Genomic DNA, 50,308 nt, shown 5'->3' with positions numbered 1-50,308 from the left:
TGCCCTCGTCGTTCGGGATCGCCGAGCTGGCGCCGTCGGACTCACCCGGCGGCTTCATCCAGACGTAGGCGTCGATGCCGGGCTCGGGGGCGGCCTTGGGCCGTTCGCCGAGACCCGCGCCGGCCTGGTTGCACCAGTTGCCGGTGTTGAGGCGGCGGTCGTAGCGGCCGCCGTCGACGTAGGTGTCGACGCTGGTCGTGGCACCCGGGCCGGTGGGCCGTGCGCTGCCGCCCCAGCCGTTGCGGGAGGTGTCGATCAGCATGCCGATCTTCGAGTCGAAGCCGACGGAGACCAGCTTCTCGCGCATGGCCTGCGCGTACGACAGCTCGTCGACGTAGCGGTTCCAGTCGACCCACTTGGACTGGCGCACGGACGTGCCGTTCACCGTGTCCGTGATCTTGAAGTTGTTCTCCTTCAGCGCGCTGTAGTTGGCGGTGTTGACGATGAACCCGGCCACGTCGGCGACGGTCGCGCCCTCGGTGGTCGCGGCGACCTTGAAGATGTCTGCGGAGGGGCCGAAGTTGTCGTCCCAGCCGAGCCAGCCGTGGTGGCCGGCGTCGAGGTAGTTGTAGACGTTGGGGATGTCGCCCAGCTTGTTGAGGGCGTAGCCGACGCCCTTCTGGTAGTTGCCGTTGGCCTTCATCACGTCGCAGTTGGGCGTGGCGGTGGCCCGCGGGGTCACGTTGGTGACCAGGTTGGGCAGCGAGTCGAGCTCGACCGTGGTGACGATCCGCAGGCCGCGGTACTTGGAGTCGGCGAGGATCGCGGCGATCGGGTCGATGTACTGCGTCTTGTACTTGTCGATCTCCGTCGGGCCCAGCTCGCCGTTGGAGGCGAGCGCGGCACAGTCGCGGCCGGGCAGGTTGTAGATGACGAGCTGGACGACGAGCTCGCCGGTGCCCTTCTGCCGCAGTGCCTCGTCGAGGTGGGCGCGCAGGCCCATCCCGCCGTTGACACCGTTGATCGCGGCGGTCCTGTCCAGCCACACACCGGTGGGCTGGTTGGAGATGCGGCTGCCGCCCGGCTCGGCGGCGGCGTGCGCGGACCACTCGGGGTTCACGTACACCTTGGCGCCGGCGTACGGGTTGTCGACCCGGCCGGTGGGAGTGCCGGGGTCGGTCGGGCCCGGGTCGGTGGGGCCGGGGTCGGTCGGGCCGCCGCTGTCGACGTTGCAGGTCACCCCGTTGAGGGTGAAGGTCGCCGGGACCGCGTTGCTGCCGCTGTAGGTGCCCTGGAAGCCGAAGCTCGTCGAACCGCCGGTCGCCAGCGTGCCGTTGTACGACTCGTTGGCGGCGGTGACGGCGGCGCCGCTCTGGGTGACCCTGGCGTTCCAGGCGTTGGTGACCCTCTGGTTGCCGGCGTAGGACCAGCCCACCGACCACGAGGACTTGGCGGCCCCGTTGTTGGTGACGGTCACGGCGGCGGTGAAGCCGCTGCCCCAGTCGTTCTGCACCTTGTAGTCGACCGTGCAGGGCACGGCGGCGACACCGGCGTCCCCGGGTACGACGGCGAGCGCCGTCCCGGAGGCTCCGGCGGTCAGCGCCAGGGCGGCGAGCAACGCAGTTCTGGTACGGCTCATGAGTGCGGGTTTCCTTCTTTGGATGGGGGGTTGCTGATGGGGGGTCACGGGCTGAGGCCGCGCAGGCGGTCGTGCAGCCCGATGCCGAAAGACGTCGGCGTGCCGTCGTATCCGGTGATCAGGGCGGGCCTGGAACCGCGCATACCCCAACAGCTCTGATCGGCAAAGGAGTTGGAACCGCAGGCGTGCCGAAGGGCGGTGAGGTCGCCCGCCGGGTCGGCGGGCACCGCTGCGGACGCCGTGACCACCGGAACCGCCGCGGTGCCCGAACGGGCGGTGACGGTGGAGCCGGCGTGTAAAAGAGCTGAACGCGGGGGGTGTCGCATGAGCGATTCCTTGCAGCTCGGACGCGTCGGGACGGCACGCGTCGACTGGTGGAGTCGCTCCCACTGGTGCGAAGGAAGGTAGCGCCAAGTGCCGGTAAAAGACAGGGGATCGGCTTGACTTTTCTCCGATCGCCCTCGTCGAATCTTTTCGACTCTTCAAACACCTTGACCGGAATGCGCCGCGTCTTCACTATGGGAGCGCTCCCACTGGTTCAAGCCTTGACTTCTTACTCCGAGCCGCAAGGAGGAACCAGCACGTGCATCCCCCTCGCAGGCGCAGAGTCGTACGACGGTTGTGGACGGCCGTCGTCGCTGCTCTGGCGCTTCCCCTGACCATGCTGGGCACGGGTTCGACTCCCGCCCAGGCAGCGGCACTTCAGTGCAGCGTCGACTACAAGACCAACGACTGGGGGTCCGGCTTCACCGCGGACCTCACCATCACCAACCGGGGCACCGACCCGATCAACGGCTGGACCCTGACCTACGGCTACTCGGGCAACCAGCGGCTGAGCAACGGCTGGAACGGCACCTGGAGCCAGTCCGGCCAGTCCGTGACGGTGCGCAACGCGAGCTACAACGGCACGATCGCCGCCGGAGCCGCGGTGTCGACCGGTGCCCAGTTCACGTACAGCGGCAGCAACGCGGCACCGACGTCCTTCGCGATCAACGGCACCACGTGCGCCGGCGCCCACCAGCCGCCGATCGCCGTGCTGACCAGCCCGACCGCGGGCGCGGTGTACACGCAGGGCAACGCCGTCCCGCTCGCGGCGACCGCCGCCGCGGCCGACGGCGCCAACATCACCAAGGTCGAGTTCTACGACGACACGACCCTGCTCGGCACCGACACCAGCTCGCCGTTCACCCTGTCCGCCTCGAACCTGGCCGTGGGCAACCACTCGCTGGTGGCGAAGGCGTACGACAGCCTGGGCGCGTCCGCCGACTCCACACCGGTCGGCATCACGGTGGCCGCCGGGCCGTCCGTGGTCGCGACGCCCACCCAACTGCCGGTCCAGCAGGGCAGGACGGGCACGTACGAGGTGAAGCTGTCCACGCAGCCCGCCTCGAACGTCACCGTCACCACGGCCCGCACGGGCGGCAACACCGGTCTGACGGTGACCGGCGGGGCGAGCCTGACCTTCACCCCGCAGAACTGGAACACCGCGCAGCGGGTGACCATCACCGCCGACTCCTCCGGGACCGGCGCGGCCACCTTCGACTCGACGGCCACCGGGCACGCCAAGGCCACGGTCACGGTCACGCAGATCGGCGCGACCAAGGAGTACGACGCCCGGTTCCTGGAGCTGTACGGGAAGATCACCAACCCGGCGAACGGCTACTTCTCCCCCGAGGGCATCCCCTACCACTCGGTGGAGACGCTGATCGTCGAGGCGCCCGACCACGGCCATGAGACCACCTCGGAGGCGTACAGCTACCTCCTGTGGCTGCAGGCCATGTACGGCAAGGTGACCGGCGACTGGACCAAGTTCAACGGCGCCTGGGAGATCATGGAGAAGTACATGATCCCCACCCACGCCGACCAGCCGACGAACTCCTTCTACAACGCCTCCAAGCCGGCGACGTACGCGCCCGAGTACGACAACGTGAACCAGTACCCGTCCCGGCTGGACACGGCTGTCTCGGTCGGCCCGGACCCGATCGCGGGCGAGCTGAAGTCCGCGTACGGCACGGACGACGTGTACGGCATGCACTGGATCCAGGACGTCGACAACGTCTACGGCTACGGCAACTCGCCCGGCAAGTGCGAGGCCGGCCCGACGGACACCGGCCCGTCCTACATCAACACCTTCCAGCGCGGCCCGCAGGAGTCGGTGTGGGAGACCGTCCCGCAGCCGACCTGCGACGCGTTCAAGTACGGCGGCAGGAACGGCTATCTGGACCTGTTCACCGGTGACTCCAGCTACGCCAGGCAGTGGAAGTTCACCAACGCGCCCGACGCCGACGCGCGCGCGGTGCAGGCCGCCTACTGGGCGGATGTGTGGGCCAAGCAGCAGGGCAAGGGCTCGGCCGTCTCCGCGACCGTCACCAAGGCCGCGAAGATGGGTGACTACCTGCGCTACGCCATGTACGACAAGTACTTCAAGAAGATCGGCAACTGCACCAGCCCGTCCTGCCCGGCCGGCACCGGCAAGGACGCCTCGCACTACCTGCTGTCCTGGTACTACGCCTGGGGCGGTGCCACCGACACCTCGGCGGGCTGGGCCTGGCGCATCGGCTCCAGCCACGCGCACGGCGGCTACCAGAACCCGCTCGCCGCGTACGCGCTCAGCTCCTACGACCCGCTGAAGCCGAAGTCCGCCACGGGCACGGCCGACTGGTCGCGGTCGCTGACGCGGCAGATCGAGTTCTACCGCTGGCTGCAGTCCAGCGAGGGCGCGATCGCCGGTGGCGCGACCAACAGCTGGGCGGGCCGGTACGCCGCTCCGCCGGCCGGCACCTCGACGTTCTACGGCATGTACTACGACGAGAAGCCCGTCTACCACGACCCGCCGTCCAACCAGTGGTTCGGCTTCCAGGCGTGGTCGATGGAGCGGGTCGCCGAGTACTACCAGCAGACGGGCAACGCCGCCGCGAAGGCGGTGCTCGACAAGTGGGTCGACTGGGCGCTGTCGGAGACGACGGTCAACCCCGACGGCACGTTCCGCATCCCCTCGACGCTCGCCTGGTCGGGTCAGCCGGACAACTGGAACGCCTCCAGCCCCGGCGCCAACAACGGGCTGCACGTGTCCGTGGTCGACTACACCAACGACGTCGGTGTGGCCGCGGCGTACGCCAAGACGCTGACGTACTACGCGGACCGCTCGGGTGACACCCAGGCGGCCTCGACGGCCAAGGCCCTGCTGGACGGCATGTGGAAGAACAACCAGGACGCCCTGGGCATCGCCGTCCCGGAGAACCGCACCGACTACAGCCGCTTCGACGACCCCGTGTACGTGCCGAGCGGCTGGACCGGCACGATGCCGAACGGTGACGCCATCAACTCGTCGTCGACGTTCGCGTCCATCCGTTCCTTCTACGAGGACGACCCGGCCTGGTCGAAGATCGAGTCGTACCTCGCGGGCGGTGCCGTGCCGTCCTTCACGTACCACCGGTTCTGGGCGCAGGCGGACATCGCCCTCGCCATGGGCTCGTACGCGGAGCTCCTTGAATAGCCCCCGCCGGGCCCTTCGGGAGGTACGCCTCCTCCTCGAAGACGCCTGAGAGTTCCGTGTACGTGGTCTCGTCACCTGACGGCGAGGCCGACCGGCCGGGTGGCCCCCTCCCGCACGGGGGCCGCCCGGTCTCCCCATGCCTTTCCACCCCCATGAGGAGAGGATCCCCACCGTGCGAAGAACCCGCATCCTCACGGCTGTGTTCGCGCTCGCGGCCGGCCTGCTGGCGGGCGCGCCGGCCGCGGTCGGCGCGCCCGGCCCGGCCGCGAGTGCCCCGAGCGAACCGGTGGCCGTCGCCGCCGACACCTACACCTGGAAGAACGCCCGGATCGACGGGGGCGGTTTCGTCCCCGGCATCGTCTTCAACCGCAAGGAGAAGAACCTCGCCTACGCCCGCACCGACATCGGCGGCGCCTACCGCTGGGTGGAGTCCTCCCGGACCTGGACGCCGCTGCTGGACTCGGTCGGCTGGGACGACTGGGGGCACACGGGCGTGGTGAGCCTCGCCTCCGACCCGGTGGACCCGAACCGGGTGTACGCGGCCGTGGGTACGTACACCAACGGCTGGGACCCGGGCAACGGCGCGGTCATGCGCTCCGCCGACCGGGGCGCGACCTGGCAGAAGACGAACCTGCCGTTCAAGCTGGGCGGCAACATGCCCGGCCGCGGCATGGGCGAGCGACTCGCGGTCGACCCGAACCGCAACAGCGTCCTCTACCTGGGCGCGCCGAGCGGCAAGGGGCTGTGGCGGTCGACGGACTCGGGCGTGACCTGGTCGCAGGTGGCGAACTTCCCCAACGCCGGCAACTACGTGGCCGATCCGAGCGACACCTCCGGCTACAACAGCGACAACCAGGGCATCGTCTGGGTCACCTTCGACGAGTCCACCGGCACCGCGGGAAGCGCCACGAAGACGATCTACGTCGGTGTGGCCGACAAGGACAACGCCGTCTACCGCTCGACGGACGCGGGCGCGACCTGGCAGCGCGTGGCCGGGCAGCCCACCGGCCACCTGGCCCACAAGGGCGTCCTGGACGCGGCGAACGGCCATCTTTATCTCGCCTACAGCGACACGGGCGGCCCGTACGACGGCGGCAAGGGCCGGCTGTACCGGTACGCGACCGCGACGGGCACCTGGACCGACATCAGCCCGGTCGCCGAGGCCGACACCTACTTCGGGTTCAGCGGGCTGACCGTCGACCGGCAGAAGCCGGGCACGGTGATGGCGACGGCGTACAGCTCCTGGTGGCCGGACACCCAGATCTTCCGCTCGACGAACAGCGGCGCCACCTGGACGAAGGCCTGGGACTACACGTCGTACCCGAACCGCTCGAACCGCTTCACCATGGACGTGTCGTCGTCGCCGTGGCTGACCTGGGGCGCGAACCCGTCGCCTCCCGAACAGACGCCGAAACTGGGGTGGATGACCGAGTCGCTGGAGATCGACCCGTTCGACTCGAACCGGATGATGTACGGCACCGGCGCCACGATCTACGGCACCGAGAACCTCACCGACTGGGACAGCGGAAGCCAGTTCACCATCAAGCCGATGGTGCAGGGCCTGGAGGAGACGGCCGTCAACGACCTGGCCTCTCCCCCGTCGGGCGCCCCGCTGCTCAGCGCGCTCGGTGACGTGGGCGGCTTCCGGCACACGGACCTGACGAAGGTGCCGGCGATGATGTACACCTCGCCGAACTTCACCTCCACCACCAGCCTGGACTTCGCCGAGACGAACCCGGCCACGGTGGTGCGGGTCGGCAACCTGGACTCGGGCCCGCACATCGCGTTCTCCACCGACAACGGCGCCAACTGGTTCGCGGGGCAGGACCCCTCGGGCGTCAGCGGGGGCGGCACGGTCGCCGCGGCGGCCGACGGCAGCCGGTTCGTGTGGAGCCCGCAGGGCGCCGGGGTCCACTACGCGACCGGCTTCGGCACCTCCTGGTCGGCGTCGGCCGGCATCCCGGCGGGCGCGGTCGTCGAGGCCGACCGGGTCGACCCGAAGGTGTTCTACGGTTTCAAGTCCGGCAAGTTCTACGTCAGTTCGGACGGCGGCGCGACCTTCACCGCCTCCGCCGCGACCGGCCTGCCCAGCGGCGACAGCGTCCGCTTCAAGGCGCTGCCCGGCACCAAGGGCGACGTGTGGCTGGCGGGCGGGGCGAGTGACGGCGCGTACGGCCTGTGGCACTCCGTGAACGGCGGGGCGAGCTTCACCAGGCTGGCGAACGTCGAGCAGGCCGACACCATCGGCTTCGGCAAGGCTGCGCCGGGAGCCTCGTACCAGACGCTCTACACCAGCGCGAGGATCGGCGGTGTGCGCGGCATCTTCCGCTCCACCGACAAGGGCGCGACCTGGACCCGGATCAACGACGACGCCCACCAGTGGGGCTGGACGGGCGCCACGATCACCGGCGACCCGCGCGTCTACGGCCGGGTGTACATCGGGACCAACGGCCGGGGGATCATCTACGGCGACACCTCCGACACCGGTGACGGGGGCGGCGGGGGCACCGACCCCGACCCCGAGCCGCAGCCGACCGGCGCCTGCGCGGTGACGTACAGGATCACCAACCAGTGGTCGGGCGGCTTCCAGGCCGACGTACAGCTGTCCAACACCGGGCGGAGCGCCTGGAACGGCTGGGCCCTGAGCTGGAGCTTCCCCAACGGGCAGACGGTGTCCCAGATGTGGAACGCCGAGGCCTCCACCGCCGCCGGAACGGTGACGGCGAGGAACGTCGGCTGGAACGCCACGGTGGCCGCGGGCTCGTCGGTGGGCTTCGGCTTCACCGGGAGCTGGACCGGCACGAACGGGAAACCGACCGCGTTCAAGATCGGTGACCAGTCCTGCACGGTGGGCTGAGCCTCGGCGGTCGAGGGGCGGGCCCTGTCGGGACGCGCCCCTCAATCGCCGTAGCGGCGGACCAGTTCGGCTGCGGTCGCCGCGATCCGGTCCCGCAGCTCGGCGGGTTCGAGCACCTCGATGCCGGTGCCCAGGCGCAGGAAGTCGCCGTGGGCCCGGTCGAGGGACTCGATGGGTACGGTGGCGACGGTCCAGCCGTCCTCGTCCGTGCGGCCGTTCGCGCGTACGGCGTCCCCGGCCGGTCCCGCCAGTGCCACCCCCGGGGCGAGCCGGACCACCGCCTGCGCACGGTGCAGCCGGGACAGGAAGTCACGCTGGTGGGCCGCCCAGTAGGCGGCCAGGTCGAAGTCGCCTGGGCGCTCGAACCCCTCACCCGTGGCGGCGAGTTCGAGGATCTGGTCGACTCGGAAGGTGCGCGGCCCCGGACCGGCGACGACGTACCAGCGGCCCGCTTTGAGGACCAGTCCGTACGGTTCGAGGCGGCGTTCGACGTCGGTCGGCTCGCGCCAGCGGCGGTACGTCACGTGCAGCACCCGGCCGTTCCAGACGGCGTCGGCGACCGCGGGCAGGAAGGGCGTGTCGTCGGCGTCGGTGTACCAGCCGGGCGCGTCCAGGTGGAAGCGGCCGCTGATGCGGTCGGCGTGGTCCCGCAGCTCGGCCGGGAGGGCGGCGCGCACCTTGAGCTGGGCCGCGGCGAGCACCGGGCCGAGCCCCAGCTGGGCGGCGGGTCCGGGGACGCCGGACAGGAAGAGGGCCTCGGCCTCGCCCGGGGTCAGGCCGGTGAGGCGGGTGCGGTAGCCGTCGAGGAGGCGGTAGCCGCCGGCGTGGCCCGCGTCCGCGTACAGCGGCACCCCGGCGGCGGCGAGCGCCTCGGTGTCCCGGTAGACCGTGCGCACCGACACCTCCAGCTCCTCGGCGAGCTGGGCGGCGGTCATCCGGCCCCGGGTCTGGAGCAGCAGCAGGATCGAGACGAGTCGGCTGGACTTCACTGACACATGGTGTCATTCAAGACCAAGCCGAGGAAGCCCGCTGAACAGCGGCTTTGCCCCCTCGAAAAGATCATCTGGGAGACGTGTGGGAAACGGCGGCACCCACAGCCCCCGCGCCACAACCCGCTTCTCCCACACCTCCTGAAGGTACTCCACGACCCGCAGCTCCATCGACCGCGTCACCTCGGTGTAGACGCCGACCATGCCCGGCAGCTCATGCCCCATCCGGGCCTCCTTCGCCACCTCAGCAATGTCCGCACCCGGCTCATCCAGCAGCGCCCTGTGCCAGTGCCGCAACCGGTAGATGTCCTGCCCCGCCATCTCCACCACGGCCGGCAGCGTCGTGCGCGCGACGCGAGGCCCGCCGCGCTCGGGCTTCACCTCGTTGCGGCCATCGCGAATCTGGTACCAGTAGTTCTTGGTGAAGCCGACGCTCAACATCGGCTTGCCCGTGGGCGACACGAACAAGAACGGCTTGTCGTGAGAAGCCAGCAGCACCTCGTGTTGTTCATGAAGGAATGGCGGAATCACGAGAGATCGGTAGCTGTCGTACTTCGGGCCGGCCAGTGTTGGCTTGCCGTCGGCGTAGTACATCTGGTGCTGCACGCGCAGCGCATGCATTCCCTTGTACCGATGCTCGGCCTCTTGGCGTCGTTCCCTATCCGGGTCGGCGGCGGGCCAGTGCACGGACGTGAAGCCTCTTTGCATTCCCCACGTCTCGCCGGGCGGCCTCATGCCGGTGAAGGCGAGCGTCCAGATGTGGGCCCAGCCGGCGTATCCCCACACGTGGTAGGCGTTGACCGCGAGTTGGTGGACGGCCTCGATGGGTAGCTCGCGCTTGACGCGGCGGGTCTGCTTCTTCTCGAACCGGCCGCGGCGTCGTTGGTTGATGATGGGCGACTCGTCGCGCAGCTTGTACTTGAGGACGGCGTCATCCATCAGCATGCGGAACACGCTGAGGATGGACTGTTTGTAGCTCTCGGAGTACCGCTTGGTCACGTACCTGTTGAACTGGTCGTAGTCCACGGGCGTGATCTGGGCGACTGTCCACGCGTGCCAGTACGGTTTGATCACCGCGTTGAGGATCGACTCGTATTTGTTCTGCGACCGCACGCGCAGTTCGATCGAGTTGAACCACAGGTCGCAGTAATCGCCGACGTCCATGTGCTTGGACTTGGGGCGGTGGCGGTTGTTGCGGACGTCGGATTCGCGGTCGAGGCCGAAGTTGTAGGCCTCGTCCTCGTCCTGGAACGGGACTCCCGGTTCTGGCCCGCTGGCGCTCTCGTACTTCTTGCGCTTTGTCGGCTTCCCGGCATCGTCGAGGTGGTATTCGCCGCCCCACCACTTCACGCGGATCGAGTTGCCTCGCGTCTCGACAGACGGCATCTGCCCCCCAGGGTGTGCGGGTTGTGCGGGAAGTCGGTGGCGGGTACCCCTTCCGCCGACCGCTTCCTCTGTGACTGCTCCTACGATGCCTGTCCGATGGGGCAGGCGGCGCAGGTTCTGCAGTCTTCTCCCTGGCCCTTCATGAACTGCCTCACGCGTCCCTGAATGACGCGGTCTCGGGCGGCCCTGGAGGACAGGACACACACCTTCTTACCGGCGATCTTGGTCTGGTATCCGTCGATGCCCGGACCGAGATCCAGAAAGATGGCACTACTCACCGGTCCCCCTTTTTCCTCTGGGACCTCCCCGGGGTGGCTGCAAGCGTGACATGGCGAACACGGGATCGGGAGGGGGTTGTTGAGGATTCATCAGCCCGGAAGGTCACGTTTCGGTAACGACAAAAAGGTTGCACGTCCGATCGTCCCTGATCAGACGCCCTTCGATACACGAAAAGACCTTCGCAAGACCTCCACGAACTCCTCAACAAAGTCGTCAATCGCCCCAATTGGCGTAGTTGACGGCATCTTCGCCCGAGCCGCCTCGAATGCGGCCTTGCGCGCCAGCTCCTCATCGAACGCCATCCCGCCGGCTGCACCCGTATCGACCGCAGCGCCGGACGCCTGGGCCACGAGCGCCGGCTCTTTGCCTTCAGCGATGTCGACGCAGCTCCCGGGTGCCCAGCGCAGCGCCTTGTCGATCTTGGCGTAGGACGAGTCGCGCGCCGGCCGCCCCTCCTCGACGCGCTGCCAGGTGTCCTTCGTGACTCCGGAGGCAGCGGCTGCCGCGTCACGAGAGGAGTACAGCTCAAGCCGGTGGGCCTTGACGTACTTCGCAAGGCGGTCGAGATCGCGGGTTGCCATGTCGACATAGTGCCAGTGCCGCTCAGTTCCAACCAGTTCCACCAGGGTAAACGGCCGGTTTTCACTGAATCAAGAAGATCCAAGACGATCCCCGCCGCCACGGATCGACGAACTTAGACGAACTTAGTGGCGTTCAGACGTGGACAGCGAGACGAACTCACGCTAACTTCGAAGCATGCACCAACCGACGACCTTCGAGGTCGACGGGGACGCGATCCGCAAGGAGCGCATGCAAGCGGGGCTCACCCAAACCGAGCTGGCCAGACAGGCGGGAATCAGCCCCCGCTACGTCAGCCACCTCGAAAACGGCACCCGCAGACACATGGGCCCCAAGCCGTACAAGCGCCTCCGCGACGCCCTCAAAGCGACCGACGAACGCCTGCGGCTCACGCGCCCTCGCCCCACCGAGGACCCACCCCCAGAAGAAAGGACCTAACCCCGTGCTCACCAAGTCCCAGCGGTACGGCACGCCCGTCCCCCCCGCCGACCTGGAGCAGGAGTACATGACCGCCCAGGAAACCGCCTACGTGCTGCGATGCAGCCTCACCTGGCTCCGCCGCATCCTCAGCGACAACCCCGAGCTCTGCGGCCGCAACGGCAAGCGCGGGCGCATCGTCACGAACCGCGAGCAGCGGCAGGCGATCCACGCCATCCGCTCCGCCGGCGACCCGCGTACCGGCCGTTCGATCCCGCGTCAGCGCCGCCGTCCGGCAGCCCGCAAGGCGCCGGCCCTCGCCGGTTCCTGACCCCGCATACGCCGAAGGGCCGCCCGCTTTGACCGGCCTGGCGACCCCTGATCGGCGAACCCCTACACCTAGAAGGAGAGGCCCTCGATGGCCACATCATTGCAGATCCCCCCGGTCCGGCAGGTGCCGCTGTCGCTGCATAAGGCGCCGCTGCCGACGACGGTGTTCGTCGATGCGCAGGGCGACGTTTGGGAGGCGACGGGGCACACCCCGTCGGGTGAGCTGCTGCTGTCGTGCCCGCAGCCGTCGAACCCTGAGGACGCGGGCGAGGGCGAGTCGTTCGCGTGGACGTTGCGGTTGGTGCAGGCGGCGTTCGGTCCGCTGATCGCCCGGTCGGCGGTGGCCCGGTGAGCGCGGGCCTGTCGCCGCTGGCGATGCAGGCGAAGCGGCTGATCGACGCGACGTGGTTGAACCGTCCGCCGTATGACCTGTCGTCGCTGGCTGCTGAGGCGTTGGAGTCGGCGCAGATGTTGCAGTCGCCGGAGACGGCGGCGGAGCGTGCTGCGGCTGAGGTCGCGGTGCGTGTCGCTGAGGAGACGCTCGCGGAGTTGAAGCGGGAGCACGCGGAGAACGCCCGCCTGCGGGAGCGGATCGCCGAACTGGAGGCGCTGACGCCCGCTGCGGTGCAGACGTGCCGCGAGTGCGGTGCGGGCTACTCCTACGGCGAGCCGTGCAGCCAATGCGTATTCGAGGCGCACATGGCTGCGGCTGCCGCCGCGGGCATCGAAGACCCGCACGACAGCCCGCTGCACCACGCGTACCGGCTGGGCCGGGACCTGCCCGAGGCGGGCGCCCAATGACCGCCACCACGCCCGAGGACTGGGCGCTGGCCCTGTCGATTGCGCTGATCCTGTGCGGCACGACCGGGGCTGTGGCCCTGCTGCTGATCGACCTCGACCCGCGTCCGGCCTGCCGCCGCGTGCATCAGGTCGTGGTGGATGCCGGTCACACCGTGAATCGGGCGACCGCCACCGCCGAGCGCCTGTCGCGCCTCATCGCTTGCGAGGCCGCCGTGACGGCGACCGCTCTCCTCTTCCTCCTCTCCTCCCCGGAGGCCACCCGATGATCCATTCCTCGAAGCCTGGCCTGTCGTTCGAGGTCGGCGCCAACCACCTCCACGGCGTCCTGAGGGTCGACGCCATCCGCAACGACACCCTCGTCCAGCTGGTCCAGCACTGGGGCGACCCGGACGCCCGTGACGAGATCCTCGACGCGCTCGACGACCTCGCCGCCGTGGTGCAGGGGGTGTCCCGCGAGGGCGAACTCGACGCCGCGATCGAGCAGGTCGAGGACGTCGCCGGGATGGAGACCGCGCAGGTCGAGGTCCGCGGGCACGACGTGACCCGCCTGCTCGCCGAGCTGACGAGGGTCGCGCAGCGGGTGTCCCGGTTCGCCCGCCGCGCCCTGCCGGGCCAGAGGAGGGCGGCATGAGCGCTCTCACCGACCAGGTCCGTGCCCTCGTCGCACGACAGCGCGCCGAACTCACCGCCGATGGCCGGCTCGCCCTGGCCGCCGCCTACGTCCACCAGCCCGAACCGTTCGAAGCCGAGTTCGCCCAGCTCGCCTGCGACTGCGACGACCCCTGCGCCTGCGGCGACGGGAGCCAACTGTGAGCCGTCTCGCCCGACGTCCCCGCGCCGACCACAAGACGGTGGCCGCCGAGGCCCGCCGCCAGCCCGGCAAGTGGGTCGTGGTCAACGACTACCGCAGCAGCCTCGTCGCTGACGGCACGGCCTGCTACATCCGCCGCGGTCACGAGTACAGCAGCCGTGGCCCGTCGCCTTACCAGCCTGCTGGCGCGTTCGACGCCCGCACGGAACTGGTCGAGGACGGCGTCCGCGTCTACGCCCGCTACGTGGGAGGCGACGCATGACCGTCACCACCGACGCCGGGGCTCAGGCTCCGGCCGCCGGCCCGGTCGTCCTCGGCTCGTTCGAGCCCGGGTCCGAGGCCTGGCACGCGGCTCGGGCGCAGGGCATCGGCGGCAGCGAGATCGCCGCCGTCCTCGGTCTCTCCCCTTACGAGTCCCGGTTCTCCCTCTGGCACCGCAAGAAGGGCGCCATCGGCCCCGTCGAGGAGTCCGAGGAAATGTACTGGGGCAAGGAGCACGAGCCCGCGATCTGCCGCCGGTTCGCCCGCGAGCACCCCGAGTGGTTCGTCCGCGGCGCCTTCACCTACGCCCATCCCGACCGGCCGTGGCAGATCGCCAACCCCGACCGGAACCTGTGGCCCACCGACAGCCACATCGACGACCGTGTCCCCGCCGCCGTGCTGGAGGCCAAGACCGCCCGCGACGACACCGGCTGGGGCAAGGAGGGAACGGGCGAGATCCCGGTCCACTACCGCGCCCAGGCCCTCTGGTACATGGACGTGACCGGCGCCCGCCGCTGCTACGTCGCGGTGCTGATCGCCGGGTCGGAGTACCGCGAGTACGTCGTCGACTACGACGAGGCCGAAGCCCAGATCCTGCGGGATGCGGGCGCCCGGTTCATGGACGACCTCGCCCGCGACATCCGCCCCGACATCGACGGCCACTCCGCCACGTACCAAGCGATCCGCGAGATCCCCGAGGGCCTGGACCCGATCGACGTTGAGATCCCGACCGCGCTCCGGGACCGCTTCTACGCGGCGCAGGACGCGGCGTGGGCTGCCGAGGACGAGCTGACCGCCTGCAAGGGCGAGCTCCTCGACGCGATCGGCACCGGCCAGCGCGCCGTCTGCGAGCGCGAGCGCATCGCCACCCGCACCGTCCGCGACGGATCCACCTACTCCCTGATGCCCGCCCGCACCCGAAGGAACGCCCGATGACCGAGAACACCGTGACCACCGCCGTCGCCGTCCGCGACACCGGCCCGGCCGCCATGGTCGAGCAGTACCGCGAGGAATACGCCGCCCTCGTCCCCTCCCACATCAACGCCGACCAGTGGATCCGTCTCGCCGTCGGCGCCATCCGCGGCAACAGGATGCTGGAGCAGGCCGCGAAGACCGACGTCGGCGTATTCCTGCGGGAGCTGAAGACCGCCGCCCGCCTCGGACTGGAGCCCGGCACCGAGCAGTTCTACCTCACCCCGCGGAAGTCCAAGGACCACAACTGGAACTTCATCATCAAGGGGATCGTCGGCTACCAAGGCATCGTCGAGCTGATCTACCGGGCTGGCGCCGTGTCCTCCGTCGTCGTCGAGACGGTCCGCGCCAACGACACCTTCCGCTACGTCATCGGCCGTGACGAGCGCCCGGTCCACGACGTCGACTGGTTCGGCGGGGACCGCGGCGAGCTGGTCGGCGTGTACGCCTACGCGGTCATGAAGGACGGCGCCACCTCGAAGGTGGTCATCCTCAACCGGCAGCAGGTCATGGACGCCAAGGCCAAGTCGGACAGCGCGTCCGGCAAGGGCGCCGACTACTCGCCGTGGAACACCAACGAGGAAGCGATGTGGTTGAAGACGGCCGCCCGCCGTCTCGCCAAGTGGGTGCCCACCAGCGCGGAGTACATGCGCGAGCAGCTCCGGGCGCAGGCCGAGGTCGCGAAGGAACTGCCGTCCGGGTTCGCGCCCCCGCTGCCCCAGCCGCAGGCAGACATCCCCGACGACGGCACCACGGACGACGGCCCCATCGAGGCGGAGTTCGTCGACGACGAGCCCGGCCAGACCGGATGGCCCACGGTCGCCCAGCCCCCCGCCTGACCCGCACAGCACGGCCGGCCCGCAGGCGAATTGCGGGCCGGCCACCCCAAGCAGACCACACCAACATCGAACGGAGTATCCGACATGGCGAACATCGCCTTCGTCGACACCGAGACCACGCACTTGGACGCCGAGATCGGCGAGGTGTGGGAGGTCGCGATCATCCTGCGCGAACTCGACGACAACGCGCCCACTGACACCGAGTACGTATGGCAGATCCGGCCCAACCTCGCGACCGCTGACCCGGAGTCGCTGAAGATCGGCCGCTACCTGGAGCGGTTCGTCGTCCCCACTCTCGCTGAGGCGGCCTGGACGGGCTACGACCAGGGACCCATCCTGCCGATGAGGCGCAAGGAAGTCGTGGCCGCGGTGATGGACGTGCTGCGCGGCGCGGTTCTCGTCGGCTCAAATCCCGGCTTCGACGACCGCTTCCTCCGCAGGTTCCTCGGTCCCGGCTCCGCCCAGTGGCACTACCGGCCGGTCGACGTGGCCACCCTGGTGGCCGGCTCGCGGTTCGGTCTGGCCAACGCGATCCGCGCCTTCGGGGGAAAGACGGGCGAGGCCGACGTACCGACGTTCCCCTTCTCGTCGCGAGCCATGTCGCGTTTCGTGGGCGTGGAACCGCCGGGGGACGGGGTGGCGCACACCGCGCTCGGTGACGCCCGCTGGGTCCGCGACGTCTTCGACGCAGTGACGGGCGGTGCCCGATGAGACTCGTCAGCGCCGCCAAATACGCCGCCCTGCAAACCCTGCAGCAGCGCACCGCCCGCGACCTGGAAGCCGCGGAGAAGCTCGCCGCGAACCGACTGGGCACCATCACTCGCCTCCGGGCCGACCTCGACAAGGCCGAGGACAGCAACCCGAACAGCCCGCTCCCGCAGCCCGCCCCGACCGCAGGGGAGTCGGAGCTGCGCCGCCAACTCCAGCTCGCACAGCGCGCCATCCGCAGGCTGACCGACGAGCTGGACCGGTTGCAGACCTCGCACGAGGCGGACACACGAGAGCTCCACGACCTCCGGCAGGGGGCGACGTCATGAGGCTGCTGCCCGCCCGCTACTTCGGCCGCGCGCACGGCCGCCACCGCAGGGCCGCCGGCTTCCCGCACCCGGAGTTCGGCGCGGTCGTCACCCAGGGCTTCGCCGCCTGTGACCCGTGCGGCGGGGACGTGCCGGTTGTCCTCCACCCGTCCGGCGGCCACACCTGCCAGGCCGGCCACACCACCGCCGGGGGTGCGCGATGAGCGACCTGCCCGCCCTGTTCCTCGCCGCGGTGTTCACCGTCGCTGTGGTCGGCGCCGCCGTCCACAAGCTGCGCCACGCCTGCCGTCGCGCTGAAGTCGCGCTCGCGCCGCCGCTGATCGGGTTCCACCGCCGCGGCACCAACACGCTCCTGCACGACACCTGCGCCCTCATCTGGGACCTGCCGGCCTACGGCGAGACCCCGGACGCCGGAGAACAGCGACTGCTGCAGGCCATCCGCGACGAACAGCAGAAGGAGGACCGGCCGTGATTGTCGATCTGTTCGCTGGCCCCCGCGGCTGGTCCGAGGGCCTGCGCATGCTCGGCCTCGCCGACGTCGGCCTGGAGCTGGACACGGCCGCCTGCCGCACCGCACACGCGGCTGGCCACATGACGATCCAGTGCGACGTCACCCAGTACCCCACCGCCCCCTTCCGGGGCCGCATCAAAGGCAAGATCTCCTCGCCCGTGTGCACGCCGTTCTCGACTGCAGGCAAGCAGGGCGGTATCACCGACCTGCCGCTCGTCCACCAGGCGATCCACGACCTCGCGCACGGCCGCGACACCCGCATCCAGATCAAGGGCGCCTGCCTGGACGACAAGTCCATCCTGGCCGCTGAGCCGATGCGCTGGCTGCACGACCTGCGGCCCGAGTGGGTGTGCATGGAGCAGGTCCCCGGTGTGCTGCCGCTGTGGCAGCAGTACGCAGGCGTACTCCGGGAGTGGGGCTACAGCGTGTGGACCGGCGTCGTCAACACCGCCGACTACGGGCTTCCGCAGACCCGCCGCCGCGCCATCCTTATCGCCTCACGGACGCGCAGGGTGGTCGCGCCGGATCCCACGCACGGCGAGAACAGCGAGATGGACCTGTTCGGCGTGGCCCGCCGCCCGTGGGTGACGATGGCCGACGTCCTCGGCCTGGAGCCGGGCCAGTGGGTCCGCACCCGCGGGGAGCGGAAGACGCCTGGCGGGAACGAGTGGCCGTGCGACGAGCCCGCGCGGACGCTGACGGAGAAGGCCCACTCCTGGTGGGTCCTGCGGCAGGGCAAGCGGACAAACGCCACCGTCCGCCGCCTGGACCAGCCCGCAGGCACTCTCGTCGCCGGCCACGCCCGCCACGACTATCAGTGGATCCGGGTCAACGGCACCACCGACTTGGAGAAGCGCCCGCTGCTGCTGGGCGAGGCCGCGGTCCTCCAGGGCTTCCGCCCCGACCACCCGTTCCACGGCAGCGAGTCGAAGCGCTTCCTGCAGATAGCCAACGCCGTGCCGCCGCTGCTTGCCGCGCACATCGTGTCCGCCGCCACCGGCATCCCGGTCCAGCAGACGGCGGAGGCGGCCGCATGAGCGCCCCTGCCGCGGTCCGTGAGGCGCCTCACCACCGCAACCTCACCTGCGTCAAGGTGTACCGCTGCCGCCGACCTGAGTGCCGACGCCGGTCCGCCGACTACGACCGCAACCGGAACCGGCTCGTCGCCTACGGCCGCTGGCAGCCGTTCGTCGACGCCGACCCCGTCCGCCAACACATCGCCATGCTGAGGAGCTACGGCATCGGCTGGCAGCGCGTCTACCGCCTCGCCGGCGTCGCGGCTGGCTGCGTCTCCCGCATCCTCTACGGCGCCCCCCACGAAGGCCGCGGCCCCACCAAGCGGGTCCGCACCACCACCGCAGACAAGATCCTCGCCGTCAAGCCTTCGTTCGACCACCTCGCACCCATGGCCCGCGTCGACGGCACTGGCACTCGCCGCCGACTCCAAGCACTCATCGCGAACGGCTGGCCGCAGCTGCGGCTCGGCGAGGAGATGGGCATCAAGCACCACCGGCTGATCTGGGACCACGTCCGCCAGGACGTCGTCGCCGCCGACACCGCACGCCGCGTCAAGGACATGTACGAGCGGCTCTGGAACGCCGACCCGATCGCCCACGGCGTGAGCCCCCGGTACGCCGCCGAATCGAAGCGGCGCGCCGCCGCCAACGGCTGGGTGCCTCCGGCCGCGTGGGACGACGACTACATCGACAGCCCGGCCGCCGTGCCGGATGTGGGCGAGAGCGTCGACCGGTACACGGCGATCGCCGAGGACGCCCGCTGGCTGATCGCCGAGCACAACTACACCCGCGCCCAGGCCGCGCACCGGCTTGGCATCACCAAGAAACACCTTGAGCGGGCACTGTCCCAACGGCCTGAAGGAGCAGAGGCGTGACCCACTACGACGACATCGTTGCGCCGCAGCGGAAGCCGAACTGGCGTGACGACGCCGCCTGCCGCAGCGTCGACCCGGATCTGTTCTTCCCGCGCGTCGGCGAGGCAACGCATGCAGTGGCCGAGGCTCAGGCCATCTGCCGACGCTGCCCGGTCCGCGCCGAGTGCGCCGACACGGCGATCAAGTTGGGCGAGTACTGGGGCGTCTGGGGCGGCATGACGCAAACCCAACTGCGGACGCGGTCCAGGCAGTACAGGGCCGCTGCGTGACCTCGGGCGATCCGCTCGCCTGCGACATTCCCGCCCCGCTGCCCCCGAACGCGGGCTTCTGCCGGACCTGCTCCGGCCCCATCGGCCAGTAACAGACGCCCCGCCGCAGGCCAATTACGGCGGGGCACCAACCCCAAGGAGAACACGAGCATGACCGACAACGTCACCATCGCCGCCGTCGACGGCACCGACGCCCTCGCCTTCGTCGTCATCCGCCCCGGCGAGACCGAAGGCGGTGTCTCCATCGAGGCCGCCGCGAAGGGCCTGGACAAGCCGTCCGCCGCCTACGTCCTGCGACACGTCGCCAACCAGTGGGACGGCGGCCAGGGCGACCAGAGCGCCACGCTGTCCGCGCTCAACACGCTCGCCGAACGCTGGGAGCGCATGGCCAAGGCCGCCCCGGACCTCGGTAGCGGGCTGCTCATCGACGAGCCCACACCCCTCCAGCTGCAACAGCGCGAGCGCGCCGACGTCTACCGCAGGGCCGCCGCCGATCTCCGTGAGGTACTCGTCTCGGGCCGCATCCCGCACGACCTGATGACCGACGCCGAACTCGGCGACTGACCCATCCCTCCCGGCGGTCGTCCTCCCCGCGGCCGCCACCGGGCGCGGCCCCTCTTCCCCCACCGGGCGCGGCCCCTCTTCCCCCACCGGGCGCGGCCCCTCTTCCCCCACCGGGGCCGCGCCCACCCCACCCGCACGACAGGAGGACCCCATGCCTGCGATACAGCCCGCCCTCGACGGCACCCTCCCCGCCCCGGCCACCGACTTCGAGAGCTGGGTCGACGCCGTCTGGCCCACGTTCGTCGAGGCCGCGAAGACCGGCCGGCCGTTCGTGTGCTGGCAGGTCGCCGACGCCAACGATCTCCCGCACCCGCCGTGCCAGGAACGCGACTGGGCCCGCCTGATGGGTCGCCTCCACCGTGCCCATGTCGTCCGCTACGACGGCTTCGGCTTCGCCCGCGACAAGTCCGCCTGCCGCCGCTGGCGCGGCACCCGAGCCGCACAGGCCGGGAGGGTCGCATGACCGACAGCCGTGACGCGATCACCCCGGAGGTCGCGGAAGAACTCCGCGCCATGTACGCCATCGCCCGCACCGTCAACGGCGCCACACCCCTCGGCGACCCCAGACGGCAGACCAGCCGCGAGTTCACCGAGGCGCTGTTCGTCCTCGTCGAGCAGGGCGTGACCGTCTACCGGCTCGCGAAAGTCCTCGGCGTCCGGCACAGCACGGTCTACGCCCGGCTTGCCCGGCACGGCTACCGCAGGCCGTCCCCGTCCACCGCGCACAAGGCGTACCAGGACACGACCATCTGGGACTCCCGCCGCGCCAACCAGGACCACTGACCACACGACAAAGGCCCCGCCATGCGGGGCCAGGGGAGAAGGGAGGGGACGTGTCAGGACTCGGAGACGTTGAGCGCCGCGCGCTGGTCCTCGACCTCGCGCACCAGCCGGCGGACGTGCTCGCGGGTGTACCCGGTCACCTCGACGACCTCGGATTGCTTCATGCCCGCCTGTATGGCGTCGGCCATCGTGACGGCCAGCGCTGCACGGGCGGCGTCGGCTCGGTCTTCGGCGGCCTTCTTGGCGCGCACTGCCTTCCGCAGCGCGGCGACGGTCTCTTCGGTGGCGGGCATGTCGACATGTTCGCACACCGAGGTGGCCACACGGAAGTCCGCCCACTCACCGCGATTCCGGTACTCGCGTGTGGCCACATCAATGTGGCATCATGGATGTGCGCCAGAGATCCCTAACGGGCGGCAACTTCCCCATGCCCTGACCAGCGCAAACGAAAGAAGACCGCGTGAGCACCGAGGCCATGAAGTGGGCGATCGAACTCGCCCCACCGATGCCCTCCCAACTTGTCGGCACACTCGTTGGGCTGGCGTACCACGCCGACAAGCAGGGGCGCGGCGCCTACCCGTCGCTCGCGCGGCTCGCCGCATACGCATGCAAGTCCGAACGCTCCGTGCGCCGCGACCTCCGCGACCTGGAGAACCTCAAGCTCATCCGCCAGGGCGACCAGGGCAAGGCCGCCCACATCGCAGCCGACAAGCGCCCCACGGTCTACGACCTGGCCGTCGAGAACCGCGTCCCAAAGGGCCGCGCAGGCGACGACGAGGGGACGTGGGCGTCCGCCCGGACGCTGGCGTCCTCCCGAGCCCGAGGCGTAGAGACACGTCGAGCCAACAAGGCCAGGTCAGAGCAGCAACCCCACCCGGAGCGGGAGGACGTGGACGTCCGGGGGGACGCCGACGTCCGCCCGGACGTGGACGTCACAGCGGGGGGACGTCCACGTCACAGCGGGGGGACGTGGACGTCCGCCAAACCAAAAGACGAACCCACAGACGAACAACTACCTAAAGACTCTTCTTCGGCTGCGCCTCAGACAGACGAGCCCGCCGAGGATCTCCACCTCGAAGCCTTCGGCGCCTTCTGGACGGTCTACCCGAAGAAGCGCGCCCGCGAAGAAGCCAAGAAGGCCTGGATCGCCGCCATCAAGCGCGGCGCCGACCCGGCCCACATGACCGACCGCGCCCAGGCCTACGCCCGCGAGCGCTTCGGTCAGGACCCCAAGTACACGAAGTACCCGGCCACCTGGCTCAACAAGGGCTGCTACGACGACGAGCCCGACCCGCAGCCCGGCCCCCACCTCCGCGCCGTGTCCGGCGGCTACCAGCCCTGGCGCAACCCGGACAACCAAGACGACTACGACCAGCCCTTCTTCTAGGACACCCCATGAACGAAAAGCCCATCGACCTCACCCACTGGCAGCCCATCCTCGAAGCCCACAACCTCGACCCCGACCTCATCAACAGCGACCCCGCCACCTGGGTCGGCGAACCCGGCTACCACGCCCGCCGCGGCATCCTCACCGCCGACGCCGGCATCCCCTTCATCTACCGCACCGCCCTCCCCACCCTCCCCGAAGTCAAGGCCTGGGCCGACAGCTACCTCGACGCCAACCAGAACCTCAACAGCAAGAGCACCCCACGCCACCGCTCCCTGCTGCTCCTCGGCTCCACCGGCGTCGGCAAAACCCACCAGGCCTACGGCGTCCTCCGCTACCTCGCAGCCGCCGACGTCTTCACCTCATGGGCCACAACCAGCGCCGCCGACATGTACGCCGCGCTCCGCCCCCGCCACGGCGTCGACAGCGAGACCGAGTTCCGCAAGTACGCCCACGCCCAACTCCTGATGATCGACGACCTCGGCGCGGCCAAGCCGTCCGAATGGACCGAAGAGATCAACTTCCGGCTCGTCAACCACCGCTACGAGAACCGACTCCCCACGATCATCACGTCCAACGTCCTCCCGAAAGAGCTCACCGAACGCGTCGGCGAACGCGTCGCCTCCCGACTCGTCGGCATGTCCGACCGCGTCGTCCTCCGCGGAGAAGACCGGCGCCGACAGGCCGCCGCATGAACCTCAACGAAGACGACGTCCGTGCTCTGCGCCGCCAAGGCGAACTCACCGCGCTCCTCAAACACGCACGCGCCCAAGGCGCCACCGAGAACGCCCGCCGCCGCGCCCTCGTCCTCCGCCACCCCGACCTCGCCGCCAAACTCACCGAACCCCCGCTCCGCCACACCCTCCCCGAGCACTGGACCGGCTACATCCCACCCGAGTACGACCCGCCCACAGTCGGCGGCCACCAGCCTCTCAACAACAGCGCCGCCCGCGCCGCGCTCCTCGCCCTCGTCGCCGAAGCCGAACGCCGCACGACCGGCCACGCGCCCGCCATCGCCGCCTAGCCCCGCGGCCGGCGCCTCCCCATCCCCAGCCACGACGCACGCATCACACAACACCAGAACAGGAACCCGACATGGCCATCACCGACCACCGCAAGCTCACGCAAGCCGAACTGATCACCGAGGCCACCGAACGCTTCGGCAAGAACCCCCTCAAGTGGGCGTTCGTCTGCCCGTCCTGCGGCGACGTCGCCAACGGTGAGGACTTCAGCCAGGCCCTCGCGGAACACCCGCGCACGAACCTGCGCACCGACAAGCCCGTCATCGCCTCCGACATCGTCGGCCGCGAATGCATCGGCCGCACCCTCGGTGCCCTGGACAAGCCGAACGGCAAGTACGAAGGCCGCGGCTGCGACTGGGCCGCCTACGGCCTTTTCGCCGGGCCGTGGGAGATCACCCTGCCCAACGGCCACAGCATGCACGCCTTCGCGCTCGCCCCCGCCGCCTGATCCCCGCCGCCAACACGCACACCGGAGCCAACCCATGAGCAGCACCCCGCACACACGAGCAGACGCCCGACCCACCCGCATCCAACGCCGCCGCACCAAAGGCTGGCGCGCGCCCGAAGGCGCCGTCTACGTCGGCCGCGGCACCCGCTGGGGCAACCCCTGCCGACAGGTACGCATGCCCGCCCTCGACGGCACCGAGTGGGAGCACGAAGGCCGCCTCGGCAAGACCTCCGGCCAGCGCCACGCCTTCGTCCACCCCGACAAGACGATCACCTGGCACCTCGTCCAAGACGCCACCCGCGAGCAGGCCGTGGCCATGTACCGCCACTGGCTCGACCAGCGGCCCTCCCTCGCCCAGGCAGCGCGCGCCGAACTCCGAGGCCGGGACCTCATGTGCTGGTGCCCCCTCGACCAGCCCTGCCACGCCGACGTGCTCCTCGAACTCGCCAACCAGGAGCAGCCGTGACCGCCATCCCCGACGCGGCCATCGCCGTCATCGCCGCCGCCCTCGACGACTACCGGCTCACCACACCCGCCGAACGACAGTCCCCCCGAGGCGCAGCCGAACGCGCAGCCGAATACCTCGCAGGCAGCGGCTGGGGCCTCCACGTCCCCCGCAACCCCACCTACAAACACCGCGCCCCCTGCCCCGCCTGCCCCGCCCACCCCCTCGTCACCCAAGCCGGACGCATCCGCCGCCACGGACCCCACGCCCACCCCTGCCCCGGCAGCGGCACACCCGCCCACCGCCCCACCCAGACGGGAGACACCCGATGACCAACCCCACTGACCAGCCCGACCTCGACCAGATCGAAGCCCGCGCCAACGCCGCCACACCCGGACCCTGGACGTTGGAGCTGGAGCAGTGCGACTGCTCCGACGGCTACTGCCACCACGGCACCTACGTCAGCGCGATCTACGCCGAGGGCGAGCGCCGGGATGAACTCGGCGACTTCTCCGACGACGACTGGCGGTTCGTGATCCACGCCCGGACCGACGTGCCCGCGCTGGTCGCCGAGATCCGCCGCCTCCGCGCCGCGCTCACCGAGATCCGGCACCTCCACAAGGACTCGCCGATGGGCCCCTGCCCCGTCTGCATCGACGCTGACGCCCTCACCGCGGGCGGCGACGGCCTCGTCCCGTACCCGTGCCCCACGGCCCGTCTCGCGGGCGCACAGGACTGCGACCCGCCCCACCGCCGCGCCGCTGGTGTTGTGGTGCCGGCCGCCAGCGAGGAGACCGGACGATGAACGCGGACGGCATGCCCGTGGAAGCAGCCGATTGGGTTCTCTCGAACGTCTTGCCCGCCTTGTACCGCAGCCCCGAGGGAGCCGAGGAACTGCGGACCTGCATCTGTCAGGCAACACCCTCGGACTGGCTCGGCGGAATCGAGGAGCCCGCAGCACGCTTCTGGGACCGCGACGGGCGCTCCCTGGCGTGGGGAGCGGCTGGTGCCACGACGAAGTTCCTCGGCGCGCGGCACCTGGTCGTGGTCTGGGAAGCGGACCGGGTCTGCCGACGGCTCCGCCCTGCCGCTGCCTCGTCCTGACCGGAGCCCCGCCCGCAAGCAGGCCGGCCGCGGGCAGTGCGGCCGGCCCGCGCCCAGCCTACGCATCGACAGGAGCACCATGACCGACCACACCCCGCCCCCGTGCCGGACGACACAGCACTGCGCGTACCACGGCTGGTGCCACCGCTGCGATCCCGCGTTCGCCGCCGTCATGTCCGCCGTGAACCGGGCGGTCCAGCGCACCGACACCGACGAAGCCCACTGGGGTCCGCTGTACGCGGCTGTCGGAAAGGCGCTGCGCCCCGTTGTCGCTGTCCCGGTGCTGCCGCCCGCCGACCACACCCCGGACCGGGACGCGCTGCGGGACCGGTTCGCCGACGCCATCTGGGACCGCTGCAACATCGAGGGAGTCTCGCCGCGCCTCGTTGTCGACGACCCGCGGAACATCGCCGACGCGGTGCTGGCCGTGCTCCCGCTCACCGACCGGGCCTCCCTGCTGCGCGCCGCCGACATCGTGGAGGCAATGAACGAGGGCTGCGGGCAAGCCAAGCCATGCACATCCTGCGACGCCCGCTCGGACGCTGCCGACGCCCTCCGCGACAGCGCGCGCCGTATGGCCGACGAGGAGCAGCCCGCCACCGAGACGCACCGGTGCGGCAACTGCGAGGGCGTCGACCCCAGCACCTGCCTGATGAACCCGGACCGGCCGAAGCTCCCGCCGATGGACCCGGTGCACATCCTCGGCATCGACGCGCCCGCTGTCGTAGCGGAGCAGCCCGCCACCGAGACGCGGCAGCCCGACGAGTACGAGCAGACGACTGGCCACCTGATCACATGCTTCGCCGTGGCGGGCGGCAACCCCGACCCGGACTGCCCGTGCACCGCTGTCGTGGCGGAGCAGCCCGCGGCAGCCGACACCGACGAGGAGCAGCACCGTGGCTGAGTTCACCTCCGAGACGATCACCCGCACCGTCCACCGCTGGATCGTCCCCGCCGCCGAGCCTTGGGGCGCAGCAGCCGGCGAGATCGGCAAGGCGTGGGCGGTCGCCGAACGCGCGTACCGGGACCACTTCGAGATCCCCGACGACCGGCCGCTGCACGACGACGCGCTCCGCTTCCACGTCCGGGACGAGGAGATCGTCATCGAGTTCGCGACTGAGGCCATCGCCACCTGACGAGTGCCGGGAGGCGGTCCGCCCGCAACAGGCCCACGCGCGGCACTGGATGGCCGCCTCCCCGCCTCAACCCCGCTCGCGGCTCCCGAGCCGCATCGAACCCCGCGCCAGCCCCGCACACGGGCGCTGAGCGCCCCGCCGACAGGAGAACCCCATGACCCCCGCCGACGAACTCCGCGCCGCAGCCGACAAGCTGCGCACCCTCACCACCGCCGACGGCATCGAGCCCGGCCCATGGCGCACCGAGTGGCACGAGCAGCAGTACGAACTCCTCAGTGCCGACCCCACCTCGGTCGCCATCACCGAGTGGACCTACGCCATTGCCACGTGGGAGCCGCAGGCCAGCGAGCAGCGCGCCGAATGCGACACGGCGAACGCCGACTACATCGCGACCATGCACCCCAGCGTCGGCAGCGCCCTCGCCGCCTGGCTGGAGAGCACGGCCACAGCCCTGGCCGCCAACACCCACCCGGGCTGGCAGGAGTGCGTGGCGCCCCACGCCATCGCCGTGGCCCGAGCGATCAACGGAGGCGAGCAGCAGTGACATACCACTACACCGACCCCGACGGCCACCGCATCGAGACCGAACCCGGCTGGGTCGCAGAAACCGCCGCCGTCAGCCTCACCACCTGGAACGCCCACGGCGACACCATCCGCGTCCACATCCCCCTCGACCACATCGAGGAGCTGGTCGCCGGCCTCCGCGACACCGCACGCCAAGCAGCAGGAGCACACCAGTGACCCACCGCAAGACCGCCTCCACGATCACCGACGCCGAGCTCGACCAGCTGTACAACGACCTCGCCGCCCTACGGGAGGTCGCCCGCGGCTACTGCCCCGAATGCGGACGCGGCGACGCCTCACCCACCGCACAGCAGTGGCTCGACCAACGACTCCGCGCCGACCAAGCCGAGGAACTCCTCGCCATCGCGCACGACACGTCCAACAAGTCCGAAGCCGCACGCGCCTGCGCCGTACAGCGGGCAGAGCGCGCCGAGGCCGCCATCGCCCGCGTCCGCGCCCTCGCCGACGTCATCGCAGCCGGCGCACCCTGGACCGCCAACCTGGACGAAACCGCCCACCGCATCCGGGAAGCCCTCGACGGCCCGACCCCGCTCACCGGCGCCGACGGCCGCATCATCTGCACCTGCACCTACGGCACGCCCTGCGGATGCGGCACCAGCGTCCACTACCAGCACCAGGAGCCCACCCGATGAGCGTCTGCGCCACCTGCTACGAGCCCACCATCCGCGACTACGACAGCCACAACTGCCCCGGCATCGGCGAGATCACCATCACCCGCAAGCGCGGCCACGGCCTCATCGTCCTGGAAGCCCCACGCCGCGCCCGCATCGCGGTAGGACTCCTCGCCGACGCCAAGTGGGGTGCAACCATGGCAGGCAAGGATCTGATCAACATCGCCGAGCAGGTGCTGTACCAGATCACCGGCTACGACCCCGACCATGCAGCGCTCGTCGTCCAACTGGTGGAGGACTGGCGGCAGCCCGGCATCCTCACCTTCGACCACCGCCTCACTGACGCCGAGGTCGAGGAAATCAAGGTGCGGTGGCAGGAGCGGTACGGGAACCCTGGCGCTTGCAACCACGAGCCGCTGACGGAGGAGGCCCCCGGTGCCTGACCTGCACGGCTGGATCACCCAGCAGATCGACAAGACGCAGCGCGTCGCGGAAGCTGCACGCGGTACAGGCGAAGGCCGCTGGCACCACGACACCTCGTACCCCAACGGTTACGTGTACGACGAGGGCGTGCAGCCAGTCGTGTACGACGAGAGCACCCCGTCACCGGAGGAGGCCGCGCACATCGCGCTCAACGATCCGGCGTCGGTGCTGCGGCGCTGCGCCGCCGACCGGAAGATCCTCGCCCGGCACTGCCTCGACCCCGACGTCCACTTCGAACCCGCATGCAAGGGCTGCCGCACCTACGGCGACTGCGACTTGTCGTGGACCGACAACCTCAACGAATGCCCGGAACTCCTCGACCTCGGCTACGCGCACGGCCTCACGGAGGAGATCCTCGCTACCCTCGACCAGCCGGTACCGCCGCCGATGCCCGAACGCCCGGAGCCGCGCGCCTACCGCATCGGGCCGTCCGCCCGGCCAGCGTCCACCGTCCCGCCCGCCCTGCGCGGCCCCAACTGGAAGGCGACGCCGTGACCACGTGCAGCACCTGCCGCCAGGTGTACATCGTCGGAGAGCACGACTGCCCCGGCCGCCGCCCCCTCGCCATCGGCGACATCGTCCACGGCCACGCTTCCGGCGCCTTCGGCCGCGACCACTACGACTGCGTCCGCATCGAAGCCGTCGGCCCCGACTGGATTGTCGCCCGCAACCCACACGAACGCTGGCACGGGCCCGTCTTCGCCTCCGGTCGGAAGCGTCTGGAGACGTGCCAAGAGGCGCGAGATGAGGGACGCCACGACGAGGAGCCCTGCCCATTCTGGAACGACGAGCCGACGTTGACGACGTGGAAGCCCGGTCCGGCTTGACGGCCGTGGCATCCTGAGCGTGGCTCCCGCTACGGCTCCAACCGCAGGGACGGCCGCGGGGTTGCAGCCCCCGGCCACACCATCCGCCTCGCCCCGACCTCGACACGGGACGAGGCGGTCGTGTGTCCGGGCGTGGGGCGGCCCGCCAGCCTCGGGGTAAAGGACCGGCGGGCCAACGCCCCGAAGGGCGCCCTCTGTCTGGGACGGTACGCCCGGAACCCGCACACCGATAGATGTCAGCCGTATTGACCTGAAACCATCCCAGGCGCAGCCTGAACCCCCTACACACCACCCAAGGGGGTCACATGCCCGACGCCTACCACACCATCAGCCGCGAATACCCAGACGGCCGGCGCATCATCGCCGTGGTCACGGACACCGACGACCCCGTGCAGAAGTCCGACGAGGAGATCCTCGACGACCTCGAAGCCCTAATGGAGAAGGACCGGCCCGAGTAGCTCAGTGGTCCCACACGCCGGGCCCGCCACCCCGCCACTCAATCCCCGCCAGCCCAGGCACGTCCGACGCCTCCACGCCCTCCAGGCCGGCGCGCCGCAGGAACTCCGCCACATCCCGCAACCCGAACGCCCGGCCGAGGATCTCCCCGTCGATGCGGACACGTCGGCCACCGTCCTCATCAGGCGGGTACACGATCACCACAGGCATGAGGCCAGCCTGCACCAGCCCACGCCCGGTCGCATGCGGGGTACGGCTTGACGGGCGTGGGACCGTAGGACTGCTGGCGGTCGCAAGCTGCTGCCGACACGCCAGCCGGTACACAGCAGAGCGCCCCCGTCGTCCAGGTCGACAGGGGCGCTCCGCACGTCCGGGGTCAACCGAGGGAGGCGAGCGCCTCCGCGTAGCCCTCACGGTCCGAGTACGCCGACGCGAGCTGCTTAACCACCTTCAGCAGTACGAGCAGCCGGATGTTCTCCTCGTGGCGCTGCTGCTTCTGGACCTCGGTCTCCTCGCCAGACTTGGCGCGCCGGCTGAACTCCTTCGACCGCTTGAGGGATTCCTCGAAGTCGGCGAGCACCTGCCGCTTGGCGTCGATCTCGCGCATCACCCGAGACGGATCAGCGAACCGCCGCACGTGGCGCTCGGCCGCCTCAGTCGCAGTCGATGAGAAGTCCTGACCCGCGAGAATGAACTCGACCGGGTCTGTCGGCGCCAGACCCGGATCAGGCTTCACCGCCCGCGCGGTCTGCTCGTCGGCGTCGAGCTGCTCACCCAACCACCGCACCAGATCAACCATCCTGCGCCTCGCTGACCTCGGTGATGTCGAAGCCGAACGGCAGCTCGGATCCCGCGTCGTAGATCTCCTGCCGGATCTGCTCCGGCGTCACCTCGCTGTCGGCTTCGACCCGCAGGGTCACGGTGTACACGCTCATCGCGGTCTCTCCTTGCTGCTCGGGCTGGGGCCTGCGCTTCTTGCGCGGCTGCTTGGGGTTCGCCTCAAAGAACGCGGCCACCTCGTCCTCACGGAACCGAGGCCGCGTACTGCCCTCGCCCGCAACAGGCGAAGGGAAGATGCCGGTCCGCCGATACGTGTGGATCGTCTGACGGCTGACCCCGTGCTCCGCCGCGATCTCGGTGACGGTCATCAAGCGCGGGCTCCCCTCGTGTTCGGGGTTTTTGGGCACGACAACATCCTCCCTGATCTGCTTGACGTTGTAAAGCAGATCGTGCACTGTGGAACAGCACCAACAAGAACGGCCCGGACGAGAGTTCGCACCTCTCGTCCGGGCCAGCCCATCCCCTGCCGTGAACAGGAGAAAAGCCGTGCCGCAGTCTACGAGCACCACCCCCCAACAGCCCAGCCCCTTCGCCGCACCCTGGCCCAACGGTGTCATCGCCCGCTACCTCACCCTCGCCGGCGCCACCGTCGACCTGCGCGGCGGCCTCTCCGACACCACCTCCAGCTGCACCGGCTGCGGCGAGTACGAATACCCGAACTCCGAGTCGTATGTCCGGCGTCGCGCCCAAGCCCACGCCGAGGTCTGCCGCGCCCTGCCCCGCCCGAAGGCCCACGCATGAGCGAGCAGACGGACCAGGACCGCGCACCCCGCACCAACCAGATCCTCGCCGAGCCGGCCACCGTCGCCGCCTGCCAACGCGACTACGCGCAAGCCGCAGACGTCCGCGAGGTCATGGACGCCCAAGACCGAGGGGACCGCCACTGATGGGCCGCCTCTTCAACCGCGCCCCCGAGCCCCGCGGCTACCAGCCCACCCAAGCCGAGATCACCGACGCCGCAAACCGGCTCAACACGGGCAGCCACCACGCCGCCTACGAACTGGTCGCGCACTCCGGCGACTACCAGCAGCAGACCGCCATGCGGATCCTCGCCGCATCCATCCAAGACCCCGACGACTGAAAGGACCCGCCATGAGCCTGTTCAAGAAGAACGAGACCGGCAAGCCCTGCCAGGCCTGCGGCCACGAGACCACACCGCAGGACCCCGCTGTCCGCACCAAGGACGGCAACGCCCGTATCCACAAGAGCCACACAACCACCCCCGGCAACGGCTTCTACGGCGAGAAGACCAAGCGCTTCCGCTGACCGGCTGCCCGATCCGCCCGTCTCGCACGGGCGGTGAGGAGAACCGGCCAGCCCCACCCCACCCGCCCAGGGAGCCCGCCATGCGACGCCGCCCCGACCACCTGCTCCGCAACCTCTTCATCACCAGCCTGATCATCATCGCCGCCATGCACCCCGACGCCGCCAACCATCTCGCACAGCTCGGCACCGGACTCCTCCTCGCCATCGCCCAAGGCGCAGCAGACGCCGCCGCCGCCAACCCCGGGGCCGCAGCGCTCGTCGCCGGCGCCACATACATCGCCCACCAGATCCGCACCCACCGACCCGCCCCAGCCCGCACGACCGCCGCCCGCACCTGAGAGGACCCGTCATGGAACGCCTGCTCTACGCCTTTGCGATGTTCGCCAGCCTCGCGACCGGCATCCTCGCCGTCGCCTGGATCATCACCCACTGACCCGCCGCCCCTCGGAGGCCGCCGCCATGCCCCGCCCGTTCCGCCGCCCCACCAAGACCGTGAACGAGACCGTGCACGGCATCGACGTCTCCTACGAGATCCCCGACACGACGCCCCTGCCCCGCCTCCCGTTCAACCTCGACGCCACCCTCCGCCGCGCCCTGTTCATCGCCGCCACCCTCATGACCGCCGGCGCCATCATCTGGGGCACCGTCGCCATCGGCAGCATGCTCGACCTGCTCGCCCCCGCCTGGGCCGCCTACCTCGTCGCCGGAGTGTTCGACGCCGGATGGGCCGCCTGCCTCATCGCCGAGTGGCTGCTGCGCTACGACAGCCGCCGCGCCGCCCTGCCCCGCAACGTCGGCGTCGGCATGCTCGCCGTGTCCATGGCCGCGATCATCACCCACGGCGCGCTCTCCGGATCCTGGGGCTGGATCGTCGGCATCGTCGGCGCCCTCGTCTCCGCCGCCGCCAAAGGCGTCTGGGCGATCGGCATGCACACCATCCGCATCCAGCTCGACCCCAAGTACGAGGCATACCTCCGCGCGCTGCAGCAGCAGACCGGCACCGAACAGGCCCTCGCCCTCACCGAGTGGGACCGCCGCATCACCGAAGACCGCACCGTGAAGCTGCGCCTCGCCCTCGAAGCCCGCCGGCCGGTCGCTGAGCCGGCCGTCGAGCAGGTGAGCGCACCGGCCGCCCCCGCGCGGAAGGAATCGCCCGCCGAGCCCGCCGGCCCGGTCGGACAGGAGATCGACGACCTCGACGGCCTCCTCGCTCAGGCCCACACGCCCGTCGTGTACTTCCTCCGCAACGGCACCCGCGTCAAGATCGGCACCACCCGCAACCTCCGCCGCCGCATCGCCGGGCTCGCGCTGCGTCCCGACGACGTCGTCCGGGTCGAGCACGGCGGCCAGGACTACGAGCAGTCCCTCCACGCCCGCTTCGACGACTACCGCGTCGGCAACACCGAGTGGTTCGAACTCCGCGGTGAGCTCGCCGCCTACCTCGGTGAGCCCGAGGCTCAGCCCCTTGAGCTCACGGCTCAGTTTGTCGAGCCCACCGCTCACGCGCCCGAGCCCAGCGCGGCCGGAGGAGGGCTCAGCGTCGCATCTGCGCAGGCCACGACGGATGAGCCCGGGACTCTGCCGTCTGCGCCCGAGGCCCACGCGTTCGGCTTCTCGGCGCACCTGACCGGGCAGGCGGCTCAGCGCGCCAAGGCTGTGGCTCAGGTCGCTGAGCTCCTGGCTCAGGACCCCGGTCTCACCTCCGGCCAGGTCGCCGAGGAACTCGCCGTCAGCCCCGCCACGGCCAAGCGCTACCTCCGCGAAGCCCGCCAGGCCAAGTAAGCCACCCGCCACCGGCCCCCGCCCACCGCGGGGGCCGCCTTGTCTTCGGAGCGCCCGCCCGTGAAGGTCACCGCCGCCGACATCGCCACCAGCACCATTACGCCCAGCATCGTCACCGGGGCCGCCCTGATCGCTGAGATGCAGTACGGGGCGAACGCTGCCGCCATCGAGTTCGTCACCGCCCTCGGCACCGGCAAGCTCGCCCTCGTCTCCTTCTCCAAGAAGTGGTCGCCCGCTCTGTCCTGGAGCAGCCTTACCGCCGCAGGCCTGTTCACCCAGGCTGGCGTGACCACGGTCGGCGGGATAGGTCCAACCCTGTACGCGTGGCTGGTTGCCTCGGCTGCGGCGGTGGCTGCCCGGCTGGTGTACAAGCACCACACGCGACACGACGAGATCAAGCTGGACATGGAGGCAGTGAAGCTCCAGACGGCGCTGGTCGGCCAGCAGATCAAGCAGCAGCAGCTCAAGAGGCTCACCGCGCCTGAGCCCGTCACCGCGGGCCCTGACCTGACTGGGCGGACTGTCGAGGAGCAGCAGCTGCGCACCGCCGTGTGGGAGGCGTTGAAAGCTGAGCTCGCTGGATGCTTCGTCGAGACCACCGACGTCGGCTGGAAGGCCGTCCTGGACTGCCCGCCCACGCTCGATCGAGCCACGCTGCGCACCCGCTGGCCCCGGGTTGCCGGCGCCATGCGCGTGGACGGGGCGTTCCACCTCGACGACGGGCCGCTGACCAGCCAGTTGGTTGTCAGCTACGTCGATGGCGACCCGCTTGAGGCGGCGGTCCCGTATGTCCCGGAGTACGGGGCGACGTTCAGGGACCCGGTGGAGATCGCCCGTGACGAGTTCGGGCGGCCTGTCCTGATCGAGATGGCTTACGCCCACACGCTCATCGCAGGCTCCTCGAAGTTCGGGAAGTCCACGCTGGTCAGGCTGATTGCGATCCGTCTCGCCGGGCGCCCCGACACCGTCCTATACGGCGTGGACATGAAACCCGGCAGCCCCGAACTCGCGCCGATGCTGCCGATCCTGCAAGACCTTGCGTCCAGCCCGGAGGAGGCGCACGCCCTGATGGACTGGATGCGGCAGGAACTGGACGAGCGCGGCGCGATCCTCGCCGATCACGGCGACCAGGAATGGATCCCCGAGAAGCACGGCCGGCCTGCGGTGTACGTCATCGTCGACGAGCACGCTGAGTTGGTCCGGCAGGGCGACAAGGGTAGGAAGAAGGGGGATCGGATCTCGGACAAGGTGGAGTCGTTCCTGGCCCTGAACAGGGCGTATGGCATTCACATGATCTCGGCGACGCAGCAGCCGTCGTCTGGGGTGTTCGGGGGGAAGACCGACGCGCGCGGCAACTACGCGAACAGGATCAGCACCCGCATGAACGACCGTGATCACGCAATGTTCGTGTTCGGCCGATCCTCCGGCTACAACCCCGGTGACCTCAGCCGGCCGGGCGAGATCCTCGTCAACACCCCGGACCACGCGCGGCCGTTCCGGTCGCGGGTTCAGTGGCTGCGCGGCGAGGACTTCAAGGCAGAGATCGTGCGGATCGGCCGGGAGACGGCGAAGGCGCCGGTGGGGAAACGGCTGATCCTGCCCGTGCCCGGCGACTCCAACCAGGAGCGGGTGAGGAACGCGCTGGCCAAGTACGGGAACGCCACGCGGCGGGAGGTCGAGCAGGCGACCGGGCTGGAGGAGCGGCAGGTACTCAAGGCGATCGAAGGGCTGAAGCCGGAGGTGGAGAGGACGGACGCGGGGACGTGGCGTCTGGTGCCGGGGGAGGTGTGGGAGGCGCAAGCCGTATCCGTCCCCTGAACCAGCATTACCGCAGGTCACACGCCCTGTCGGCTGGTCTCCTGACAGGTCCCCTCACACCTGGCGCGGCGTCCCCTCCAGCGCGCGCAGAGGGCCCGCGGGGGACCGGGGAGGGGACCCGTACCGGCGCCCTCGCGACCCGAGTTGACAGCGCTGCCACACTGAAATGGCGACCCCGCAACAGCCCCGCCGAACCCCCCGTCCGGCGGGGCTTCGCACGCCTACCGGTCCGCCGGCTCCCGCACGGGCGGGCGGCCTTGGGGTACGGCGCGGGCCATCCACCGGCCGTCTGACAGGTACTTGGGCAGCATGATGGGGATCATGCCCGCGTCGACGAGACGCGCCAGCCCCTCGGCGCACTCTTCTTCGCTGTCGGCTTGGACGCCATACCTGATCGCCATGGTGGTCAGTGTGCCGTTACCGGAAGGGCCGCGCTTCCGGTTCGGGTGGATTCCGGTCACGGAACGGCCACAACCCGCCCACACCACCCGCACCCGCGCGCATCATGCCCCCAGCACTCAAGCCCTGGGGGGACCATGCGCCGCCGCACCGTCTGGATCATCCTGTCCGCTGTCGTGCTCGCGATCGCCATCGCGGGCACCGTCGTCTGGCTGAACGCCGACTCGTATGACGACAAGGTCGCCGACTGCCGGAAGGCCATCGCCGTCCACGATTTCGACGCCGACCCGGTCGAAGAGGGCGGCACACTTCCCGGCTGTGAGGGCGTGAAACGGGATGACTACATGGCGTTGATCCTGTCGAACGCGATCGACGACATGCCGGAGAAGGACAAGGACAGGTTGGACTACTTCGACAACGGCACGATCGACGGCAGCATCGGCTGACCGCAGACGCGTTGAGGCCCCGCCCGGGTTGGGCGGGGCCTCCGTCATGCCGTGGGTGGCTCGACGGCTGTGCGCACGGCGTTCCGGATGGAGTCAGCCGCCCACCCGACACCGTCCGCCTCAATCACCTCGGCCACGTACAGGACTTGGATCAGGGCGCGGTTGGCGCGGTCGAGTCGTTCCCGGAGGGCATCGCGCGCAGCGTCGGCGTCTTGGAGGTCGCGGGCGAGGATCTCGGCGAGGTCGTGGCTCATGTGGGCTCCTCGTCCGGGCGCACCGGGACCGCGCCGGCGGGCGGGTATGCGTCGAAGGTGCAGTTCGGTTCCCGGCCCTCGATCTCCTCGAAGCCCACGCCCAGCGGCTCCAGTGCATCCATCAGCTTGTTCGCGAGCGCCTGCGCCTCGCCCCACTGCTCGTACCCGTCCTGCCCGGTGAACCGCGCCGTCACGGTCACGCGGGCCGCGCCCGGTGCGCTGCTGGCTTCGACAGCAAAGCCGGTTGTCTCGAAGTACTCGCCGGGGCGCAGGCTCGGTAGAGCGGTGAACCCAGCAGCCGCCAGCTGCTGAGTAACCCAAGTGGCTGCCTCGCTCATCCGGTCTTCTCCTCGCTGCTCGCCGGGCGCGGGCCGTACTTCGCGACCACGTCCTCGACGTCCTGGAACGCGAGCTTCTCGGTCAGGCTCATCGCCTCGTCCTCGGCGAACGCGTCGATGTAGAGCCGGGCGACGGCGAGGAGAGTGTCCAGCTCGTGCCGTTCGACGGCGACCTGTTCGCTCATGTGGTCGTCTCCTCGCTGCTCGCCGGGCGCTCTCGGTGCTTCTTCCGGACCAGGTCGTGTAGGGCTTCGATGATCAGCTCGGAGTTCTTCCGGCCCTCGGCGGCGGCGATCTCCTCGACGTCCTTCCAGAGCGCGGGCGGCGGACGGAAGGTCTTGACGGGTGTCTGGCCGGTGGCGGGCCGGGCCATGGCTCCTCCTCGGGTGTCGTATTACAGAAACTAGGATCCATCTGCGCAAGCCTGTTGACAAGCCTCCTGCTCCGGGTGCATTCTCGTATTACAGAAACCGCACCGCAGCAGGAGGCCACCATGCAGAACACCACCCACACCCACTGCCTCCGCTGCGGCCGCACCCTCACCAACACCAAGAGCCAGGCCGCCGGCTACGGCCCCACCTGCGCCCGCCACATCCGCAACGCCCAGGTCGAGCTCACCGACTACAAGCCCCACCAGATCCAGTCGGCCCGCGAGCTCATCGAAGACGGCGCGATCATCCCCCTCCGCAGCATCGTCTTCATCGCCGTCTCCACCGACGGCACCGAGACCTATAAGACCGCCCCCACCGCCTGCTCCTGCCCCGCCGGGCTGAAGGGCTCGCGCTGCTACCACCAGCTCGCCGCCCGCATGCTGCTCGCCGCCTAGGAGGACCACATGCCCGACCCCACACCCGAAGAGGTCCGCCGTCTCCTCGCCGAGGCTCGCCTCCGCCGCCACGGCTGGGCCCGCTTCGAGGACGGCGCCCGTCGTACCGCGCAGCGCCTCGCCCGGAAGCCGATTGACGAGCCGGACACTGACCGGCCTGCTTGACCCTCGTCCTACGCTCAACCCACCGCCACCGAAAGGAACCCGCCGTGCGCCTCGCTGACCTCCGTGCCGCACTCGCCAATCTCGGCCACCTGCCCGACGACACGATCGTCGTGCTCGCCAAGGATGCCGAAGGGAACGGCTTCTCGCCGCTCGCAGAGGCGGAGGACGCCATGTACTGGGCGGAGACCACCTGGAGTGGCGAGCGCTACCTCACCGAGGAGCAGCGGCGCGCCGAGGCCAACCCCGACGACTGGAGTGAGGCCCCGGACGACGCGGTCCGTGCCGTCTTCCTCTGGCCGGTCAACTGACCCCGCATGCAACTGAAGGCCCGCCCCTGCCCGGGGGCGGGCCTTCGTCCTGCCCGCACCCGCAGGGCCGCCACCCGAGTTGCGTGCATCGTTACCATCAAACCACGCCAACCAGTAACCAGGAGGGGAGCCCACCGCCATGGCCAACCCCAACCAAGACGCACGCGACGGCAACGGCCGCTACACACGCAACCCCCAAACCGCCGAACGCGACGGCCAAGCAGCCGAACTCCGGGCCCAGGGCTGGACCTACCAGCAGATCGCCGACGAACTCGGCTACGCCGACAAACGCACCGCACTCGAAGCCTGCCGCCGCGCCATCCGCGACGCATGCGTCGGCCCCGGCAAAGCCCTCGTCGACCTCGAAGTGCAACGCCTCGAAGCGATGTACGACAGGGTCCTCGACATCCTTGAACAAGATCAGCCGCTCGTCTCTCACGGGCGGATCGTGAAGGACGACACCGGCGCCGCGCTCGTCGACGAGGAACTGAAGCTCAAGGCGATCGACCGCGCCCTCCGCACCCGCGAGTCCTTCCGGAAGCTCCTCGGCCTCGACGCCCCCTCCCGCGTCTCCGTCGAAGCCGAGAAGCTCGGCCGCGACATCGCCCGCCTCCTCGACGCCGCCACCGAGGATCCCGGTGACGACACCGACGCGTGACGAGGTAGAGCGGCAGATCCAAGAGCTCGTCCGCGCCGGCGACACGAAGGCCCTCAAGCAGATCAAGGATCAGCTGCAGCGGAAGGTGGACCGCCGGAACCTGCGACAGCGGACGCGCCTCTACCAGGACAACCCGGTCGGCTGGGTGCGGGAACGCCTGAAGCAGACGGTGTGGTCTAAGCAGCGCGAGATCATGGTCAGCATCCGCGACAACCGGCGCACCGCGGTCCGCTCCTGCCACGGCGTCGGCAAGTCCCACACCGCCAGCCTGGTCGCCGCCTGGTGGCTCGACACCCACCCGCCCGGCGAAGCCTTCGTCGTCACCAGCGCCCCGACCTTCGCGCAGGTCCGCGCCATCCTCTGGCGGTACATCCGCCGCGTCCACCGCCGCGGAGAACTCGCCGGCCGCGTCAACCAGACCGAATGGCACATGGAGGACGAGCTCGTCGCGTTCGGCCGCAAGCCCGCCGACCACGACGAGTCCGCGTTCCAGGGCATCCACGCCCGCTACGTCCTCGTCATCCTCGACGAGGCGTGCGGCATCCCCGAGCAGCTGTGGGTGGCCGCGGACGCGCTGACCACGAACTCGGACTGCCGGATCCTGGCGATCGGCAACCCCGACAACCCGGCCTCCCACTTCCGGAAGGTGTGCCAGCCCGGCTCCAACTGGCACGTCATCGGGATCAGCGCCTTCGAGTCCCCCAACCTCACCGGGGAGGAAGTCCCGGACGACGTCGCCCAGGCCCTCGTCTCCCGCGAATGGGTCGAAGAGAAGGCCGCCGAGTGGGGCGAGGACAACCCCCTCTACAAGTCCAAGGTGCTCGGCGAGTTCAGTGAGGACGCCCCGAACAAAGTCGTCCGCGCGTCCGACATCGCGAAGTGCCGCATCGACCCCGAGAAGCGGCCGGCCGCCGACGACCCGGAACCGGTCGAGCTCGGCGTCGACGTCGGCGGTGGCGGTGACGAGACCGTCATCCGTGAGCGCCGCGGCCGGCGCGCGGGCCGGGAGTGGCGGGCGCACACGGACCGGCCGGAGAAGATCGCCCCCCTGGTGCTGCAGGCGATCGAGGAGTCCGGCGCCACCGCCGTGAAGGTCGACTCCATCGGCGTCGGCTTCGGCGTGATCGGCGAGCTGCGCAACCTCGCGTCGCAGGGTAAGCACCGGGCGCGGATCGTCGGCGTGAACGTGGGCGAGAAGTCGACGCAGCCGGACAAGTTCAAGAACCTGCGCGCCGAGATGTGGTGGGAGCTGGCGCGCGGCCTGTCGGAGCGGCAGGGCTGGGACCTCTCTCAGATGGAGAACGCGGACGCCACGGTCGCGCAGCTGTTGGAGCCGCTGTGGATGGTCGATGCGGCGGGCCGTATCCAGGTCGAGCCGAAGGACGAGATCCGCAAGCGGCTCGGCCGCAGCCCGGACAACGCAGACGCGCTGCTGCTCGCGTTCTACAGCGGCGCCCGTACACGAGTGAGGTGGCTGTGATGGACAACGTTCCGATCGTCCGTGCCGGGGACACGCTGATTGTCTGCATGGGGCGGGAGACCACCCAGCAGGAGCGGGACCTGTTCTGGGAGCAGATCAAGGCGGGCTTGCCGGGTCTGCGGGTGGCGTTCCTGGAGAACGTGACCGGGCTAGCAGTGTTCCGCCCCGACTGTGCAGAGTCGACAATGCCCGAACCGGGAGAGTGAGGCGGCTGTGAGCAGGAGAAAGGTGTCCGCGCGCAGGTGGATGCAGGGTCTGAATAACTCTATGCCTGTCCTGCTTGACACGACTGGGATCATTCTGTTGTCGGGTTTCACCATGGCGTGGCCGTCGTGGCACGTCGTGGCCGGGGGCTACGTCCTCGGCTTCGGAGTCCTGGCGCTCAACAAGGTGCACGTGGGCGGCAGCAGCAGATGAGGTGAGGAGGGGCGTTGGCCAGAACCCTCCTCGACGCGCTCCTCAACCGCGCAGGCAACGCCACCGCCACGCCCGTCCCCTTCGCCCCCCGCTCCGCCTCCTACAGCCGCGGTCTGTTCGGCAGCCAGCGCGGCATGACCGCCCAGCTCGACAGCATGGGCTCCGTCTCCACCCTCTTCGCCATCGTCAACCGCACCGCCAAGGCGGAGGCGGGCGTCGAGTGGAAGCTGTACCGCAAGGCCAAGTCAGGCCGCCCCGAGGACCGCACCGAGGTCACCTCGCACGCGGCCCTCGACCTGTGGAACCGCCCGAACTCCTTCTACACGCAGTCCGAGTTCGTCGAAGCCGGCGCGCAGCACAAGCAATTGACGGGCGAGCAATGGTGGGTTGTCGCCCAGCATGAGGCCGTGAACCTGCCGCTGGAGCTGTGGCCGGTGCGCCCGGACCGGATGCGCCCAGTGCCGGACCCGGAGACGTTCCTGTCGGGGTACATGTACACGGGCCCGGACGGGCAGGAGGTCGCGCTCCGCAAGGAAGACGTGATCTTCATCAGGACGCCGCACCCCACCGACCCGTACCGCGGGATCGGCCCGGTGCAGGCGCTCCTCACCGACCTCGACGCGGTGCGCTACTCCGCCGAGTGGAACCGGAACTTCTTCCTCAACTCGGCAGAGCCCGGCGGGATCATCGAGGTCCCCAACGGCCTCGACGACGCCGAGTTCGACCAGCTCCGCGAACGCTGGAACGAACAACACAAGGGCATAGCCAACGCCCACCGCGTCGCCATCCTCGAACACGGCGTCTGGAAAGACCGCAAGTTCACCCAGCGCGACATGCAGTTCGTCGAACTCCGAGAAGTCGGACGCGAGATCATCCGCGAAGCGTTCGGCTTCCCCAAGCCCATGACCGGCGCAGTCGACGACGTCAACCGCGCCAACGCCGACGCAGGCGCCGTCATGTTCGCCCGCTGGCTCGTCGTCCCCGACCTCGAAGCCATCCGCGACGCCCTCAACCACCGCCTCCTCCCGCTGTACGGGCCGACCGCGCAGGGCCTGGAGTTCGACTTCGTCAACCCCATCCCCGACGACGTCGAGACCGAAGCCCTTCAGCTGACCGCCCGAGCCGACGCCGCCGCGAAGCTGCGCGGTGCGGGCTGGGACCCGGCCGGTGTGCTGTCCGCGGTCGGCCTGCCGGCCATTCCCTTCTCGGGCTCAGCCACGGCACCCGCGGTCGAGGCGTCGTGGGCGGAGACCGTGGCCGGCCTCACCGGTGGGCTGCCGGAGATCGAGGCGGCACAGCGGTGGGTCGTGGTGGCGCAGGACGACGACAACACGTGCGAGCCGTGCCGCGACAACGCGGGCCGCACCTACAAGAACCGGGCGCAGGCGTACCGGGACTACCCCGAGGGGCGCGGCTACATCCACTGCGTCGGCGCCGAGTACGGCAATGACTGCCGCTGCAAGGTCGTCAAGCGCGGCCGGAAGGGAGAAGGGTCCTGATGCCGTTCATTGACCTGCCGGACCGTATCCCCGGCATCCGCGCGCAGGCCCGCGAGCCGCGGTCCTGGTATCGCATCACCAACAGTGCCGCCGACGAGGCAGAGGTGATGCTCTACGACGAGGTTGGGGGCTGGCTCGGCGCAACCGCCGACGACTTCATCAACGACCTGCGCGGCATCACCGCGTCGAACATCCTGCTCAGGGTCAATTCACCTGGCGGCCAGGTCTATGAGGGAATCGCGATAGCCAACGCGCTGCGCGCCCACCCGGCCAGCGTGACCGTGCAGGTCGACGGCATCGCTGCCTCGATCGCATCCGTGATCGCGATGGCTGGTGACCGGGTTCGGATGATGCCGAACGCGATGTTGATGCTGCACGACGCCAGCGGGCTGACGGTCGGAAATGCTGCCGACCACCGCGAGACGGCCGAGCTCCTCGACAAGATCAGTGGAAACATCGCGGACGCCTACGCAGCGAGGGCCGGTGGCACTCGCGACGAGTGGCGACAGGTCATGGTGCAAGAGACCTGGTACACCGCCGAGGAGGCTGTCGCGGCCGGGCTCGCGGACGAGGTCGTTCCCACGCCGAAGCGTGGCGGTGACGCCCCAGAGATGAACCAGCAGTTCGACCTCACCGCCTACGGCTACACCGGTCCCCGCCAGCCTGAGCCGCAGGTCGAGGCGGAGCAGTCGACGACGCTGACGATCAACATCGGCGCAGCGCTCGGCGACGACTTCGCCGAGGAACTCCGCGCCCTGGTCCGCAAGCAGGTCGCCGACCGCACCGCGACCCCGCCCGTCGAGGACACCACCCCCGTCGAGCCCGTCGCCGAAGCCGCGCCCATCGAGCCCGCCCCGGAGCCGGCCGTGCCCGAGCCCGAGGCACCCGCCGCCGAACCCGAAGACCCGTGGGCGGACATGGTCGCCCACCTGACGAAGGACGAGCCCGACACGTGGTCGGTGCTGGTCTCCAACCTCACCACCACCACGGCGTCGTCCAGCGCGGCGACGGAAGCCTGAAGGAGGGCACTGTGGCAAAGACCCTGACCACGCCGCGCAACGGCACCGAGCTTCGCGAGATGCTCGGCGACTCGGCGGCCCGTAAGGAGATCCTCGCCAGCGAGGACAGCCTCACCGAGTTCATCGAGGAGTACGCCAACCGCGCCCAGGGCGACGGCACGGACCTGAAGCGGATCGTCGACGAGCAGGTGCAGCAGGGCATGGCTGCGTTCCTCCGCGACCACGGCGTGGAGAACGTGAAGCGCCCGGACCTGCGCGCGGCGACCCCCGACCCCTACGCGGGCGCCTCGCCGTCGGCGAAGGCGAAGGGCCTCTACAACCGGAACGCGCTCGGCGCGAAGGTCGACGGCATGTTCGACAGCTCTGGCGAGTACTTCCGGGCGATCTGGCGCAGCAACCCGGAGAAGAACTCCCCGGAGATGGCCGCCAAGCTGGAGACCCTCCGCAACTTCGGCAGCACCGTCCCCTCCGACGGCGGGTTCCTCATCCCCGAGACCCTGCGGTCCGAGCTGCTGTCGGTGGCGCTGGAATCGGCGGTCGTCCGGCCCCGCGCCCGCGTCATCCCCATGGACAGCCTCCGCGTCCCCTTCCCCGCCATCGACTCCACCAGCAACGTCTCGTCGGTGCACGGCGGCATCGTCGGCTACTGGACCGAGGAAGGCGCCGCGCTCACCGAGTCCCAGGCCCGCTTCTCCCGCGTCGTCCTCGACGCGAAGAAGCTCACCGCCTACACCAAGGTCCCGTCCGAGCTCCTCGCCGACAGCATCGTGTCCCTGTCGGCGCTGATCGACCAGCTGTTCCCCGAGGCCCTCGCCTGGTTCGAGGACGTCGCGTTCCTCACCGGTGACGGTGTCGGCGAGCCCCTCGGTGTCCTCAACGGCAACGCCGCGATCTCCGTGTCCCGCACGGCGGGCGGCAACGCCATCGAGTTCGCCGACGTGATCAACATGTACGCGAGGATGCTGCCGAGCAGCCTCTCCCGCGCCGTCTGGCTCGCCAGCCCGGACACCTTCCCGTCCCTCGCGCAGCTCGCCCTCACCCGCGGCACCGACGGCATCGCCTCCCCGGCCATGTGGATGAACAACGGCCAGGCCATCGGCGCCCCGCCCATGACCCTCCTCGGCCGCCCCGTCATCTTCACCGAGAAGGTCCCCGCCTCCGGATCCGCAGGCGACCTGTCCTTCGTGGACTTCGGCTTCTACCTGGTGGGTGACCGTCAGGTCATGCAGGCCCGCCAGTCCGAGGACCGCTACTTCGAGACCGACGAGGTCGCGTTCCGCATCATCGAGCGCGTCGACGGCCGGCCGTGGCTCCAGTCCGCGATCACCCCGCAGAACAACGGGTCTTCGCTGTCCCCGATCGTCAAGCTCGCCGCCTGACCAGCCCCCTGAAGGAGAACGGATCATGGAAGCACTCGGGCGGCTGTTCAACGTCGCCAAGGTCATCAGCCCCGTCGATCTCGCATCGGGCGCGCAGACCGGCACCCGCGTCCACCTCAAGGACTGCCAGGGCGTCGCGTTCATCTACGTCGCCGACGCCGGCACCGCCGGTGAGGACGTGGACCTGGACGTGCAGCAGCACACCGCCTCCAGCGGTGGCACCACGGCGGACCTGGACGTCGTCACCCGCTGGTTCTCGAAGCGGGAGACCACCCTCGACAACGACGAGCAGTGGACCAAGCACACCCAGACCGCGGCGTCCGAGGTCGACCTCGGCGACGACGAAGGCGAGAACGAGGTCATCGCCGTCGTCGAGGTCTCAGCCAAGAGTCTGACGGACGGCTACGAGTGGGTGTCCGTCAACACGACAGACGCCGGCGCGACGGCCGGGAAGCTCGGCTGCGTCATCGCGATCACCTACGACCTGACGGACCAGCGGTCTCCCGAGCTGCTCGCGGATCTGCTGTGACCTTGCGGGTCTGTCTGGACTGCACGACGGCCTTTGCGGTGGGGGCGCCCCGGTGCCCTCACTGCGGGTCGGAGCGGCACGCCGAGGAAGGCACAGCCGCCGCGCTGGGCCTGCACGCGCGCGGCCGTATCAAGGAGGACAACAGCATGCCGAAGATCACCCGCCATGGCGGGCCGTCCGACAAGGCCGACATCACCGAGACCACCGGCGAGGACACCCCACCCGAAGCCACCCCCGCCGGCCCGGCGGAGGCACCCGAGGCGACGGTCGAGGAGCCGGCGGTGAAGGCTACGCCGCGGCGTAGGACGCGGAGCAAGTCGTGACTGTCGGGCTCTCCGCTGCTGCGGCGAACACGCACCTCGACAACCAGGGCACCACCTACCCGTGGATCAAGTTGCACACCGGTGACCCGGGCGCGGCAGGCACGTCGAACGCCGCGACCGAGACCACCCGCAAGCAGGCCACTTGGGCGTCTGCCAGCGGTGGAGCGAAGACCACGTCGGCGGACCTGTCTTGGACGTCGGTGTCCGGTAGCGAGGACTACACGCACTTCAGCATGTGGACCGCGTCGACCGGCGGCAGCTTCGGCGGGTCCGGCACGGTCACCGCGAACGCCGTCACCAGCGGCGACACGTTCACCATCCCCGCCGGGGAGCTCGACCTGTCCCTGTCCGTCGCGTCCTGAACCAGCCAGCCCAGTCCAGAGAGGAGGTGACCGAGAATGTCGATGCGTGCCGATCAGGCCAGCGACCGCGTCAGCTACACAGCCAGCGCTCCGCCCGCCCCGGCGACGGCGTTCACGGTCACCTTCTGGGCGCGGCTGCGCGTGGACCGGGACGACTTCTCCACCATGCTGCGCCTGCACTCGTCGTCGGGCGGCTCGACCTCCGTCAACATCGCCACGGGCAGCTCCGGCACCACACCGGTCGTCGTGAGCCCTGGCAACACGGGCGGCATCGTGGGCGCGGACCCGCTGGCCGTGGACACGTGGCGGATGCTCGCCGTGACGGTTGCTGGGACCGGCGCCACCGACGGGAAGATCTACACGAGGACGGTCGGCGGATCCACGAGCGTCGTGTCTGGGCTGGTGTCCGGCGGCGGCACCCCGGACGGCATCACCCTGTTCGGCCGGTCGGCCGGGGACGCCACCGAATGGTTCAACGGTGGCTTGGCCTACGTCCGCGTGTGGTCGGCGGTCCTGTCGCAGGCGGAGATCGAAGCCGAGTGGGCGTCGGCGACGATCGTCCGGACTTCTGGGGTGTGGGCGAACTGGCCCATGCTCACCGACATCAACGACATCTCCGGCAACGCCCGCCACCTGTCTGCCGGATCGACAGCCCTCACCGTCGAGGACAACCCGCCGCTCTCCACCACGGTCACCGGCACCGCGCTCGGCACGTTCGGCAGCCTGACAGGCGCAGCGTCCGGGGTGCGCACCGCGTCCGGGACCGCGGCGGCCTCCCTCGGCGGACTGACAGGCGCAGCCGTCGGCACGCGGAAGGTGACCGGATCGGGCGCCCTGTCGGGCGGCGCGCTCACCGGCACAGCGAGCGACAGCGCAGCAGCCACACCGGCCTCGGGGTCGTGGTACGGGCTGCTCGACATCCTCCGCGAAGGTGCACAGCAGTACCGCGAGGAGCAGCAACGCCCGCCCGAGGCATGCCTGGACTGCGGCGAACCCCTCCGCACCAGCCCTCGCGGCGAGCTGTTCTGCCGGTTCGACGGCTCGATCTGGGCGGCTGGCGGCCGTCTGGTCGGCCACGTCAGCACTGCTGGGAGGAGGTGACCCCAGATGACTAACCCTTGGTACGCGACCCGTGAAGAGATCAAGGCTGAGCTGGACGTGAAGGAGACCGCGCGCGCAAACGCGCGGATCGACCGTGCACTTGAGGATGCGTCCCGAGCGGTCGAGGGAATGTGCCACCGCCGCTTCTACCCGGAGGCGGGTACGCGTTACTTCAACTGGCCGGACTCTCAGTACGGCACGTCGTGGCGGCTGTGGCTCGACGACAGTGAACTCATCTCCGTCACCACCCTCGTATCCGGCGGCGTCGAAATCGCATCGACGGACTATCTGCTGGAGCCCAACCGGAACGGCCCGCCCTACAGCAGGCTGGAGATCGACCTCAGCAGCTCGGCCGCGTTCGGCGGGGGCGACACCCACCAGCGCGACATCACCATCACCGGCCTGTGGGGCTACCGCAACGACGAAACCCCCGTCGGCACGCTCGCCGAAGCGCTCGACGCCAGCGAGACCGGCATCGACGTAGACGCAGCCACCTCCGCGGCTGTCGGTGTCGGCTCCCTGCTGCGCATCGACTCCGAACGCGTCATCGTCACCGGCCGCTCGCAGCTCGACACCGGGCAAACCGTCGGCGGCAGCGGCCTCACCGCCCAGAACAACAGCGTCACCCTGACCGTCCAGTCCGGGACGGCCTTCGCCGCAGGCGAGACCATCCTCATCGACGGCGAACGCCTCCGCATCGACGACATCGCAGGGAACACGCTCGTGGTGGCCCGCGCCTGGGACGGCTCCACCATCGCCGCCCACTCCGTCGGCGCCACCATCTACGCTCCCCGCACCCTCACCGTGGAACGCGGCGCCCTCGGCACCACCGCCGCCACACACGCCAGCAGCGCCACCGTCTACCGCTTCGACCCGCCCGGCCCCGTCCGCCAGTTCGTCATCGCCGAAGCCCTCAACGACCTTCTGCAGGGGCGCGCCGGCTACGCGCGCACGGCGGGCGCCGGCGAGTACGAGCGGGAGGTTACGGCCCGCGGGCTGAAGGAGCTGCGGGAACGCGTGTACGCCTCTCACGGCCGCAAGGCCCGGATGAGGAGCGTGTGATGCGACTCATCGTCTCCACCAGCGGTCGCGGCCCGATGTTCGACGGGCGGGCCCTGGGTGCCCTCAACCGGTACGTCGACCACTTGGAGGAGGAGCTCGCCGAGGACGGCCGCACCATCCTCCTGGGCGAACTTGACCGTGTCCTCAAGACGCAGACGCCGTACTACACGACTCGGATCGAGGTCATCGACCGGCACACCATCTGGGACAACCGTGTGATCTACGGTCCGTGGCTGGCTGGTATCGGCTCCCGCAACTACCCGGTGACGAAGTTCAAGGGCTACGACCACTGGACCGTCACCCGGGACAAGCTCAACACCCGCAAGCGCGGTATCGGCGAACGACTCCTCCGCCGCTACACGGGACGGATGTGATTGCCGTGACCGACCTCGACCTCCGCGCCTACCGCAGCGCCAGCACGTCACATGCCCAGGCCCTCGGCCTGTTCGACCAGGTGCTCGGCCACGAGCCCGTATCCGCCCCCGGCAGCGGCCTCACCTACGCCATGTGGGTCGGCCCCGTCCGCCCGGTCCAGGCCCGCTCGGGGCTGAACGTCGTCTCGGCCCGGCTGGAACTCAAGGGGCGGGTGTTCATGCCCGCAGACACCGAGCCGATGGACGACGTCGACGTGGCCGTGACCGACGCGGTGTCCGCGCTCATGGGTGCGTACTGCGGCGACTTCACACTCGACGGCCTCGTGTCGAACGTCGACCTCCTCGGCGCCCACGGCGCGCCGCTCGGCGCGGACTTCGGCTACACGCGGCTCGACAGCATCACTTACCGGGTGGCCACTCTCACCATCCCGCTGATCATCAACGACGCATGGAACGAGGTGGCATAGGTGACCAAGAGGTCCGGCCTCGCACAGAACTTCTACCTCGGCGGCTACAACCTGTCCGGCGACACCGGCGCGGGCAACGACATCGGCGGCGGCTTGGCCGGAACCCAGGACGTCACCGGCATCGACAAGAGCGCCTTCGAACGGATCGGGCTGCTCCGAGACGGTCGCCTGTCCTGGACCGCCTTCTTCAACCCGGAGAAGGCCACCGACATCCCGGGCACAACGGAGGACCGGGCGCACACCGTCCTGTCCAGCCTGCCCACTACCGACCGCCACATGATGTGGGCAACGGGTACGAGCATCGGTTCGCCGGCCGCGTGCATGGTCGCGAAGCAGATCGACTACAACCCGACGCGGGCGGCGGACGGTTCGCTGACGATCAGCGTGTCGGCTCAGGCGAACGCTTACGGGCTGGAGTGGGGCGACCTGCTGACGGCCGGCGTGCGCACGGACACGACCGCCACGAACGGCAGCTCGCTCGACCTGGGCACCGGCTCCACTGCGTTCGGACTCCAGGCCTACCTGCACGTTTTCGCTTTCACGGGCACGAGCGTGACGGTGAAGCTGCAGGAGTCCAGCGACAACGGCGGCGCGGATGCCTGGGCGGACGTCACGGGTGGCGCCTTCACCGCGGCGACCGGGATCACGGCGCAGCGGATCCAGACGGGCCGCACCCAGACCGTCGAACGCTACCTGCGGGTGGTCACGACGGGGACTTTCACGAACGCCAAGTTCGCCGTGGCCGTCATCCGTAACGACGTGAGGGTGGACTTCTGATGGGCGAGCCGTTCCGACTCCAGCCGCAAGGCCCCACCGGGGCGTACCAGACGTTCAGCATCCGCTCCCGCCCCGACCAGGCCGTGCGCACCGTGTGCGAGCAGGTCGCGTGCGAGGCGTGGCGCAAGGGCTGGGAGTCCGCCATCGACGAACGCACCGACCTCGGCAAGGCGCAGGCCGCGTACATCCGCACCCAGTCCGGGCGGACCTTCCGTGAGATGCCGCGCGGCGACGGCCTCACCGTCTTCCGCTTCGACAGCGGACAGCGCTGCTTCGCCGACCACAAGACCCGCCCCGAGCTGTACCTCGTCCGCGACGGGGACTTCCGTGGCAACCCCACCGGCCGGCGCCGCGTGCACACGCGGGCGCAGGACTGGGTGGAGAACGTGCAAGAGGAGCTTGGCCGGTTCAACGAGGACCGCCGCCGGGGCTAGCCCCGAATACCACACAGAAGGGTGTGAATCATGGCAAAGGAATCGGGCCTCGGCTGGACCACGCTGAACGTGGACGACTCCGCAGGCAGCGCGCGGGACATCCGGAACGACGTCACCAACCTGGACTGGTCCATGCCGCGTGGCGTGCAGGACGTGACCGGCATCGACAAGAGCGCGATCGAGCGGCTGCTGCTTCTCGCGGACTTCTCCGGGACGATGAACGGCGTCTTCGATGACGGCTCCAACCTGGCGCACTCGGTCCTCAAGACCGTGAGCAGCACGTCGGTGAACCGGACGATCGGGATCGTGATCTCCGGCCAGACCCTCAACAACGAGTGCCTGATCACGGACTACGCGCTCACCCGCGCCGCGTCCGGCGAGTTCACCTGGTCGGCGCCGTTCTCCCTCGCCGACGGGAACGTGCCGACCTGGAGTTAGGACCAAGTCGCATGCAGCGTCGGTTAGTTGGCCTCTAGGCTGTCCAGGTAATCGAGTCTTGGAGGCCATGTCATGGGCGGAGCAGCATCCGGCAAGTACAACGTCAAGTCCTGCGGCAACGCACACGCGTGGTGCGCCGAATGCCGCCCCGAGATGGCAGCCGCCCTGCGGAAGCCGAAGAGACCGAGGAAGGAGCACGACAAGCCATGCAGAAACTGCGGACGCTGCGACGCGTGCCTCGGGATCGAGGCGCCGGAGGGCATGAAGGTATGCCGCAACTGCCAGTCGACCAAGCCGCTGTCGGCGTTCGCCCGGAGGAACGACACCGGCGGCTACCGAAACCAATGCAACCAGTGCCGAAACGGTGGGGTGGAGTCGGCACGCTGCACGGG

Annotated in this window: 80 protein-coding genes (1 of these 80 cut by a window edge); 66 read left to right on the top strand and 14 right to left on the bottom strand. The window is 69.8% G+C overall.

Features of this window, described 5'->3' with window-relative positions:
• Positions 1-1,579: the 5' portion of a glycoside hydrolase family 6 protein gene (locus ACIGXJ_RS29850; protein WP_399651765.1), read on the bottom strand. 155 nt of this gene lie to the left of the window's left edge; the window shows 1,579 of its 1,734 coding nt (coding positions 1-1,579); it begins with the start codon at positions 1,577-1,579; its stop codon lies beyond the left edge, outside the window.
• A gap of 44 nt (positions 1,580-1,623) precedes the next feature.
• The gene (locus ACIGXJ_RS29845; protein WP_399651763.1) at positions 1,624-1,905 is read right to left on the bottom strand and encodes a hypothetical protein; all 282 of its coding nucleotides are present in this window, start codon (positions 1,903-1,905) and stop codon (positions 1,624-1,626) included.
• Positions 1,906-2,162: 257 nt separating this feature from the next.
• Between ACIGXJ_RS29845 and ACIGXJ_RS29840 the strand changes: the two genes are divergently transcribed.
• Together ACIGXJ_RS29840 and ACIGXJ_RS29835 are read left to right on the top strand one after the other, a co-directional pair.
• Positions 2,163-5,075 (top strand): glycoside hydrolase family 48 protein, encoded by a 2,913-nt coding sequence (locus ACIGXJ_RS29840; protein WP_399651760.1) that lies wholly within the window; start codon positions 2,163-2,165, stop codon positions 5,073-5,075.
• A 172-nt stretch (positions 5,076-5,247) separates the two neighbouring features.
• Positions 5,248-7,932, top strand: a complete 2,685-nt coding sequence (locus tag ACIGXJ_RS29835; protein ID WP_399651757.1) for a cellulose binding domain-containing protein — start codon at positions 5,248-5,250, stop codon at positions 7,930-7,932.
• A 41-nt stretch (positions 7,933-7,973) separates the two neighbouring features.
• Here ACIGXJ_RS29835 and ACIGXJ_RS29830 read toward each other — a convergent pair whose 3' ends face one another.
• From ACIGXJ_RS29830 to ACIGXJ_RS29820, 3 genes are all read right to left on the bottom strand, one after another.
• Positions 7,974-8,921 carry a helix-turn-helix transcriptional regulator gene (locus tag ACIGXJ_RS29830; RefSeq protein WP_399651755.1) on the bottom strand — a complete coding sequence of 316 codons (948 nt, stop codon included), beginning with the start codon at positions 8,919-8,921 and terminating at the stop codon, positions 7,974-7,976.
• Positions 8,922-8,933: 12 nt separating this feature from the next.
• Positions 8,934-10,307, bottom strand: coding sequence for an integrase (locus tag ACIGXJ_RS29825; RefSeq protein WP_399651752.1), 1,374 nt, complete (start codon positions 10,305-10,307; stop codon positions 8,934-8,936).
• A gap of 428 nt (positions 10,308-10,735) precedes the next feature.
• Positions 10,736-11,167, bottom strand: coding sequence for a hypothetical protein (locus tag ACIGXJ_RS29820; RefSeq protein WP_399651749.1), 432 nt, complete (start codon positions 11,165-11,167; stop codon positions 10,736-10,738).
• Positions 11,168-11,342: 175 nt separating this feature from the next.
• Between ACIGXJ_RS29820 and ACIGXJ_RS29815 the strand changes: the two genes are divergently transcribed.
• The 20 genes from ACIGXJ_RS29815 to ACIGXJ_RS29720 all read left to right on the top strand — a co-directional run bounded on the left by ACIGXJ_RS29815 (position 11,343) and on the right by ACIGXJ_RS29720 (position 20,651).
• Entirely contained in the window at positions 11,343-11,603 is a 261-nt protein-coding gene (locus tag ACIGXJ_RS29815) for a helix-turn-helix domain-containing protein (RefSeq protein ID WP_399651746.1), read from the top strand.
• A gap of 4 nt (positions 11,604-11,607) precedes the next feature.
• Entirely contained in the window at positions 11,608-11,913 is a 306-nt protein-coding gene (locus tag ACIGXJ_RS29810) for a DNA-binding protein (protein ID WP_399651744.1), read from the top strand.
• Positions 11,914-12,000: 87 nt separating this feature from the next.
• Complete coding sequence (locus ACIGXJ_RS29805; RefSeq protein ID WP_399651742.1) at positions 12,001-12,264, top strand: hypothetical protein; 264 nt, start codon at positions 12,001-12,003, stop codon at positions 12,262-12,264.
• Complete coding sequence (locus ACIGXJ_RS29800) at positions 12,261-12,713, top strand: hypothetical protein (RefSeq protein WP_399651739.1); 453 nt, start codon at positions 12,261-12,263, stop codon at positions 12,711-12,713. Before ACIGXJ_RS29805 ends, ACIGXJ_RS29800 begins: the two co-directional genes overlap by 4 nt.
• Entirely contained in the window at positions 12,710-12,979 is a 270-nt protein-coding gene (locus ACIGXJ_RS29795; RefSeq protein WP_399651737.1) for a hypothetical protein, read from the top strand. The genes ACIGXJ_RS29800 and ACIGXJ_RS29795 overlap by 4 nt, the downstream gene beginning before the upstream one ends.
• A complete protein-coding gene (locus tag ACIGXJ_RS29790) occupies positions 12,976-13,344 on the top strand; it encodes a hypothetical protein (protein ID WP_399651735.1) in 369 nt (122 codons plus the stop codon). The genes ACIGXJ_RS29795 and ACIGXJ_RS29790 overlap by 4 nt, the downstream gene beginning before the upstream one ends.
• Positions 13,341-13,526 carry a hypothetical protein gene (locus ACIGXJ_RS29785; protein ID WP_399651733.1) on the top strand — a complete coding sequence of 62 codons (186 nt, stop codon included), beginning with the start codon at positions 13,341-13,343 and terminating at the stop codon, positions 13,524-13,526. Before ACIGXJ_RS29790 ends, ACIGXJ_RS29785 begins: the two co-directional genes overlap by 4 nt.
• Entirely contained in the window at positions 13,523-13,786 is a 264-nt protein-coding gene (locus ACIGXJ_RS29780) for a hypothetical protein (RefSeq protein ID WP_399651730.1), read from the top strand. The genes ACIGXJ_RS29785 and ACIGXJ_RS29780 overlap by 4 nt, the downstream gene beginning before the upstream one ends.
• Complete coding sequence (locus ACIGXJ_RS29775) at positions 13,783-14,721, top strand: YqaJ viral recombinase family protein (protein ID WP_399651728.1); 939 nt, start codon at positions 13,783-13,785, stop codon at positions 14,719-14,721. Before ACIGXJ_RS29780 ends, ACIGXJ_RS29775 begins: the two co-directional genes overlap by 4 nt.
• Positions 14,718-15,596, top strand: a complete 879-nt coding sequence (locus ACIGXJ_RS29770) for a recombinase RecT (RefSeq protein WP_399651725.1) — start codon at positions 14,718-14,720, stop codon at positions 15,594-15,596. The genes ACIGXJ_RS29775 and ACIGXJ_RS29770 overlap by 4 nt, the downstream gene beginning before the upstream one ends.
• Positions 15,597-15,680: 84 nt before the next feature.
• Complete coding sequence (locus ACIGXJ_RS29765; protein ID WP_399651723.1) at positions 15,681-16,307, top strand: hypothetical protein; 627 nt, start codon at positions 15,681-15,683, stop codon at positions 16,305-16,307.
• Positions 16,304-16,633: a hypothetical protein gene (locus ACIGXJ_RS29760; RefSeq protein WP_399651720.1), complete on the top strand. Its 330-nt coding sequence runs from the start codon at positions 16,304-16,306 to the stop codon at positions 16,631-16,633. Before ACIGXJ_RS29765 ends, ACIGXJ_RS29760 begins: the two co-directional genes overlap by 4 nt.
• A complete protein-coding gene (locus ACIGXJ_RS29755; protein ID WP_399651717.1) occupies positions 16,630-16,836 on the top strand; it encodes a hypothetical protein in 207 nt (68 codons plus the stop codon). The genes ACIGXJ_RS29760 and ACIGXJ_RS29755 overlap by 4 nt, the downstream gene beginning before the upstream one ends.
• Positions 16,833-17,105, top strand: coding sequence for a hypothetical protein (locus tag ACIGXJ_RS29750; RefSeq protein WP_399651714.1), 273 nt, complete (start codon positions 16,833-16,835; stop codon positions 17,103-17,105). Before ACIGXJ_RS29755 ends, ACIGXJ_RS29750 begins: the two co-directional genes overlap by 4 nt.
• Positions 17,102-18,181: a DNA cytosine methyltransferase gene (locus ACIGXJ_RS29745; protein ID WP_399651712.1), complete on the top strand. Its 1,080-nt coding sequence runs from the start codon at positions 17,102-17,104 to the stop codon at positions 18,179-18,181. The genes ACIGXJ_RS29750 and ACIGXJ_RS29745 overlap by 4 nt, the downstream gene beginning before the upstream one ends.
• A complete protein-coding gene (locus ACIGXJ_RS29740) occupies positions 18,178-19,035 on the top strand; it encodes a hypothetical protein (protein WP_399651709.1) in 858 nt (285 codons plus the stop codon). Before ACIGXJ_RS29745 ends, ACIGXJ_RS29740 begins: the two co-directional genes overlap by 4 nt.
• Positions 19,032-19,304, top strand: a complete 273-nt coding sequence (locus ACIGXJ_RS29735) for a WhiB family transcriptional regulator (protein ID WP_399651706.1) — start codon at positions 19,032-19,034, stop codon at positions 19,302-19,304. The genes ACIGXJ_RS29740 and ACIGXJ_RS29735 overlap by 4 nt, the downstream gene beginning before the upstream one ends.
• Before the next feature lie 150 nt (positions 19,305-19,454).
• Positions 19,455-19,868: a hypothetical protein gene (locus ACIGXJ_RS29730; protein ID WP_399651703.1), complete on the top strand. Its 414-nt coding sequence runs from the start codon at positions 19,455-19,457 to the stop codon at positions 19,866-19,868.
• Positions 19,869-20,019: 151 nt separating this feature from the next.
• Positions 20,020-20,331, top strand: coding sequence for a hypothetical protein (locus ACIGXJ_RS29725; protein WP_399651700.1), 312 nt, complete (start codon positions 20,020-20,022; stop codon positions 20,329-20,331).
• On the top strand, positions 20,328-20,651 hold the full coding sequence (locus ACIGXJ_RS29720) for a hypothetical protein (RefSeq protein ID WP_399651697.1): 324 nt from the start codon (positions 20,328-20,330) through the stop codon (positions 20,649-20,651). Before ACIGXJ_RS29725 ends, ACIGXJ_RS29720 begins: the two co-directional genes overlap by 4 nt.
• A gap of 53 nt (positions 20,652-20,704) precedes the next feature.
• Here ACIGXJ_RS29720 and ACIGXJ_RS29715 read toward each other — a convergent pair whose 3' ends face one another.
• A complete protein-coding gene (locus tag ACIGXJ_RS29715; protein ID WP_399651695.1) occupies positions 20,705-20,944 on the bottom strand; it encodes a hypothetical protein in 240 nt (79 codons plus the stop codon).
• 167 nt (positions 20,945-21,111) lie between these two features.
• On the opposite strand from ACIGXJ_RS29715, the gene ACIGXJ_RS29710 reads away from it, so the two are divergent.
• The 17 genes from ACIGXJ_RS29710 (at position 21,112) to ACIGXJ_RS29630 (ending at position 29,157) form a co-directional block, all read left to right on the top strand.
• The gene (locus ACIGXJ_RS29710; RefSeq protein ID WP_399651692.1) at positions 21,112-22,038 is read left to right on the top strand and encodes a helix-turn-helix domain-containing protein; all 927 of its coding nucleotides are present in this window, start codon (positions 21,112-21,114) and stop codon (positions 22,036-22,038) included.
• An 8-nt stretch (positions 22,039-22,046) separates the two neighbouring features.
• Positions 22,047-22,733 carry an ATP-binding protein gene (locus ACIGXJ_RS29705; RefSeq protein ID WP_399651689.1) on the top strand — a complete coding sequence of 229 codons (687 nt, stop codon included), beginning with the start codon at positions 22,047-22,049 and terminating at the stop codon, positions 22,731-22,733.
• Positions 22,730-23,062: a hypothetical protein gene (locus ACIGXJ_RS29700; RefSeq protein ID WP_399651686.1), complete on the top strand. Its 333-nt coding sequence runs from the start codon at positions 22,730-22,732 to the stop codon at positions 23,060-23,062. The genes ACIGXJ_RS29705 and ACIGXJ_RS29700 overlap by 4 nt, the downstream gene beginning before the upstream one ends.
• Positions 23,063-23,133: 71 nt before the next feature.
• Positions 23,134-23,508: a VVA0879 family protein gene (locus ACIGXJ_RS29695; protein ID WP_399651683.1), complete on the top strand. Its 375-nt coding sequence runs from the start codon at positions 23,134-23,136 to the stop codon at positions 23,506-23,508.
• Positions 23,509-23,542: 34 nt separating this feature from the next.
• Positions 23,543-23,974: a DUF4326 domain-containing protein gene (locus ACIGXJ_RS29690; protein WP_399651681.1), complete on the top strand. Its 432-nt coding sequence runs from the start codon at positions 23,543-23,545 to the stop codon at positions 23,972-23,974.
• Positions 23,971-24,285, top strand: a complete 315-nt coding sequence (locus tag ACIGXJ_RS29685; RefSeq protein WP_399651678.1) for a hypothetical protein — start codon at positions 23,971-23,973, stop codon at positions 24,283-24,285. The genes ACIGXJ_RS29690 and ACIGXJ_RS29685 overlap by 4 nt, the downstream gene beginning before the upstream one ends.
• A complete protein-coding gene (locus tag ACIGXJ_RS29680) occupies positions 24,282-24,758 on the top strand; it encodes a hypothetical protein (RefSeq protein WP_399651676.1) in 477 nt (158 codons plus the stop codon). The genes ACIGXJ_RS29685 and ACIGXJ_RS29680 overlap by 4 nt, the downstream gene beginning before the upstream one ends.
• Positions 24,755-25,057 carry a hypothetical protein gene (locus tag ACIGXJ_RS29675; protein ID WP_399651673.1) on the top strand — a complete coding sequence of 101 codons (303 nt, stop codon included), beginning with the start codon at positions 24,755-24,757 and terminating at the stop codon, positions 25,055-25,057. The genes ACIGXJ_RS29680 and ACIGXJ_RS29675 overlap by 4 nt, the downstream gene beginning before the upstream one ends.
• Before the next feature lie 79 nt (positions 25,058-25,136).
• A complete protein-coding gene (locus ACIGXJ_RS29670) occupies positions 25,137-25,961 on the top strand; it encodes a hypothetical protein (RefSeq protein ID WP_399651671.1) in 825 nt (274 codons plus the stop codon).
• Positions 25,954-26,193, top strand: a complete 240-nt coding sequence (locus tag ACIGXJ_RS29665; RefSeq protein ID WP_399651669.1) for a hypothetical protein — start codon at positions 25,954-25,956, stop codon at positions 26,191-26,193. The genes ACIGXJ_RS29670 and ACIGXJ_RS29665 overlap by 8 nt, the downstream gene beginning before the upstream one ends.
• 154 nt (positions 26,194-26,347) lie before the next feature.
• Entirely contained in the window at positions 26,348-26,737 is a 390-nt protein-coding gene (locus tag ACIGXJ_RS29660; RefSeq protein WP_399651666.1) for a hypothetical protein, read from the top strand.
• Entirely contained in the window at positions 26,734-26,934 is a 201-nt protein-coding gene (locus tag ACIGXJ_RS29655; RefSeq protein WP_399651664.1) for a hypothetical protein, read from the top strand. Before ACIGXJ_RS29660 ends, ACIGXJ_RS29655 begins: the two co-directional genes overlap by 4 nt.
• The gene (locus ACIGXJ_RS29650) at positions 26,931-27,410 is read left to right on the top strand and encodes a hypothetical protein (RefSeq protein ID WP_399651662.1); all 480 of its coding nucleotides are present in this window, start codon (positions 26,931-26,933) and stop codon (positions 27,408-27,410) included. The genes ACIGXJ_RS29655 and ACIGXJ_RS29650 overlap by 4 nt, the downstream gene beginning before the upstream one ends.
• Entirely contained in the window at positions 27,407-27,832 is a 426-nt protein-coding gene (locus tag ACIGXJ_RS29645; RefSeq protein ID WP_399651660.1) for a hypothetical protein, read from the top strand. The genes ACIGXJ_RS29650 and ACIGXJ_RS29645 overlap by 4 nt, the downstream gene beginning before the upstream one ends.
• Positions 27,825-28,367: a DUF6221 family protein gene (locus ACIGXJ_RS29640; RefSeq protein ID WP_399651657.1), complete on the top strand. Its 543-nt coding sequence runs from the start codon at positions 27,825-27,827 to the stop codon at positions 28,365-28,367. The genes ACIGXJ_RS29645 and ACIGXJ_RS29640 overlap by 8 nt, the downstream gene beginning before the upstream one ends.
• On the top strand, positions 28,364-28,699 hold the full coding sequence (locus ACIGXJ_RS29635) for a hypothetical protein (protein WP_399651655.1): 336 nt from the start codon (positions 28,364-28,366) through the stop codon (positions 28,697-28,699). Before ACIGXJ_RS29640 ends, ACIGXJ_RS29635 begins: the two co-directional genes overlap by 4 nt.
• Before the next feature lie 305 nt (positions 28,700-29,004).
• Entirely contained in the window at positions 29,005-29,157 is a 153-nt protein-coding gene (locus ACIGXJ_RS29630) for a hypothetical protein (protein WP_399651653.1), read from the top strand.
• 1 nt (position 29,158) lies between these two features.
• Here the strand turns inward: ACIGXJ_RS29630 and ACIGXJ_RS29625 are convergent, their stop codons facing one another.
• The 3 genes from ACIGXJ_RS29625 to ACIGXJ_RS29615 all read right to left on the bottom strand — a co-directional run bounded on the left by ACIGXJ_RS29625 (position 29,159) and on the right by ACIGXJ_RS29615 (position 30,390).
• Positions 29,159-29,365: a hypothetical protein gene (locus ACIGXJ_RS29625; protein ID WP_399651650.1), complete on the bottom strand. Its 207-nt coding sequence runs from the start codon at positions 29,363-29,365 to the stop codon at positions 29,159-29,161.
• 166 nt (positions 29,366-29,531) lie between these two features.
• Positions 29,532-29,954 (bottom strand): DUF6221 family protein, encoded by a 423-nt coding sequence (locus ACIGXJ_RS29620; protein WP_399651647.1) that lies wholly within the window; start codon positions 29,952-29,954, stop codon positions 29,532-29,534.
• Complete coding sequence (locus ACIGXJ_RS29615; protein WP_399651645.1) at positions 29,947-30,390, bottom strand: helix-turn-helix transcriptional regulator; 444 nt, start codon at positions 30,388-30,390, stop codon at positions 29,947-29,949. Before ACIGXJ_RS29615 ends, ACIGXJ_RS29620 begins: the two co-directional genes overlap by 8 nt.
• 91 nt (positions 30,391-30,481) lie before the next feature.
• Between ACIGXJ_RS29615 and ACIGXJ_RS29610 the strand changes: the two genes are divergently transcribed.
• The 7 genes from ACIGXJ_RS29610 to ACIGXJ_RS29580 all read left to right on the top strand — a co-directional run bounded on the left by ACIGXJ_RS29610 (position 30,482) and on the right by ACIGXJ_RS29580 (position 34,861).
• On the top strand, positions 30,482-30,736 hold the full coding sequence (locus ACIGXJ_RS29610; RefSeq protein ID WP_399651643.1) for a hypothetical protein: 255 nt from the start codon (positions 30,482-30,484) through the stop codon (positions 30,734-30,736).
• A complete protein-coding gene (locus tag ACIGXJ_RS29605; RefSeq protein WP_399651641.1) occupies positions 30,733-30,882 on the top strand; it encodes a hypothetical protein in 150 nt (49 codons plus the stop codon). The genes ACIGXJ_RS29610 and ACIGXJ_RS29605 overlap by 4 nt, the downstream gene beginning before the upstream one ends.
• Positions 30,882-31,076, top strand: a complete 195-nt coding sequence (locus ACIGXJ_RS29600) for a hypothetical protein (protein WP_399651639.1) — start codon at positions 30,882-30,884, stop codon at positions 31,074-31,076. Before ACIGXJ_RS29605 ends, ACIGXJ_RS29600 begins: the two co-directional genes overlap by 1 nt.
• A gap of 11 nt (positions 31,077-31,087) precedes the next feature.
• A complete protein-coding gene (locus ACIGXJ_RS29595; RefSeq protein WP_399651636.1) occupies positions 31,088-31,261 on the top strand; it encodes a hypothetical protein in 174 nt (57 codons plus the stop codon).
• Positions 31,262-31,341: 80 nt separating this feature from the next.
• Positions 31,342-31,599, top strand: a complete 258-nt coding sequence (locus ACIGXJ_RS29590) for a hypothetical protein (RefSeq protein WP_399651634.1) — start codon at positions 31,342-31,344, stop codon at positions 31,597-31,599.
• A gap of 121 nt (positions 31,600-31,720) precedes the next feature.
• The gene (locus tag ACIGXJ_RS29585; RefSeq protein ID WP_399651631.1) at positions 31,721-33,043 is read left to right on the top strand and encodes a GIY-YIG nuclease family protein; all 1,323 of its coding nucleotides are present in this window, start codon (positions 31,721-31,723) and stop codon (positions 33,041-33,043) included.
• A gap of 60 nt (positions 33,044-33,103) precedes the next feature.
• Positions 33,104-34,861 (top strand): FtsK/SpoIIIE domain-containing protein, encoded by a 1,758-nt coding sequence (locus ACIGXJ_RS29580; protein ID WP_399651628.1) that lies wholly within the window; start codon positions 33,104-33,106, stop codon positions 34,859-34,861.
• Positions 34,862-35,082: 221 nt separating this feature from the next.
• On the opposite strand, the gene ACIGXJ_RS29575 is transcribed toward ACIGXJ_RS29580, so the two are convergent.
• Positions 35,083-35,262 (bottom strand): hypothetical protein, encoded by a 180-nt coding sequence (locus tag ACIGXJ_RS29575; RefSeq protein ID WP_399651626.1) that lies wholly within the window; start codon positions 35,260-35,262, stop codon positions 35,083-35,085.
• Between the two features lie 135 nt (positions 35,263-35,397).
• On the opposite strand from ACIGXJ_RS29575, the gene ACIGXJ_RS29570 reads away from it, so the two are divergent.
• On the top strand, positions 35,398-35,706 hold the full coding sequence (locus tag ACIGXJ_RS29570; RefSeq protein ID WP_399651623.1) for a hypothetical protein: 309 nt from the start codon (positions 35,398-35,400) through the stop codon (positions 35,704-35,706).
• Between the two features lie 44 nt (positions 35,707-35,750).
• On the opposite strand, the gene ACIGXJ_RS29565 is transcribed toward ACIGXJ_RS29570, so the two are convergent.
• From ACIGXJ_RS29565 to ACIGXJ_RS29550, 4 genes are read right to left on the bottom strand one after another with little or no spacing between them, the layout of a single operon-like run.
• On the bottom strand, positions 35,751-35,960 hold the full coding sequence (locus tag ACIGXJ_RS29565) for a hypothetical protein (protein ID WP_399651621.1): 210 nt from the start codon (positions 35,958-35,960) through the stop codon (positions 35,751-35,753).
• Positions 35,957-36,298: a hypothetical protein gene (locus ACIGXJ_RS29560; protein ID WP_399651618.1), complete on the bottom strand. Its 342-nt coding sequence runs from the start codon at positions 36,296-36,298 to the stop codon at positions 35,957-35,959. Before ACIGXJ_RS29560 ends, ACIGXJ_RS29565 begins: the two co-directional genes overlap by 4 nt.
• Positions 36,295-36,483 carry a hypothetical protein gene (locus ACIGXJ_RS29555; RefSeq protein ID WP_399651616.1) on the bottom strand — a complete coding sequence of 63 codons (189 nt, stop codon included), beginning with the start codon at positions 36,481-36,483 and terminating at the stop codon, positions 36,295-36,297. The genes ACIGXJ_RS29560 and ACIGXJ_RS29555 overlap by 4 nt, the downstream gene beginning before the upstream one ends.
• Positions 36,480-36,671, bottom strand: a complete 192-nt coding sequence (locus tag ACIGXJ_RS29550; protein WP_399651613.1) for a hypothetical protein — start codon at positions 36,669-36,671, stop codon at positions 36,480-36,482. Before ACIGXJ_RS29550 ends, ACIGXJ_RS29555 begins: the two co-directional genes overlap by 4 nt.
• Before the next feature lie 120 nt (positions 36,672-36,791).
• Between ACIGXJ_RS29550 and ACIGXJ_RS29545 the strand changes: the two genes are divergently transcribed.
• The 19 genes from ACIGXJ_RS29545 to ACIGXJ_RS29455 all read left to right on the top strand — a co-directional run bounded on the left by ACIGXJ_RS29545 (position 36,792) and on the right by ACIGXJ_RS29455 (position 49,916).
• Positions 36,792-37,124 (top strand): DUF6011 domain-containing protein, encoded by a 333-nt coding sequence (locus tag ACIGXJ_RS29545; protein WP_399651610.1) that lies wholly within the window; start codon positions 36,792-36,794, stop codon positions 37,122-37,124.
• 9 nt (positions 37,125-37,133) lie between these two features.
• Entirely contained in the window at positions 37,134-37,289 is a 156-nt protein-coding gene (locus ACIGXJ_RS29540) for a hypothetical protein (RefSeq protein WP_399651608.1), read from the top strand.
• A 44-nt stretch (positions 37,290-37,333) separates the two neighbouring features.
• On the top strand, positions 37,334-37,597 hold the full coding sequence (locus ACIGXJ_RS29535; RefSeq protein ID WP_399651606.1) for a hypothetical protein: 264 nt from the start codon (positions 37,334-37,336) through the stop codon (positions 37,595-37,597).
• Between the two features lie 139 nt (positions 37,598-37,736).
• A complete protein-coding gene (locus ACIGXJ_RS29530; RefSeq protein WP_399651604.1) occupies positions 37,737-38,255 on the top strand; it encodes a hypothetical protein in 519 nt (172 codons plus the stop codon).
• Entirely contained in the window at positions 38,236-39,735 is a 1,500-nt protein-coding gene (locus tag ACIGXJ_RS29525) for a hypothetical protein (protein WP_399651602.1), read from the top strand. Before ACIGXJ_RS29530 ends, ACIGXJ_RS29525 begins: the two co-directional genes overlap by 20 nt.
• Complete coding sequence (locus ACIGXJ_RS29520) at positions 39,735-39,941, top strand: hypothetical protein (protein ID WP_399651599.1); 207 nt, start codon at positions 39,735-39,737, stop codon at positions 39,939-39,941. The genes ACIGXJ_RS29525 and ACIGXJ_RS29520 overlap by 1 nt, the downstream gene beginning before the upstream one ends.
• Before the next feature lie 225 nt (positions 39,942-40,166).
• Positions 40,167-41,651, top strand: a complete 1,485-nt coding sequence (locus ACIGXJ_RS29515) for a phage portal protein (protein WP_399651597.1) — start codon at positions 40,167-40,169, stop codon at positions 41,649-41,651.
• Entirely contained in the window at positions 41,651-42,670 is a 1,020-nt protein-coding gene (locus ACIGXJ_RS29510; RefSeq protein ID WP_399651594.1) for a head maturation protease, ClpP-related, read from the top strand. Before ACIGXJ_RS29515 ends, ACIGXJ_RS29510 begins: the two co-directional genes overlap by 1 nt.
• A gap of 11 nt (positions 42,671-42,681) precedes the next feature.
• The gene (locus tag ACIGXJ_RS29505; protein WP_399651592.1) at positions 42,682-44,049 is read left to right on the top strand and encodes a phage major capsid protein; all 1,368 of its coding nucleotides are present in this window, start codon (positions 42,682-42,684) and stop codon (positions 44,047-44,049) included.
• 25 nt (positions 44,050-44,074) lie between these two features.
• Positions 44,075-44,578, top strand: coding sequence for a hypothetical protein (locus ACIGXJ_RS29500; protein ID WP_399651589.1), 504 nt, complete (start codon positions 44,075-44,077; stop codon positions 44,576-44,578).
• A gap of 146 nt (positions 44,579-44,724) precedes the next feature.
• Positions 44,725-44,901, top strand: coding sequence for a hypothetical protein (locus tag ACIGXJ_RS29495; protein ID WP_399651586.1), 177 nt, complete (start codon positions 44,725-44,727; stop codon positions 44,899-44,901).
• Positions 44,898-45,263 (top strand): hypothetical protein, encoded by a 366-nt coding sequence (locus ACIGXJ_RS29490; RefSeq protein ID WP_399651582.1) that lies wholly within the window; start codon positions 44,898-44,900, stop codon positions 45,261-45,263. Before ACIGXJ_RS29495 ends, ACIGXJ_RS29490 begins: the two co-directional genes overlap by 4 nt.
• 36 nt (positions 45,264-45,299) lie before the next feature.
• Complete coding sequence (locus tag ACIGXJ_RS29485) at positions 45,300-46,364, top strand: LamG-like jellyroll fold domain-containing protein (protein WP_399651579.1); 1,065 nt, start codon at positions 45,300-45,302, stop codon at positions 46,362-46,364.
• Positions 46,365-46,370: 6 nt separating this feature from the next.
• A complete protein-coding gene (locus ACIGXJ_RS29480; RefSeq protein WP_399651576.1) occupies positions 46,371-47,426 on the top strand; it encodes a hypothetical protein in 1,056 nt (351 codons plus the stop codon).
• Entirely contained in the window at positions 47,426-47,800 is a 375-nt protein-coding gene (locus ACIGXJ_RS29475) for a hypothetical protein (protein ID WP_399651574.1), read from the top strand. Before ACIGXJ_RS29480 ends, ACIGXJ_RS29475 begins: the two co-directional genes overlap by 1 nt.
• 5 nt (positions 47,801-47,805) lie before the next feature.
• Positions 47,806-48,267: a hypothetical protein gene (locus ACIGXJ_RS29470; protein ID WP_399651570.1), complete on the top strand. Its 462-nt coding sequence runs from the start codon at positions 47,806-47,808 to the stop codon at positions 48,265-48,267.
• The gene (locus tag ACIGXJ_RS29465) at positions 48,268-49,044 is read left to right on the top strand and encodes a hypothetical protein (protein WP_399651567.1); all 777 of its coding nucleotides are present in this window, start codon (positions 48,268-48,270) and stop codon (positions 49,042-49,044) included.
• Positions 49,044-49,478, top strand: a complete 435-nt coding sequence (locus tag ACIGXJ_RS29460) for a hypothetical protein (protein WP_399651564.1) — start codon at positions 49,044-49,046, stop codon at positions 49,476-49,478. The genes ACIGXJ_RS29465 and ACIGXJ_RS29460 overlap by 1 nt, the downstream gene beginning before the upstream one ends.
• A 30-nt stretch (positions 49,479-49,508) precedes the next feature.
• On the top strand, positions 49,509-49,916 hold the full coding sequence (locus ACIGXJ_RS29455) for a hypothetical protein (protein ID WP_399651561.1): 408 nt from the start codon (positions 49,509-49,511) through the stop codon (positions 49,914-49,916).
• The last annotated feature ends 392 nt before the right edge of the window (positions 49,917-50,308 follow it).

Origin of the sequence: Streptomyces sp. NPDC053367, from assembly GCF_044545925.1 — a bacterium.
Classification (GTDB): Bacteria; Actinomycetota; Actinomycetes; order Streptomycetales; family Streptomycetaceae; genus Streptomyces.
The sequence above is the reverse complement of the archived record's forward strand: the minus strand, read 5'-3'. Positions and strand labels throughout refer to the sequence as shown.

What these genes read in the sequence shown, in the direction of transcription:
- ACIGXJ_RS29845 (WP_399651763.1), bottom strand. Translation starts at nt 1,905, where the DNA reads ATGCGACACCCCCCGCGTTCAGCTCTTTTACACGCCGGCTCCACCGTC.
- ACIGXJ_RS29825 (WP_399651752.1), bottom strand. Translation starts at nt 10,307, where the DNA reads ATGCCGTCTGTCGAGACGCGAGGCAACTCGATCCGCGTGAAGTGGTGG.
- ACIGXJ_RS29820 (WP_399651749.1), bottom strand. Translation starts at nt 11,167, where the DNA reads ATGGCAACCCGCGATCTCGACCGCCTTGCGAAGTACGTCAAGGCCCAC.
- ACIGXJ_RS29815 (WP_399651746.1), top strand. Translation starts at nt 11,343, where the DNA reads ATGCACCAACCGACGACCTTCGAGGTCGACGGGGACGCGATCCGCAAG.
- ACIGXJ_RS29805 (WP_399651742.1), top strand. Translation starts at nt 12,001, where the DNA reads ATGGCCACATCATTGCAGATCCCCCCGGTCCGGCAGGTGCCGCTGTCG.
- ACIGXJ_RS29795 (WP_399651737.1), top strand. Translation starts at nt 12,710, where the DNA reads ATGACCGCCACCACGCCCGAGGACTGGGCGCTGGCCCTGTCGATTGCG.
- ACIGXJ_RS29790 (WP_399651735.1), top strand. Translation starts at nt 12,976, where the DNA reads ATGATCCATTCCTCGAAGCCTGGCCTGTCGTTCGAGGTCGGCGCCAAC.
- ACIGXJ_RS29785 (WP_399651733.1), top strand. Translation starts at nt 13,341, where the DNA reads ATGAGCGCTCTCACCGACCAGGTCCGTGCCCTCGTCGCACGACAGCGC.
- ACIGXJ_RS29775 (WP_399651728.1), top strand. Translation starts at nt 13,783, where the DNA reads ATGACCGTCACCACCGACGCCGGGGCTCAGGCTCCGGCCGCCGGCCCG.
- ACIGXJ_RS29770 (WP_399651725.1), top strand. Translation starts at nt 14,718, where the DNA reads ATGACCGAGAACACCGTGACCACCGCCGTCGCCGTCCGCGACACCGGC.
- ACIGXJ_RS29765 (WP_399651723.1), top strand. Translation starts at nt 15,681, where the DNA reads ATGGCGAACATCGCCTTCGTCGACACCGAGACCACGCACTTGGACGCC.
- ACIGXJ_RS29760 (WP_399651720.1), top strand. Translation starts at nt 16,304, where the DNA reads ATGAGACTCGTCAGCGCCGCCAAATACGCCGCCCTGCAAACCCTGCAG.
- ACIGXJ_RS29755 (WP_399651717.1), top strand. Translation starts at nt 16,630, where the DNA reads ATGAGGCTGCTGCCCGCCCGCTACTTCGGCCGCGCGCACGGCCGCCAC.
- ACIGXJ_RS29750 (WP_399651714.1), top strand. Translation starts at nt 16,833, where the DNA reads ATGAGCGACCTGCCCGCCCTGTTCCTCGCCGCGGTGTTCACCGTCGCT.
- ACIGXJ_RS29740 (WP_399651709.1), top strand. Translation starts at nt 18,178, where the DNA reads ATGAGCGCCCCTGCCGCGGTCCGTGAGGCGCCTCACCACCGCAACCTC.
- ACIGXJ_RS29730 (WP_399651703.1), top strand. Translation starts at nt 19,455, where the DNA reads ATGACCGACAACGTCACCATCGCCGCCGTCGACGGCACCGACGCCCTC.
- ACIGXJ_RS29725 (WP_399651700.1), top strand. Translation starts at nt 20,020, where the DNA reads ATGCCTGCGATACAGCCCGCCCTCGACGGCACCCTCCCCGCCCCGGCC.
- ACIGXJ_RS29720 (WP_399651697.1), top strand. Translation starts at nt 20,328, where the DNA reads ATGACCGACAGCCGTGACGCGATCACCCCGGAGGTCGCGGAAGAACTC.
- ACIGXJ_RS29715 (WP_399651695.1), bottom strand. Translation starts at nt 20,944, where the DNA reads ATGCCCGCCACCGAAGAGACCGTCGCCGCGCTGCGGAAGGCAGTGCGC.
- ACIGXJ_RS29705 (WP_399651689.1), top strand. Translation starts at nt 22,047, where the DNA reads ATGAACGAAAAGCCCATCGACCTCACCCACTGGCAGCCCATCCTCGAA.
- ACIGXJ_RS29700 (WP_399651686.1), top strand. Translation starts at nt 22,730, where the DNA reads ATGAACCTCAACGAAGACGACGTCCGTGCTCTGCGCCGCCAAGGCGAA.
- ACIGXJ_RS29695 (WP_399651683.1), top strand. Translation starts at nt 23,134, where the DNA reads ATGGCCATCACCGACCACCGCAAGCTCACGCAAGCCGAACTGATCACC.
- ACIGXJ_RS29690 (WP_399651681.1), top strand. Translation starts at nt 23,543, where the DNA reads ATGAGCAGCACCCCGCACACACGAGCAGACGCCCGACCCACCCGCATC.
- ACIGXJ_RS29680 (WP_399651676.1), top strand. Translation starts at nt 24,282, where the DNA reads ATGACCAACCCCACTGACCAGCCCGACCTCGACCAGATCGAAGCCCGC.
- ACIGXJ_RS29675 (WP_399651673.1), top strand. Translation starts at nt 24,755, where the DNA reads ATGAACGCGGACGGCATGCCCGTGGAAGCAGCCGATTGGGTTCTCTCG.
- ACIGXJ_RS29670 (WP_399651671.1), top strand. Translation starts at nt 25,137, where the DNA reads ATGACCGACCACACCCCGCCCCCGTGCCGGACGACACAGCACTGCGCG.
- ACIGXJ_RS29660 (WP_399651666.1), top strand. Translation starts at nt 26,348, where the DNA reads ATGACCCCCGCCGACGAACTCCGCGCCGCAGCCGACAAGCTGCGCACC.
- ACIGXJ_RS29645 (WP_399651660.1), top strand. Translation starts at nt 27,407, where the DNA reads ATGAGCGTCTGCGCCACCTGCTACGAGCCCACCATCCGCGACTACGAC.
- ACIGXJ_RS29630 (WP_399651653.1), top strand. Translation starts at nt 29,005, where the DNA reads ATGCCCGACGCCTACCACACCATCAGCCGCGAATACCCAGACGGCCGG.
- ACIGXJ_RS29625 (WP_399651650.1), bottom strand. Translation starts at nt 29,365, where the DNA reads ATGCCTGTGGTGATCGTGTACCCGCCTGATGAGGACGGTGGCCGACGT.
- ACIGXJ_RS29620 (WP_399651647.1), bottom strand. Translation starts at nt 29,954, where the DNA reads ATGGTTGATCTGGTGCGGTGGTTGGGTGAGCAGCTCGACGCCGACGAG.
- ACIGXJ_RS29605 (WP_399651641.1), top strand. Translation starts at nt 30,733, where the DNA reads ATGAGCGAGCAGACGGACCAGGACCGCGCACCCCGCACCAACCAGATC.
- ACIGXJ_RS29600 (WP_399651639.1), top strand. Translation starts at nt 30,882, where the DNA reads ATGGGCCGCCTCTTCAACCGCGCCCCCGAGCCCCGCGGCTACCAGCCC.
- ACIGXJ_RS29595 (WP_399651636.1), top strand. Translation starts at nt 31,088, where the DNA reads ATGAGCCTGTTCAAGAAGAACGAGACCGGCAAGCCCTGCCAGGCCTGC.
- ACIGXJ_RS29590 (WP_399651634.1), top strand. Translation starts at nt 31,342, where the DNA reads ATGCGACGCCGCCCCGACCACCTGCTCCGCAACCTCTTCATCACCAGC.
- ACIGXJ_RS29585 (WP_399651631.1), top strand. Translation starts at nt 31,721, where the DNA reads ATGCCCCGCCCGTTCCGCCGCCCCACCAAGACCGTGAACGAGACCGTG.
- ACIGXJ_RS29575 (WP_399651626.1), bottom strand. Translation starts at nt 35,262, where the DNA reads ATGGCGATCAGGTATGGCGTCCAAGCCGACAGCGAAGAAGAGTGCGCC.
- ACIGXJ_RS29570 (WP_399651623.1), top strand. Translation starts at nt 35,398, where the DNA reads ATGCGCCGCCGCACCGTCTGGATCATCCTGTCCGCTGTCGTGCTCGCG.
- ACIGXJ_RS29565 (WP_399651621.1), bottom strand. Translation starts at nt 35,960, where the DNA reads ATGAGCCACGACCTCGCCGAGATCCTCGCCCGCGACCTCCAAGACGCC.
- ACIGXJ_RS29560 (WP_399651618.1), bottom strand. Translation starts at nt 36,298, where the DNA reads ATGAGCGAGGCAGCCACTTGGGTTACTCAGCAGCTGGCGGCTGCTGGG.
- ACIGXJ_RS29555 (WP_399651616.1), bottom strand. Translation starts at nt 36,483, where the DNA reads ATGAGCGAACAGGTCGCCGTCGAACGGCACGAGCTGGACACTCTCCTC.
- ACIGXJ_RS29550 (WP_399651613.1), bottom strand. Translation starts at nt 36,671, where the DNA reads ATGGCCCGGCCCGCCACCGGCCAGACACCCGTCAAGACCTTCCGTCCG.
- ACIGXJ_RS29545 (WP_399651610.1), top strand. Translation starts at nt 36,792, where the DNA reads ATGCAGAACACCACCCACACCCACTGCCTCCGCTGCGGCCGCACCCTC.
- ACIGXJ_RS29540 (WP_399651608.1), top strand. Translation starts at nt 37,134, where the DNA reads ATGCCCGACCCCACACCCGAAGAGGTCCGCCGTCTCCTCGCCGAGGCT.
- ACIGXJ_RS29530 (WP_399651604.1), top strand. Translation starts at nt 37,737, where the DNA reads ATGGCCAACCCCAACCAAGACGCACGCGACGGCAACGGCCGCTACACA.
- ACIGXJ_RS29520 (WP_399651599.1), top strand. Translation starts at nt 39,735, where the DNA reads ATGGACAACGTTCCGATCGTCCGTGCCGGGGACACGCTGATTGTCTGC.
- ACIGXJ_RS29510 (WP_399651594.1), top strand. Translation starts at nt 41,651, where the DNA reads ATGCCGTTCATTGACCTGCCGGACCGTATCCCCGGCATCCGCGCGCAG.
- ACIGXJ_RS29500 (WP_399651589.1), top strand. Translation starts at nt 44,075, where the DNA reads ATGGAAGCACTCGGGCGGCTGTTCAACGTCGCCAAGGTCATCAGCCCC.
- ACIGXJ_RS29495 (WP_399651586.1), top strand. Translation starts at nt 44,725, where the DNA reads ATGCCGAAGATCACCCGCCATGGCGGGCCGTCCGACAAGGCCGACATC.
- ACIGXJ_RS29485 (WP_399651579.1), top strand. Translation starts at nt 45,300, where the DNA reads ATGTCGATGCGTGCCGATCAGGCCAGCGACCGCGTCAGCTACACAGCC.
- ACIGXJ_RS29480 (WP_399651576.1), top strand. Translation starts at nt 46,371, where the DNA reads ATGACTAACCCTTGGTACGCGACCCGTGAAGAGATCAAGGCTGAGCTG.
- ACIGXJ_RS29475 (WP_399651574.1), top strand. Translation starts at nt 47,426, where the DNA reads ATGCGACTCATCGTCTCCACCAGCGGTCGCGGCCCGATGTTCGACGGG.
- ACIGXJ_RS29460 (WP_399651564.1), top strand. Translation starts at nt 49,044, where the DNA reads ATGGGCGAGCCGTTCCGACTCCAGCCGCAAGGCCCCACCGGGGCGTAC.
- ACIGXJ_RS29455 (WP_399651561.1), top strand. Translation starts at nt 49,509, where the DNA reads ATGGCAAAGGAATCGGGCCTCGGCTGGACCACGCTGAACGTGGACGAC.